Consider the following 57,671-nt stretch of genomic DNA (forward strand, 5'->3'; position numbering starts at 1 on the left):
TTTCTTACGTATTTTCTTGAGCTTGCGTTCTAGCTCCTTCTCTTCTACGTCTGAAAACATGATGGTTTCTCTATCTGAAAGTGTTACTCCGTTTGTGATTTTATAATCTTCTGGTTTAATGTCACTCATAATTATATTATTTACTAGCAAATAGTTTTACATCTCCTTCTGACACTTCTGGGCCACTTAAGATAATAAGTCGTTCTACTACATTGCGCAGTTCACGTATATTTCCTGTCCAGTCATAAGCCTTAAGTAAATCAATGGCTTTGTCTGAAAATGATTTTTTTGCAGTTCCCTGCTCTTGAGAGATTTTCTTTGCAAAATGTTCTATAAGAATCGGAATGTCATCTCTACGATCATTGAGCGCTGGCACTTTAATTAAAATTACTGCCAGTCTATGATATAAATCCTCACGGAATCTTCCTTCTGCTATTTCTTCTTTTAGATTCTTATTAGTTGCCGCCACTACACGCACATCCACTTTAATGTCTTTATCACTACCTACACGTTGTACACGGCTTTCTTGTAAAGCTCTAAGTACTTTGGCCTGTGCAGAAAGACTCATATCTCCTATTTCATCTAGAAAAATAGTTCCACCGTTTGCAGCTTCAAACTTTCCAGCACGATCTTTATTTGCGCTAGTAAAAGCACCTTTTACGTGGCCAAAAAGTTCGCTCTCTATAAGTTCTGACGGGATGGCAGCACAGTTTACCTCTATAAGTGCTCCTTTTGCACGATCACTTTTCTCGTGCAGCCAGTGTGCTACCAGCTCTTTACCAGTACCATTAGGTCCAGTAATAAGTACTCTAGCATCTGTAGGTGCAACCTTCTCAATCATTTCTTTAATTTGACCGATCTCCTTGCTTTTACCCACCATCTCGTATTTCTTACTCACCTTTTTCTTAAGCTGAATGTTTTCTACAACAAGGGTTTTACGGTCTAGTGCGTTGCGTACCGTATTAAGTAATCTATTAAGGTCTGGCGGCTTAGATATATAATCAAAAGCTCCTAAACGCATCGTGTTTACAGCCGTATCTAGGTCACCATGCCCTGAGATCATTACCATAGGAGTTTCTGGCTTGAGCTTACGTGCAGCTTCAAGTACCTCAACACCATCCATTTTAGGCATTTTAATATCACAAAGGACTAAGTCATAGTCTTCCTCGCGGATCTTATTAATACCTTCAAGTCCATCTGCAGCTTCTTCTACTTGATAATCCTTACTCTCTTCTGATAATATTTTAGTAAGTACACGACGTATCGCAGCCTCATCCTCTATAATTAAAATCTTTGCCATTGTTATATTTTAAATTTTATACCTGAACGACCGTAAAACGTATTTCTGTCGTTTATGGTAAATACATCATCTCTATCGCCATCACGTAATCGTATGTCATTTATAATCGTGTGTCCAGCATATATATAGAATACTAAGTGTTTTGTAAAACAGTATTCATATCCTACGCCAAATAGTGCTACCATCATAGAGATACTCTCCGCAGTTTCAAACTCACCAGCAGGTATTGCAACATCTACATTATCTTGAATATTTGCATAAAATCCATCAAGTGTCACAAAACTTTGAAGTATGTGCCTACGGTCTTTCCCAAAATAGCGTTTTATATTTGATTTTGGAACACCTAGCGTATATGACCAGTCTGGATGAAATTCTTTATAATAGTTTACAAAAGGTAATGGAAATGGTCTTCCAGATTCTGTATCATAGCGACCACCAATAATAAGTCGCCACGGTTTATCCAGACCTTCATTTGTTTTATCGTTAATAAAATATAAAGCCCCAGTATGCACATAATCACTACTAGCAGCAGACCCTGTACTAAAATTAGACGTTACCGTAGTACCTAGTTTTGCTCCTATGCGCCACTCCTCACTTATTTTCTGAGTATATCCTAGAGACAGACTAAACGATTGAAATCTATCTAAGTCTTCACGGCTAAAAGGCACAACATCTTCAAACTTCAAATTCACATTGCGATATTCAAATCCAGGAACTAAGTATGTATCTTCTTTAAGTTTTATAGGAACATTAATAAATGTTCTAAACCTCCTAAACGAATTATCAGATTGCTCCTGCGGGAAGTATGTATACTCAATCCTAGCTAAATCTGTAAGCTGAGCAAAACAAGTACCACTCAACAGTAGTAATACTATAATAATGTTAGTCTGTTTATTCATCAATCATATCATTTTTAAGGGGTTCAATATTGGTGTTAACTGCTGTTTTATTAGGTGTATATACTGGATTTGCCGTATTAAAAAGATGTACATCCCTCTGTGGAAAAGGAATGGTAATCCCGCTTTCGCGAAAACGGTCGTCTATCGCATACCTAAGCGCACTTTTGATTCTTGGGTCTACAAAACTGTCTCTCACAAAAAAGTATAGACCAAAATCCAGCGAACTATCACCAAAGTTTTCAAAAAGCGCAAAAGGCTTTGGATGCTTTAAAATCTCAGGATGTGCGACTGCACATTCTAGTAATATTTTTTCTACCTGTCTAGTATCACTTCCATAAGCAACGCCCACCTTTACATTCTCTCGGGTAGTTTTATGATTTTGAGTGTAATTATAAACAGTATCAGTTATAAACTTATGATTGGGTATAATTATTACTTTATCATCTCTTGTTAATGCTCTTGTAGTACGTAGTTTTATTTCAAACACACGACCTACTCTTCCATCCATTTCAATAATATCTCCTGCAGATATAGACTTATCTATCATAATAAGGATACCACCTATTACGTCTTGAAATACCTCTTGCAATGCAAGACCCAGACCAACAAATAATGCTGCGGATGCTGTGAGCAGCACCGTAATATTAATCCCTGAAGCACTCATCGTAGCAAGCACTACCACTATATAAGCGATATACTTGATAAACTTAAAAACGCTTACAAACTTAAGTTTGTCATCGCCCTCCATTTTACGTGTCATTAACACACGTATCCACTTAAGGAGAATGCTTGTGAGTATAAAAGCTATTATTAGAATGATAAGGTGACCCACTGTAAAACCTATATGATTAGGTTCTTTACCTACACTTATAAGCTCAAAGCCAAGCCACTCTTTAATAGTGCCCCAGACATCTTCTTCTATAATATCTTTTACTTTATCTACAGTCTCTTCCTGTAGAACAAAAAGGAGTGCTAGTATTTTAACCATTTAATTAAATCTTTATAAGTAGGTTTTTTACCATACATCAATATCCCTACGCGATATATTTTTGAACCAAACCATACTGTAAACACGAATGATGCCACTAGTAAGGTAATAGACAATGCAAGTTGCCACACCGGAACCTCAAATGGTATACGCATTAACATCACAATAGGCGAGGTAAGCGGTATAATTGAAAAAACTGTTGCTACGGTACCATGAGGATTATCTATTACTGCAAAAAAGCCAACATAAATACCTAACATCAACGGCATAATGATAGGCAACATAAACTGCTGAGTATCTGTCTCATTATCTACTGCTGCACCTATTGCCGCATATATAGAGCTATATAAGAAGTATCCTCCTATAAAATAAATAAAGAAGCCTACTACGAGTTGCAATAGCGGAAGTTTTTGAATTTCTTGTAGTAACTCAATCACCATCCCAGGGTCTTCTGCAATTTGTTGTGCTTGAGAAGCAGCAGGGCTCGCCGCTGATGCCGCTGAAGGATCTATACCGAATACCGTGGTTAATACCACTAGCAATACTCCTCCCACAATAACCCAAATCGAGAATTGCGTAATTCCGGCAAGTGTAGTACCTAGTATTTTACCCATCATTAGTTGGAAAGGTTTTACAGACGATATGATTACTTCAATGATTCTATTAGTCTTTTCCTCAATCACAGAACGCATCACCATGTTGCCATAAATGATAATAAACATCATTAATAAGTAACCCGCAGCTCCTCCAAAACCAGCCTTCACCCAGTTACTCATTTTAGAACTCGTTTCTCCAGAAAAGTTTTCTATTTGCACGTCAATACTGCTTTTGGCAGTTTCTAATGTGTTTAAATCTATACCTTGAGCGATGAGATTTTCATCGGTCATTTTCTTTTCAATGCGTTTTTCTATATCTCCTATAAAACTAAAAGAAGGTGTTTCATTACCGTAAAAGGTAACTGCATCTTCTACTATAGCAGCATTATCGTTAATATGGATGAGCCCATAATACCCTTCGCCTTTTGCAACCTCTTTTCCAGCTTCCAGTCCTTGATCACTTAGATTGAGATAGGTAGTTTGGTCAGTATTGAAAAATACAGTTTCAAATTTCCCAGAGTCGTCTACTACTACAATTGTGCGTTTATCTTCGCTATTAAGTTGAGTAAGGTAAGAGATTAATAAAATCATCCCCACAAGTATAAGCGGACTCAAAAATGTCATTATTAAAAATGACTTATTGCGCACTCTTGCAATGTATTCCCTCTTTATAATTAACTTAAGTATGCTCATTTGTTTTGACTAACTGTTTGAATGAAGATATCGTTTACACTTGGTATCACTTCCATAAAATGGGTGACTTGTCCATGATTTTTCAAGGTAGTAAGTAATTCATTTGGCGTAGACTTATCACCCATTTCCACACGAAGCTTGTGTTCATTACCCAAACTTTTAAAATGCGCTGGAGTTACATTAAAAGCAGCTTTGAGTTCTTGTTCTGCTTTCGCGAAAGCGGTCTCATCTACAACTTGTACTCCTACATCAAACGTATTATTCTGGTATGCTCTCTTAATGCTGTTTACTTCACCATCGAGAATTTTATTAGATTTATTAATAAGTGCTATATGATCACAAAGCTCCTCTACAGATTCCATACGGTGTGTACTAAAGATAACCGTCGCACCCTCATCACGCAATTGTAAAATCTCATCCTTAATAAGATTTGCATTTATAGGATCAAACCCACTGAAGGGTTCATCAAAAATGAGCAACTTAGGCTGATGCATTACGGTCACTACAAATTGGATTTTCTGCGCTTGACCTTTAGAAAGCTCCTGAATTTTTTTATCCCACCAGTCTCCTATTTTCAGTTTTTCAAACCAATGTTTGGCTCGTTTTTTTGCATCTGCTTTAGATAAACCTTTAAGTTGGGCTAGGTAAAGTACCTGCTCCCCTACTTTCATAGATTTATATAAGCCACGCTCTTCTGGCATATAGCCTATGTCGCGTATGTGATGTTGTTGTAATGGCTCACCTCCCAGCGTTACACTACCGGTATCTGGCATGGTAATCTGGTTGATAATACGAATGAGTGTTGTCTTTCCTGCGCCATTAGGGCCTAGGAGGCCAAAAATGCTTCCTTCTGGAACAGCAATGGAAACGTTATTAAGTGCGGTAAAGTCACCAAACTTCTTTGAGACTGTATCTGCAACGAGTAATGAATTCATAGATAGTGGTTAATCAAGCTAAGATAGGAATATGACCTGACGGAGGCATAACTGTTAGCTATAATTTAGGAGTTTTATTAAACGTGCTGAGACCTTTACAGTTATAAACCATTTATTATAACGAGAAAACTAGACAAACAGTATTATAAAACAAGATTTACAAAACGTCCTAAAAGCAAAACCCACCCTAGACGTAAGTTCAGGATGGGAAAAAAAATTGCTATGAAAAAGAAAAATAACGTCAAACATTGTTTAACGTTATTCAAATATAAGTTTTTTTTATGAACCCTATAATTTTGGTTTCACAAAATTTGAAAGTTTCACATTATGAGAACATATCTTTAACTTTTTCAAAGAATGACTTATCTCCAGTTTCAGGATTAGGCATAAAATTATCATCTGTTGCCATCTTCTCAAAAAACTGCTTTTGCTCTTTATTAAGTGTCTTAGGCGTCCATACATTTACGTGTACTAATAAATCTCCTTTACCGTACCCATTTATAGATGGAATACCTTTACCACGCAAGCGTAGTATCTTACCACTTTGTACACCTTCTTCTATCTTGATACGTACTTTACCAGTAACAGTATCAATCTCTTTAGATGTACCTAGCACTGCCTCACTAATACTAATGTAAAGATCTAGGTGAAGGTTATCACCTTCTCTCTGTAAGAACTCGTGATCTTTTTCTTCTATTGCTACAAGTAAATCTCCTGCAATACCGTTACCCGGCGCTTCGTTACCTTTTCCAGTAACCTTAAGCTGCATTCCATCTACTACTCCTGCAGGTATTTTGATACTTACAGTTTCTTCATCTATAATAAGTCCTTGAGCATCTGCTCCATCTGGACGTTTGTCAATCATTTGCCCTGCACCACCACATGTAGTACAAGGAGCACTTGTTTGCATACGTCCTAAAATAGTATTCTGGATTTTTGTTACTTGTCCAGCACCATTACAGGTAGTACACGTTTTATATGAAACTCCAGCGGCTTGCTTTTTACGCTTAACCTTGATTTTTTTCTCAACGCCGTTTGCAATTTCTTCAATAGTAAGTTTTACACGAATACGTAAGTTACTTCCCTTCACTCGACGCTGACCTCCGCCACCACCAAATCCAGAAAAACCACCTCCGCCGCCACCAAAAGCACCGCCGAAAATATCTCCAAACTGACTGAAGATATCATCCATGTTCATACCTCCACCACCGAAGCCGCCACCGCCACCTCCGCCTTCAAAGGCTTGGTGACCGTATTGATCATAACGAGCACGCTTGTTATCATCACTAAGCACCTCATATGCCTCTGCAGCTTTCTTAAAGTTTGCTTCTGCAGTATCATCACCAGGGTTTTTATCTGGGTGATATTGCACCGCTTTCTTTCGGTACGCTTTTTTAATTTCGGCTGCTGTGGCTCCTTTTGAGATACCTAATATGTCGTAAAAATCTTCTTTCATAATCAAAGCTCAGCGTTACTGAGCACTCTTAATCTATTGCAATCGCAGTATAAGTTTAGCCCAATACTGAGATATAAATCATTTTAAAATTATTGTCCCGTAACTACTTTAGGAAACCGGATGATCTTATCTCCCAGTTTATATCCCTTTTCTATCACGTCTACAATTTTACCTTTCAATTTCTTGCTAGGTGCTGGTATTTGAGTTATTGCCTCATGTTGATCTGCATTAAAATCATCTCCAGCTCTCACACTCATTTCTTCAAGTCCTTTAGACTTAAGCGTCTCCTTAAATTTATTGCTTATAAGCGTCATTCCTTTTACGTGAACGTCGTCTTTATCGCCTTTAAATTCATTAAGAGCACGGTCAAAATCATCTGCAACTGGAAGCATCGCTTGTATGACTTCTTGTCCAGCTGTTTTATATAACTCTATACGCTCCTTAGTAGTACGTCTTTTGTAATTCTCAAATTCGGCAAAAAGGCGTAAAAATTTATCTTTCTCCTCTGCAAGTTGATCTTGAACGATTTCTAGTTCGCTTCTTTCATCTTTTACTTCCTCAGCAGGCTCTACCGTTGCATCTTCTGCCTCGTGTACAAACTGCTCTTGAGCAGCTTCGTCTACTGTATTATCTGGTGTTTTATCTTCTGTTGCCATAATGGTCTTAAATTCAATTTTTATTGAGGTGGCAAAAGTACTGCCAATTGTATCAAAATGTCAAAATGTCACTGGCTTTTTAAAAGTTACAGTTTTGTACATTTTCAATGTTCTAAACTATAAATCTGCATTATAACAATAACTATAATATAGTAGATACTTTGCTCTGTTTCTCTATCTAATCTTTACTACTCAAGAAGAAATATATAAGTAGCAACGAGCCTTCAAAATACACTCATTAATAACTTAGATCAAATTACAGCGTTTGAGATGATGCTCAGCCCTTATTCCCATTACTAATATTTAATCAAAGAACTTGTTATAATGTTTGTTACGCTTTCGCGAAAGCGTACTACTATTTAAGATAACATTATGATAAGGGCTATGGATAAATGTTAATTTTGCAGTTCACTAAATAATATTATCAACATGAAAAAACAAATTTTAAATACACTTGCTGCTGTAGCTCTTGTTGCAGGAGTAGTTTCTTGTAAAGGAGAAAAGAATGAGACAGAAGCAAAAGATGCTCAAGAAGTTGCTGTAGTAGAAGATGCTGCAAAATTTAAGGTAGATGCTGCAGGCTCTACAATTGCATGGGTAGGAAGCAAGCCTACAGGAAAGCACAACGGAACTATCAACATAGAAAACGGTGTTGTGAACGTTGCAGGAGATGCTATTACTGGAACATTTCTTATTGACATGACTTCTATTACTGTAACTGACCTTGAGGCTGGTGACGGAAAAGAAAGTCTTGAAGGACACTTAAAAGGAATGGCAGAAGGAAAAGAAGATCATTTCTTTAACGTTGCAAAATATCCTACTGCTGCTTTTGAAGTAACTGGAGTTACAGAAAAAGATGGTAAAAAAATGATGCAAGGTAACCTTACTATAAGAGACCAGAAGAAGAACATTGAGTTCCCAGTTTCTTATGCTGTAGAAGGTGAAAATATGACACTTACAAGTGAACCATTTACTATAGATCGTACTGATTGGGGAGTAAACTACGGATCACAATCTGTATTTGACGATTTAGGAGATAAATTTATTTCTGACGATATCGAGCTTACTGTAAATCTTAAAGCTACAAAAGCTTAAGACTTACTTTTTAAAAAGCATAAAAAAAGCCACTCTCACGAGTGGCTTTTCTTTTTTTGGTTAATCCAATAAGCTTTCAATAGCCTTGTCAATTTTTGGATACTTAAATTGATATCCATCTGTCTTAATTTTAAGAGCACTTACTTTCTGACTTTCAAGTACGATTGCTGCCATGTCGCCTAGCATGAGTTTAAGTGCAAACTTAGGAACTCTAGAGATTATAAGCGGTTTACCCATAGTGTCTGCCACCACTTCTGTCAGCTTTTTATTTGTAACTGGATGTGGAGCTACTCCATTATATATTCCAGCCAATTTATTTTTTAATATATGGAAGTAAATCCCTGCCATATCATCCACATGAATCCATGATTGCCATTGCTTTCCAGATCCTAGTGGCGCTCCAGCTCCATATTTTACAGGTTGCATGATCTTAGGTAACGCTCCACTATCTTTATCAAGAATAATCCCCGTTCTCACACGGCTAGTAATGATGTCAAGTTTTTGAAATTCTAAAGCAGCTTTCTCCCATTCTTCAACAACTTGTCCTAAAAATCCTTTAGCATATTCTGGATATGACTCATCATACATTTTTGTAAATGAAGATGGATATCCACCTACTGCGCTAGCAGATATGTAATGTTTTATAGAAATAGGTTGGTTTTTAGACCGCTTTCGCGAAAGCGCACTATACAACAATCTCGCTGTTGTAGCTCTACTTTCAAAAATTGCCTTTTTATTTTCTGGTGTCCAGCGCTGCGCAATAGATGCTCCGGCGAGATGGATAATAGTTTCTACTCCTTCAAAACATGCTTCGTCTAGCTCGTCTGTCTTTGTGTTCCAGTAAAATCCTTTATAATTAGGTGTATCCTCAATTTTATCTTTTGAGGTAGTTAGATAATGTACACTTATGCCGTCTTTATGACACAAATCTGTAAGCGCGCGCCCCACTAATCCTGTTGCGCCTGTAATAAGTACTTTCATTATTATTTGATTGATGAGGAATAAAGGTACAAAGTAGCATCATTTATCCTTTAACACTTGTAGGAATTTAGTGTAATTTTAACGTTACTCTTTCCCATCTACATAGTCTTGAAGATAGTTGTAACGCTCAGTAAGCTTTCCATCTTGCGTCATTCTGGCACGCTCAAGAAGTCCTGTCTTATCACCATCAAAAAATGCTGGAATCACATGCTTTAAAAACATCTCACCAAAACCTTCACTAGCGTCCTTAGGTAACTCACAAGGAAGATTATCTACCGCCATCATTGCAATCACACCATCCTTATTATAATCATCTTCTTGTTCTGTAGCAGGATTGTATCCATAAAAAGGATCTGCAATAGTAGAAGGACGTATCGTACTAGCTACTGGACCATCTATGTCGCAAGAAATGTCTGCAACAAGATTAATCTTAAACTCTGGACGTTTTGCATCTTCTCTAGTAAATAAATAAGGAGCACCGTCACCGTAAAAATGCCCCGCAATAAAGTAGTCTGTAACTTTTGCATACTTCATAAAGTCACTCTCATAGCCAGAAGGATCTTTATAAAACTCTGCTCGAGCACCCTCTGTACCATCAATACGTTTATTATACTCCAGTACGTCAATAGTACAATATACTGGTTCACTGAATTCTTCATTTAAATAAGCCTGATCTGTCACCTCCTTAATATTAAGATGATCTAAAATTTCTTGTGCTCCACGGGCAACCTTTCCGCTACCTGAAAGACAAATCTTAATAGCAGGAAGTTTAATCTTATCGAGCTCGCGCTTTACAGCATCTAGGTCTAACAACGTTTCTACCTTAGGGAGTTCAAAAAGTCCATCACGTAATCCTAATAATCTAAATCCATTATATGCCCCTACGAGACCTGCATAGCGACCAAAACCTATAAGTCGCGCTCCACTAGCCTCCGTAATTACTTCGTGATCATACATCTCGATATTCTTATCAAGCATAGCCTTAAGCAACTCACGGTTGTATGGTTGCTTCTTAATGGTATGGCTAAAGAAGAAATACTTTTTATTAGGTACAAGCGCCTCCATAGGCACTTCTTTTACCCCAATCATTACATCTGCATCAGAGACATCTTCCTCTACGTCAAATCCGTTTATGGTGTAAGCCATGTCTGGAAACACTCTTATATCAGATGCTTCGACTACAAAGCTTGCATCTTCAAATTGCTCTCTTGCTTCTGCCAGTTTTTCTGGAGAAAAAACAACTCTTCTATCTGGTGGATTTTTACGTTCCTTGATAATGGCAAATTTCATAGTGTGTGAAGTTTTGGCAGTGTCTGTAGTTGGTACAGCTTTTGCATAATATTAATAGCAAATATAAGCTTTAGTAGTATATTTGTAGTTCCGCTTTCGCGAAAGCAAGGTGGAAATTTTAATACTGGGGTCGACTGGTTTTGACAGCGAGACCAATAGTATTGTAAGCGTGTCGAGCGCTGGAAAACAGCTCGTAAATCTCATTTTTCATCTTTTTAAACGGCGAGAACAACTACGCCCTAGCTGCATAATCTGAATTATAGTAAGATTACGCCTCGGTCTACAAGGTAGACAAGCAGGAAGTCACTCGAGAGCCTTGGTTTACGGCAATCGATATAGTGACTTCGTAAAAGTAAACCTATCCCTCGTAGGGCTTTGATGCGAGAGAGACACCTAATTGAAGATAAGGGGTGCGTTGGTAGTTTCTAACCGGCAATCTCACGAAAATTTAAACAGAAACTACACACGTAGAAAGCAGTAATATTGCTTGTTTGGACGAGGGTTCGAATCCCTCCGACTCCACTAATTGAGTATCAAAACTCAATAAAAAATCCCGTAAACGTCTAGTTTACGGGATTTTTCACTTCCATCAATATCGGTTAATATAACCGACATGAAATCTTAAATTGTATTATACAGCGTTGATTATAAGTTTCCACTGTAGTATTTTGAAATAATTTCAAAGCAATAACCTTATTGTTTTGATTTTTGCTCTGCATTCTTATGATCATTTTGTTGCACTGCATTTTCTTTATTAGAAAGTGTCTTGCTTCCAGCTCTACTAGCCTCTCCAGCATCCCGTTTAGGTTGGGATGAGTCCTTATTCTGATCTCCGTATTGATTTACGTGCTTATCCTTATGCACACCGTGCTCCTTATTGTCAAGATCTGCAGCTCTTTTAGTATTGTCCATAATGCTTATTATATTAGTTTTCTTTTTATTTTCTTCAAATTTGGAACAAACTCTTCTTTAAAAGATCGATTATTCTTTATCCAATCATAGGTATAATAACCTAGTTGAGCGACTGTCACTATTCTGAATAGTTTTCCTACTAATTTCATGTGGTTCGTTTTAGTTTCACATAAATTTAATTGGATACTAATATAATGTAAGCTTGATTATGACATTTTAACTAGCAATCGTTAAAGACCTCTAAATGATTCACCTAGAGTACCATTATTTTAAGTTTTATTAAAGAAGCCTAATGAGGTATTAAAAGACAAGTGCTTATAGAGACATTCAAATTCTCAATCTCCGATGATAATAATTTCTATTAACTATGAAGTTATAAGTTTATCAATAGTTCCCATCGCATCAGATAGCGAATCAAATTGATAATTAGTTTGACTGATAATATTTTCGGAAACTACACAATGTGATTGTATGTAAACAGATTTCATACCTGAATGTAAAGCTGCTTGTAAACCTAGCTCGCTATCCTCAAAGATGTAAACATCTTTAAAGTCAGCTGGTTTTATATGTAAACTAGTTGCCAACTTTAAATAAGGTTCGGGATTGGGTTTTGGATTTACATAATCCTCATAGCCATACATTACGGGTACTTCAAACCCCCAAAATTTTATACAGTCTTTTACAAAGTTACTGCTTGCGTTACTGGCTATACCATAAGGAATGTTACGCTTTTTGAGATATTCAAAGAGCTTTCCAACACCGTTATAATGTTCTACTTCATCAATATGCTCAGTTAGATAATTGTTTTTAACTTTTAGTAGCTCCTCCGCTTGAGAATGACTTCCAAATTTTTCACACAATATCTCTGATATAATTATTGGTGATGCTCCAGATTTGATATCCCCAGATGTTATTACTACATTAGCATCAAGCACCTCGTTTACAGCAAACTGCCAAGAGGCAAAATGTATATGCTTACTGTGAGCTATCACTCCATCAAAATCAAATAATACTCCTTTAACCATTAATTATATTTTTTCTGAAAAAATAGAAGCTAAGTACTTGTTTAAAAACTTGTTTGTAGGATCCATTGATTTACGTAAATCCTTAAAATCATTCCACTTTGGGTAGAGTTTAGTTAACTCTGGATCCTTAGCAGCAAAACGCTTTCCCCAGTGTGGTCTTCCTCCATATTTGAGAAAAATATTCTCCACTGTTTTAAATGCCTCGTAACTATCTGCACTAGATGCATCTCTTGAAACGCAACCCATAGTTACTGTTTTTCTTTTATAAGCATTACTCAACCAGCTATCATCACTATCTACAAATCGCACATCCATAGGTATGTGGATGAATGATTTATTTTTAAAACTATTTATAGTTTCAGACAGTTCTTTAAGTAATGATGGGAATTTATCAAAATCAACAGTCCATTCTGCAAGCTCAAGAGTTGACCCTCTAGATTTTGTAACTGTAGCCTGGTATAAATTTCCTTTATGTTCTTTTCTACTTTTAAAAAATCGCTTGTAGAGAATTTTATTTGCAAAGTAAATGGTCCAAGGAGCTGTCTTAGTCAGCTGATATAAAAATTTTGAGGCCTTTCTTCTATTTTTTAAATATGCAGGTCCTAGATCTTCTTCGACATGTTGGTCTTTCGGAATCTTCTTTCCTTTTATAACATATCCCATTCCTGTATGAGGAAGCCATAATATTCTTAAGAAATCATGATTAGATAAATAGCTACTTAGATTCTTAGTCCACAAAGCATCGCTCTCTGGTTCTTCAATCAGATGTAGTGTATATGATTCCTCACATTGAAGTGTAATTGTAGAGAACGCCCCTAAGACTCCCAGAGATACTCTCACGGCATCCATGAGCATATCATCTTCGTTAATTACCTGGATTGTTCCATCTGCTTTGATGAGTCTACAACTCGTCATGTATGAAGAGATAAGCCCTCCATTAGTACCATGTGTTCCAGTTGCTAAGGCTCCACCTAATGTAATAGTATTGATGTCTGGCAAACAGGGAATACACCAATCGAGACTCTCTATTTTCTCTAGAAGATCTTTAAGTTCAATTCCAGATTGGACAGTTATTTTTTTAGATGCTTTGTCAATATCAATTATCTGATTATAATTTTTGATATTAATAAGTGTGTCAGTCCCAGCAGCAATATCTGATGACGATTGTTTCGAACCGTAAAATCTAACACTGTCAGAGTTCTTAATGGCGTCTGCAAATTCTTCTTCTGTAGTAACGTCATAGCTATTAGTAAATGAATGTTTTACATTTTCATTCCAGCTAATCCAAGTATTTTCTTTCTTCAATTTTTTTATTGCAAAGTTATATTGAATTTTAACAAATTACTATCGTAATTGAACCTTTAATTAGCGCTAATAATTCTTTAAAGATAATTTTCCATTAAGGTGATATAACTTAAATTCTCTGTAACATCTATGTCTAAGGAGTTACATTGTATATCATTAATCTCGACGGTTCATAATATTTCTATTGATTTACATTGTACTGTGAATTCCGTCACTTCGTTTTTTCATTAAAAAATTTATACCAAAACTCCACAACGAACTCCATGAATTCTACAATCTCGCACCAATTTGAGACGGGTTTCTTCAAATACACCTAACTACTATTGTTAGTTTGACTATTGCGTACGCTTTCGCGAAAGCGTAACTATCCACATCAATATTTTTTACTTACAAACCCGTTATTTCCCACTTACAAAATATAATATCTTTGAGGGATGCAGAAATCTACTATTACAACCCTACTTGTATTTCTAGTGCTCACGCTTTGTAGTATCTGGATAACACCACTTTCTGCACAGACACCTATAGATAGCACTCAGCATTACTATAGAGTTATTGCCTACCCACAAAACACTGAGGATGTGACAGCGGGTATTAATTACTTCAAGCGCCAACTTGAAAATCCTAAAAACGATAAAGCCCGCTATAATTATTTCTCTGAGCTTATATCCTTAGGGCATTTAAATAATGGTGACATTTTTGAGAGTGAAAAAACCACCATCAACCTCTTAAAAGATATTCCTGTGACAGATACACAAACCATCGTTCGTCTCAGAAATAGGCTGGGTAGGTTGCATAGAAGTCTTAATAACCTGCCGCTAGCCCTAGAAAATTACCAGCAAGCACTGGCTATGACAACAAAAAAGGAAGATAGTATTACCATTTCAAATAATATCGCCACCATTTATATGGAGCGCTCATCTTATGAGAAAGCGGCTCAAGTCTTAAGTCCCTTTATTAAGGATACAGACCGCATAGAAGAAAATAACACACTGACCACTATATATGACAACTATGGCTATAGTATTACTCAAATAGGTGATTTTAAGGGTGAGGCATTGATGCTAGAAGCGCTAGCTATTAATGAAAAAGGCCGAAATATAACGGGAAGTTTTTCAACAAATAGACATCTAGCATACTACTACCATCAGCAAGGCAAAGAAGCACTAGCCAAAAAACATGCCCTTCAAGCAAAAGATATTGCTTACAGTATTAATAATCCTAGATATAAACTTGAAGCTCTCGGACTAGCGATAGATATAGGCGCAACAGCAAATGCCTATGTTTTTAAAAAACTATCAGACAGCTTATACAAAGTGCAAACTCTTCAAGAAAATAAATATGCAGCTCAAAAGTATGAATACGCCACGTTCCAAACCCAAGCAAAGGAAAGCGAGCTCATAGCACAGCAGGAGAAGGTTAATAAAACACGCTACCAGTTCTTAGCTTTATTTATTATGGTAATCACGGTAGGTATTATTATCTTTCTTTCTTTACGCCATAAAAGAAAGCGCCTTGAACAAGTATATATCACAGAAACAAAAATCTCAAAGAGATTACATGACGAAGTTGCAAATGATGTTTACAAACTAATCTCACAAGTGCAAACTAATACATACAATGAAAGTCACTTACTAGATAATCTAGAGCATATTTATAGTAGAACTCGAGATATATCTAGAGAAAATAGTTTTATTGAGACAGAAGAATCTTTCCACACGACCTTACGTGATTTGTTATTGAGTTATAAAACTCCTTCTCTCAACATTATCACAAAAGGTATCGACAAGGTAGATTGGAATCAAATTTCAAAAGTACACAAGACTACTATTTATAGGGTTTTACAAGAGTTAATTACAAATACTAATAAACATAGTAAAGCATCTATAGCCTTTGTTGAGATTTCAAAGGAAGGTAAGAATTTGCATATTCTGTATAAGGATAATGGTATAGGCGGTGCTATAAATTCTAAAAATGGTTTGCTTAATGCGGAATCCCGTATAGAAGCTTTAAAAGGAACAATTACTTTTGAAAGTAAGTCTAAACAAGGTTTTAAAGCACAGATCAACATATAATGTTTCAAAAAGTAATTATAGCAGACGATTTAGGAAGTATCAATGAAGGTGTACAACACATTCTCACTACCTATCAAGTACCCTACATAAAACAAGTTCAATATTGTGATGAGGCATATAAACTCATTAAAAAAGCAGAAATGGATGGTAAACCCTATGACCTCATAATTTCTGATCTTTCATTTGTAGCAGACCACCGCAAACAACAATTTCCATCTGGAGATGATCTTGCAGCTGCTTTAAAGAAAGAACATCCTGAGCTCAAGATTATCATTTATACTGTAGAAGATCGCTTCCAGCGTGTGAGACAGTTATATACTGATACAGGTGTAGATGCCTTTGTATGCAAAGGACGAGAAGGAATCTCAGATCTTAAAGAGGCAATCACAACCGTTTTTAATGGAGAGCGTTATGTCTCTCCACGTGTTGCTATGGCAATGTCTGACAAAGCAGATTTACAAATAGACGAGTACGATATCACCCTCATGCGATTACTCTCTTACGGTTATTCTCATGATGAAATAAGTAAAGAACTCGTCGCTCTTAACGAGTCTCCATCGAGTCTGAGTGCTATTGAGAAAAAAATGAGCAAACTTAAAATTCAGTTTAGGGCAAATAATGCGGTTCATCTTGTTGCATTAGTAAAGGATTTAGGTATTATTTAGATAAATTTTAAAAAAAAATGCCCTGATGCGGTTTCCCGTAACGTTATTATTATAAAACCTTGTAATCTTATCACGGCTTAAAGCATGGGGGCTTTAAGTCATGGATTGTTTGTAGAGGATGTTCACTTGAACATCCTCTATTTTTTTTATAAGAAACTGATAATCAAGCACTATTAAAAATCAAAATGTTAAAAAATAAAATAATAAGCTCAAATAAAGGAAATCCGTAAAACACCTATCTAAAAATCGCGTATTCTTGTCATGGCTTAGTTGCTAGGGGTTTCTAGGCCAAATTTGTTTGTACAGGGTATCCGCTTGGGTACCCTTTTTTATTTAAAATACTAGTGTCCTTTATGGATTCGCTTTCGCGAAAGTTAAAAATGAAAAAAAACGTCCAAATAAAGGAAATCCGTAAAAGACTTATTCAAAAATCATGTATTCTTGTCTTGGCTTAGTTGCTAGGGGTTTCTAAGTCAAGATTATTTGCATTGGGCACCCACTTGGGTGCCTTTTTTTTTTGGATTTTCTTTGAAACTTGAAAAGCCTGCTTTCGCGAAAATAAAAATATCAAGACGATGGAGTTAATGGATAATTATGAGTGTAAAACTGTACATCTAAAAAAATAAAAAGAGCAAATGCGGTTTCCCGTATCTCATATTTATATAAAGCTTGTATACTTGTCACGGCTTAGTTGCTAGGGGTTTCTAAGTCGGGATTGTTTGTAAAGGGTTTCCATCTGGAGACCCTTTTTTTTTTATTATACGGAAATCATCTCATCATTTAAGAGTGGTTACTACACCTATTAAATTAATTTACAACAAATCTACCAGAATGAGGTTGCCCGTAAAGAAGTCTGCTTTGATAAAATTATGTTTGCTGCTCACTGTCGGAACAAGCCGAAAAAAGACACTAAACAGGAATAGGTAATACCTAAGATCAAGATTATTTATGAAAAAAATGTACCTTTTACTAGCACTAGTTGCTCTGTTAATGACAAGTTGTGCTTCACACTTTGGCTTACCAAAAAATTACAACCAAAACACTACAGAAGTTGTTCTTACGAAGAAGAACTTCAAAGTTGTAAAAATGGTAAAAGGAGAAGCAGAAGCTACTTATATTTTTGGAATAGGCGGACTAGCAAAAAACGGTCTCGTAGCCGAAGCAAAGGCAAAAATGCTTTCAGGAGCAGGAATGGATGGAGCTGCAAGAAGCGTAGTAAATGAGGTGGTAGAAGTAAAAACTTCTGGTTTCTTATTTGTGAGCAAATACAAAGTGATTGTATCTGCTCAAATTATTGAGTTTGTAGAGTAGTTTATATCTCTATTAATAGATTTGGATTGTGATGTAAATTACAATCCAAATCATTTTTAACTTATACTCCATTTCAAATTAATACTATGGAAAGCAAAAATCAAACGTATGGCCTTTCGGCAGAAAATCCAGTAATGGTAACTGACGTAGCTATGTCTTATTCATACCTTGATAAATTAATGACTGTCCATAAAGACTTAAGTTATCGTCGTATTAAAAGTACGTTTTCGTCCTCTGTAAATGGTGTTCTAGATAAATATGAAATATTATTAAACGACGAGCATTACTCCTTTCTATTTATCTACCCTTATGCCGAAGAAGATAAATTCACTATAGCTGAAACTTTTGAGACATTAAGAAACTAAAAGTAACATTAATTTCATACCTCATTCTACAACAGAGGCATCTACCTTAGTTTAATTATCATGGTTTTCATTCATCATAATTAGTCTAAAACCCATCCCATTTTCGCGAAAGCGAACCTCAACACCTTCTTTTTCCTTTCTCTTCTGTATCCATCATAAATGAGCAAGCTCAAAACTTTAGAGCTACAGCCATTCATTTTGTGTGTTTTGTCGATGATTTGTGTATTTCATAGGTTAAGTAGGCGTATTCATTTCAAAAATAATGGAGATGATCATGTATAGCTAATTTAGCAGTGCAGAATGACTTACTTACCTAGCATAGCGAGTATTACTCGAAGATCTAGTACAGAAAAAGAAGTATGATTATCCCTGCAGAGAAGATGTTTTTATAGATTGTTTATTAGATTGAATTCCCCCAAATTTTCAATTTGGTTTTGAGTAATGATTTGTTACCATACTTAATTTAACCTCATTGTTTTGCAAAGGCTATCCACAAGGATAGCCTTTTGCGATTTATAGGAAATCCTAAAGCAAGTAAATAAGTTGTAATCATTGCAATTACTTGATGGTAGATTTATTCAAGCGTATAAATACCCATCCAAAGAAGAGCATAAAGAGAAAGTCATTAAGACCATAGATGCTATAAAACACTCCCGCAAGTGTGTCTTGCTCGTATACTGTAGTAATTGAATGGCTTGTAAACCACTGCAGGTATACAATCACGTATGCCAATTTCTCAATCGTAAATACCGCGATAAGCCATGGTACAGACGCATAGCTTTTTGAAACAGCGATATAGGCAAATCCCCATAATACAATACCTATAAGCCCAAAATAGCCCATTACTTCTGGCTGTGTATCCATCATTACCTGATTTGTAAATCCTTTAGATAATAGTAACACACCAAGTACATTAGATAGGCCAGCTACTACAAATAGCTTAGAAATAGTTTTTGCACTCATAGATTATTATATAAACACGGATTAAACAATGACTCAAAATAAGTAATTATGCTTCACACACCTTCTAGTCTAGGCGCTACCCATAAATAGCCCATCGCAAGAATAAATATGACAAATAACCATAAACGCTCTACAGGTTCTAAAACTGTGTGGGTTTCTGCCGCCTTTTGAGCTACATTAAATGTGCGCTTATTATGATCGATTTGAGTAGATGCTCTTAACGATTTCCAGTCAGTGTCGAGCGGGATATAATAGCTGGCAACTGCGGTGCTATCTTGCGCTAGACGCAATTCATTCCAGCCTGAGTGTGATGGATATATCGTTCCCTCCCATTGATCATCTAGCAAAACATCTTGTCGTAGTGGGATTGTAACCTGCTCATTATCCAGAACCTTTGGAGCTGGTATTTCTGTGCGTAGCTTAAAGCGAAAAGGTGCATCCTTTACACCTAACTCTTCTTGAAATTCCCAGAGAACAGTAGGCAATTCTTTCTGACTTACCGCACTCAGTATGGAAGACCATAAATAGTTGTATGTTGCTTCATTACCATCAAGAATTAATTGATAGGTATCCGTCAGTGTTGTACTTCCCCATCTACCTGCACCTCGCTGAGCGTAAGCTGCCCATACATTTCCTTCTTCAGAAATAATAGGTTGTACTAGTGCTCCAGCGTCAAAACTATAAAGAATTGTAGCTACCTTAACTTTAGGCCAAGATGAGAGTGAGGTTTCTTTTTTATTATTTCGCTTGAAGCGAAAACCAAATTGTTTACCATCATTTACTACTGCCAAATCTGGCTGTATAAATACACCGAGACCTTCTTGCGATACTTGATTATTAAGTGTTCTGCGAGAACCGCTAGACAAGCCGTTGTAAGAACTAGCATCCATAATCACCACATCAAAAGCTGAAAGATTTGCACTCGTAAAGCCATAAATAGTCCCTTGCTTCCTATTAAAACTCTCAAATTTATATCGTTCCTTAGTAAGCTGACTGCGTACTAGCACTTCATGCCCCTCGTCAGCTAAATAGTTTTTGAGGTACTTAGTTTCAAACGTGGGAAAACCATTTATAATTAAAACACGCAAGCGTTCTTTTTCTTTGATAATTAGAGGTAATGGATCTTCAGAAATAATAGTACTAAGACTGTCTTTTTCAATAAGTTTATACACATACCTTCCACTTACGGAGGTTGTAGCTTGCAGCTCAAAATCAAATGCATCACCACCAGAAACTGTTACCGAATCAAGAGCATTTCCTCCGGCATCTTCTAGTACTAAGCGATTTCCTTTCATAGGCGATGTATAAACTCCGTGAATTGAAAGGGAATCACCTACGGTTGCAGATTTATTATAAGCGAGTTTTGTAATACCACTCAATCTCTCACCAGTTAAGTAGGTAGTTGCAATAGGTTCTAATTGCCAAATATCATGAGAAGCAATACCATTACCTAGTATATAAGCAGTACTTATAGCCTCGAGTTGCGAGGGATTAAAACCATCACCATCATATTTGATAATTTCTATGTCCTTGTAGGGAACCTGTAAGCTATCTAACTGCTGTTGTTTATATGCTTCTGAGAGAATAATGCCTACGCCCTTTGTACGTGGTACAGCTGTTACTGGCTGCAGCAACATCAGGGCAAGACTAACTACTGCAATAAGTGCAACTATTGCCTTTATTATCACATATTTGATGCCTGTAACGCGAAGTTCTTTCCATATAAAAAGACCCCACAATATAACGGCGCCAGCAATTACAGGCCACATCCACTCTTCATGTATAAAAGATATATTATCGATCACCCGTCTGTAGTTCTTTAATGAATATATCTTCTAGTTTTCCTCTGTATGGCTTATTAGTAATTGGCATTGCATCATTTACTGGCAATGCTTGTAATAATCCACGCTGTACTTGTCGCAATGTCGTTGCTGGTTGTTGCTTTTCTTCTGTGAGCCATTTGAGTTGTTGCAAGGTGTTAAGGTGTCTTGCGGGTTCTCTTATTGCTATCGTTGCTAGCTCTTCTCCAGCCCTGGCAAGTATTGCCTTATCTGAATCAATTAATGCTATTTCTTCAACAATATGCTTTTCAAGAAGCGCAATACTTTCCTCCATATTTACATAGGGATTAGTTGCCGCTATTTGCTCGGTTTTGTAATAATTATCAATCTCCTTGAGATCTCCAGAAAGTCGCTTATCTTCCTTAATAGGCGGCGGATCAAAACCTATACGGTGCACATAAATGCGTGCACTATTTTTAATATCTTGTATTAACGTCAATGCCCTATATTGATAAGGTAGTGACACTTTAGGATCTGCAAGACGAAGGTGGAGCTCTGCATCCCACATTTCGGCCATGGCTTGTTTGAGTTTGCTGCGCAAGGATTCCGTAAAAAGGGTTGATTCTTCAGGGTCATCGTGATTGTGTACATATCCCTCGAGTATAGATTTTTCACCTTCTTCCTCATCGCTTTCTTCATGATCATGCTCTTCTGGAACGAGATTATGTTCATTCTCACTATCGTGATCATGTCTAAAACCTGCAGTGGGATCATCTACATCAAAATCTTCATGAGGGATATCTGGAGTAACAGCGATGCCAGAATCTGCTTCATCCCCCATAAACTGTCCGTACTTTAATCGTAATGCTTTCTGATCAAAACCTAAATCATTACTTCGTTTTTTAAATTCCTTCTCAGTGAGTTGTGATCGTTCTTCTATGAGTTTCTCTGTATCGATAATCAATTGTCGCTGGCTCCTAAAGTAATCTGGCATCAAATCTGCTCCTAGGGTTCCTTCTACTCCAAAACCATCGCTCACCGTATCTTTTATTACCGCAAAGAATGTCTCGCTACGTGTAATGTTAGGCCTTGGTGTCTTTTGATCACTAACCTCAACATAAAAATACAACTCATCACCTAGCTCCATCTTCAGCTGATCTAAATTAATATTTTTAGACAATCGCATGGATTTCTCACCAACTTGAATCGACTGATTAAAAGCCAACTTTTCCTCTCTAAACTTTACAGACTCTCCTTCGCCTTTACTTACCGTGGCAACAATGTGTGCTGCTGCGATTCCGTAATCGTCACTTATTTCGGCAGTAAAGGAGAGCTTCTTATTGTCTGAATAATCAAAAGACGTAAACTGTGGTATATCTTTTATTTCAACCAAAGGCGCTTTATCTTTTAACACTTCAATTGCATAAATATCTGATGCGTAACTAGCTCCAAGCGTATCTGTAAATTTAAAATTATAGTAGCCAGATTGTGTGGGTTTGTACGCTTTCGCGAAAGCGGTACCATCACCCCTCATTTTATCATTAACTCCTATCCCTTCTACTGTAACCTCACTTACCTTACTGTCAAAATCCAATTGCCAATATAGCTGCGAACCCTCAACTGCCTTTGCATTCATCAAACTAGAAGTACGTGAACCAAGTTTTGTGTAAGCTGGGTAACGAATGGTAAGCTTCTGATTAATGAGCACAGGCGGCTTATATGCTGGAGCAACAGAATCTGTTGCAGAAAATGTCACAATCTCCTGCTCAGGTGTAGTTTCATTATTACTATTTATATTTTTCCCAAATGCATAAAAATATATGATACCGATTAGTATCAATACGCTTGCAGTAATCGCAGCATATCGCAATCTTGTTTTAGGTTTGACAGTGGTGATTTGTTGTGATAAGAGTGTGGTGATTTTCTGTTGCTGTAATTGTGCAAGTCCAGACAATCCGTCTGGCGAAGCCAACAATAAACTACTACTATATTCGGCATTATGAAGATGTTTATCAATGTAAGCACTCACAGTTCTTAGATTGATTCTCCAAGGTTTAATCATGAGCACTACTATTGCAGTTACCACTATAAAAGCGACAATACCTATTAAAAGATTTCTAGTAATCAATGCACTACAAAATCCAGCCCCGATACCATAAAGCATGGCTTCTAAGCCTCGCAATAATTGCCAGCGCTTCATGTAAATCTTTATGAGTTGTTTCCCTTCTTGCATTATTGTTTACGTATTCTAGAGAGTATGCGCTCGCTTACGAGAAGTACTAAAAGCAACACCCAGAAAGTACTTGACATATCTGCTTTTACCTCTTTTTTCTTGGATATAGCGGGTATATTAATGGTTTGCAGTTGCTCTAAACTCATTACCCGATTATCAAGGTCTGCTATTTGTGTATTTAACTCTTGGTCAAGATTAAGCCATGTAAGTAATTGTGTTACTAGCGGCTCTTCGGTAATGAGTTTTGGCGTTAGTTTCTTTGTCAGTATCGACGTAGTTGCTGTAGGTCCTGGTTCAATAAGCGAATTTGCGATTTCTCCTGGACGATAATATAACGTAGGCGTATCGCTAGCTACCATAGGATTATCACTCAAGTCAATCAAATAATCTAGAGTCGTTGCATCTATTTCTTCTCTATCTGAAACAGTGGTAATTGTAATCTCTCTCTGAGTAAACTGACTAATCGCACGTAAGGCAGCCTCTAGATAACTACGTTCGGCATCATGTTTTTTATTATAGATAATTGTAATCTCAATAGGAAAATACTCTTTTATAGCAATGGTTCTAGAATTACCATTCGTTCTGATCTCGACGCTGTCTTTTGCAAGATTTAATGCTGCATCACGTATCGCTACTTTCTCTTTATTTATACTAAGTAGTTGCGCCTCGCTTAACACATTAATGATTTCTAAACTATCCTTACGAGCAATTGCGACTAGTGACTGCTCATTCTGTCTGGAAGTTTCCACAGGAATCCAAGTGATATTTTTTTTTATAGTGGGTCTTTTGCCTTTTAACGCTTTCGCGAAAGCGTGTGTAAAAACCACAATACTATCTGCAGCTAACTCTTCCATCTCTATAGCGAGCTGCCAATAATTAGGCACCGCCTCTTTATTTGTTATTACATCTCCAGTCTCCCACAGTGGAAAATCTTCTTGTAATAATCGCCTTCCTTCCATCGGTATTTGTGCAAATCTCGCCAGACCATCTACTGTGGAAAGTAACGAAGGTTCGAAAAGATAAGCAACCTCCTCCTTATCGGGAGCTTTTGTAATATGAGGTTCTGCAAGAATCACAACTAGCGTGCTAATGATCAAGCAACGCAATAGTAGCAGCCACCATTCATTTAGCTGGATACTATTACTCTCTTTAGATTTTGTGGGCGCGATAAATTGTATACTGCCCACTTTTATGGTGCGCACCTTCTTGCGGCTCCACATGTGGATGATAATTGGGATCGCGAGTGCGAGTAGTCCCCAGAGATATGATGGCTGTAGTAGTATCATATCAAAAAATAGCGCTACGCTTTTTTAAGAATAAGTGGAGTGCTTCGCCAATATGGTCTTCTAGTGAAAATAACTCATAGTCAATACCGCTAGCAAGTAACGCTTCCTTAGTAGTTTTTATAGATTGCTCTAGCGCTTCTAAATAAGTAGTTTTTGCATCCTTTGCGTTAACTTTCACCTTTGCACCAGTTTCAAGATCTTCAAAAATCACTTGTCCTTTGTAATCAAATTCTAGTTCGCTCTTGCCCAGCAAGTGCAATACTGCGACTTCGTTTCTGGCAGTTTTAAGCTGTTTAATCATTGTTATAATTTCCTCATCCTTTTCATAAAAATCTGTAATAAAGAATATAAGCTCCTTATGACTACGATTGTGGAGCTTCTCACTAGCCAACTGTTGAGGCCAAGAGCCTTGATTTTTTAATTGCAATAATTGGTACAAGAATCTATTAAAATGCTGCTTCCCAATAGCCGGCTGCAATGCTTCTAATTTTTGATTGTTTACCGTAAGCAAACCTATCGCATCGCCTTGCGTTTGTGCTAGGTGCGCAAGACTTGCCACTAGTACATTTGCATACTCGATTTTTGAAATATCATCTTCCTTATGAAGCATAGACATACTTGCGTCTACTATAAATCTCACAGAAATATGAGTATCTATCTCTGACTGCTTGATGTAATATCTACCAGAACGAGCAAGCATTTTCCAGTCTAGTAACCTGAGGTCATCACCAGGCTCATACCCTCGATACTGACTAAATTCTAATCCAGCCCCTACTCGCCTACTTTTATTGAGTCCAGACAAATAACCGTCTACGATAACGCGCGAAATAAGTGATAATCCAGAAACTCTGTTTATCACTTCGGGTTTAAGTAGCGATTTATAATCGTCTTTTGGCATAGTCTTCTTTGCTGCTATTTTGGTGATTAAGCTAAGTTTATTTCTCTAAGTAAGTGAGTCGTTACTTGGTCTGATGTGATCCCCTCGGCCTCGGCCTTGAAGTTGACAATCACTCTATGACGTAATACTGGTAAGGCCACGTTTTTAATATCATCTAGCGTTACTGCCATTCTTCCTTGTGAGAGTGCTCTGGCTTTTGCGGTGAGTATCATAGCCTGCCCAGCTCTTGGACCTGCGCCCCAGCCTACCCATTGTTTTACATATTCATTTGTAGTGTTATCTGGTCTCGTTGCACGTACTATCGTACTTACAAATTCAATAAGATTATCGCTTATGGGCACCTCTCTTACAAGTTGCTGTAATCGTAAAATATTTGCTCCTGTGAGTACAGGATGTACTGTTTGCTTAACGCCACTCGTAGTACTTTTTAAAATATGAGTTTCCTCTGCTGCTGTAGGATATCCTATTTTGATGTAGAATAAGAAACGGTCCTGCTGCGCTTCTGGTAATGGAAATGTACCCGATTGCTCAATAGGGTTTTGAGTTGCGAGAATGAAAAATGGACGCTCAAGACTATAGGTTTTACCCGAATAGGTTACCTCAAATTCTTGCATCGCTTCTAGTAATGCAGCTTGTGTTTTTGGCGGAGTACGGTTAATCTCATCTGCTAGGATGATATTTGCAAAAATAGGTCCCTTCTTGAATTCGAAAAACTTTTTACCTGTAGCCTGATCTTCTTCCAAAATCTCTGTCCCAATAATATCTGAAGGCATTAAATCTGGCGTAAACTGGATACGTTTAAAATCCAAGTCTATTGCCTGCGACAAGGTGCGAATCATCAAGGTTTTTGCAAGCCCCGGAACTCCTTCAAGCAATGCATGACCACCAGCAAGAAAGGTAATAAGCAATTGCTCCACCGTTTCCTCCTGACCTATAATCACCTTTGCGATCTCTTTCTTAAGATCCTTAAGCTTTCCCGTAAGTGTGGTTACTTCTTGTTGTAATTCGCTTAGTGTGTTATTCATAGTGTTACCTTATTAAATCTCTGTTCCGAATTTTCTTTCCCCGATCCTAAAGGGTGGAAAATTCTGGACTTGTTTGTTCTTTCCAATATTATATTCTTAATCTTAGCTTCTCCTGCAAAAACATCATTCTCTTTCTCTTAGCTACTCCTGCAAAAACATCTCCCCTAACCCCTCTTCAAAGAGGGGAATTTTTATGTTGTTTTTTGCAAAGCAAAAGCAACTTTTCTTCGCAACAGTGTCCCTCTTTGAAGAGGGAATCAGGGAGATGTTTGCGGGTTGTTTTCACTTCGCGAAAAAAGTTCACCTTCTCCTTCCGAATTTTCTTTCCCCAACCCTGAAGGGTGGAAAATTCTAGGTTTGGTTTTTCTTTCCAATATTATATTCTTAATCTTAGCTTCTACTGTAAAAACATCTCCCCTAACCCCTCTTCGAAGAGGGGAACTTTTATGTTGCTTTTTGCAAAGCAAAAGCAAACTCTTCTCGCAACAGTGTACCTCTTTGAAGAGGGAGTCAGGGAGATGTTGGTGATCTATGATGTCAACGCATACATCACGATATTCACTCCAAATCTGGTGTTATCAATTTTATACCAACGTTTGTTTCTAAAATCGTAATCCCACTCGCAGCCGTAGTCTTTGTTGCTGTACAGTACTCCTATTCTTCCATTGACTTCAATGGCTTTTAAGTATTCATGTACAAGATCATCTCCCCAGCCGTTTAGTTCTTGACTTGTGGTGGGTGGACCGTCTTCAAACTCAAAGAATACGTTATAAATCTCGTGATCGTTAGGTATCTTTTTGAGTGCATCTTGACCAAAAATCTCTTCCATCTGGCGCTCAAATGATTTGGCAAATAATCCATCGATGTCATGATTGCAGTCATCTGCAAAAACAAAACCTCCGTTTTCTATATATTTTTTAAAATTCTCTTTTTCCTTCTTAGTAAACTGTACAAGCTTATGTCCTGAGATGTAACAGAACGGACATTTAAAAATCTCATCACTCGCTAGTGAGATAATGTTCTCCTTAGTATCTACTGCAAGAGTGGTATACTCTACCAATGAGTTGAGCAAATTAGATGGCATACGCTGATCTACGTCCCAGTCTCCAGATTCGTATTGCAAACGCGTAAAGAAGAATTTGTTATTCATTAGTTTGTTCTAAAGCTTAAAATTAGATTTTCAAGTTCACACAAATCTTTTTTACCATATTCATCTGTACTCACAGAAAGGTTTAACGTGTAAAACCAGTTTTCGGTAGGATATTCAACAGTCACATAAAGAGATAAAGATTGCACCGAATCAGTATTAAAATCTGCTAAATTCCAAAGAGATTCCTGACCATTAACAACAATGCGCCCCGACTCGATAATGTTAAAATTTGCTTCAATATCAGTTTGAGTATTCTCTTTACTAAGCCAATTCTCAGCTTTCGTTAGTTCAATAACACTAAAGGTTTTAAAATTATCCCCATCAACTAAGCCTACCGTGACGCCATTACCTAAATAATCTTTATGAAAATATGGCGCCCAATCTTCATTTGGAACCTCAAAACTAAATCGCCCAATATTATCATCTACTCTAATCCCTTTTTTCACATCTATCTGTTTACACAGACAATTAGTTAAAAAAGCAGATTTTTCTTGACAGGACATGATTAAAAAACAAACTAATAATAACGAAAATGCAACTATTTTCAACGTGATGACATCTCCAGATTAATATTTTCGCGAAAGCGAACCTAAAATAAAAACTGGCTACCACTTTTGTGATAACCAGTTTTATATAATTTATACGTTTTTATACAGCATCTGAAAGACTGGTAAAAGTAAAGTCACGTATTTTCATATACGGGATTAAACTACCATCTACGCGTACTTGCTTGCCAAGAGTTTCTAGATTATTAAGCATAATAATAGGACTCTCATTAAAGCGGAAGTTCTTTACAGGATACTTGATTTTTCCGTTCTCAATGTAAAAAGTTCCGTCGCGGGTGAGACCTGTATATAATAGCGTTTGAGGATCTACAGAACGTATGTACCATAGCCTAGTAACGAGGATTCCTTTCTTTGTAGACTTGATGAGATCTTCTAGAGATGCATCACCACCACCCATGATAAAATTACTAGGAAAAGGGACTGGCTCTACGCCTTTTTCTTGTGCCCAGAAACGATCATACGCAAGGTTTTTTACCACTCCGTTTTCTATCCAGCTCGTCTTTTTAAGCGGCTGCCCTTCTCCGTTCCAAGTACCTGCTGGCACTTCTTCATTAAGAGGGTCTGACCACAGGTTTACACGCTCATCTACAATTTTGACACCCATCTTAGTGCCTCCACCTTCTTTAGACATGAAGCTTCTTCCCTCATCTGCAGATCGTGCACTTATAGAACCACCTAAGCCTTCTAGTAGTCCTAATCCAGCCGATGGCTCAAGAATCACGGTGTACTTTCCTGGCTCGATTGCTTTTGCTTCTCGAGACATTACTGCCTTATCAATAGCAACTTTTGAAGCTTCGGCTGCGTCAAATTTTGACACATCATTAAAATCTCTTGTCACCCATCCAGAACCGGTACCATCATTAGATCGCATGGTTACTGTAAACTCAACGTTAGTCGACTTGTTATAAGCAAACAGTCCGTTAGAATTCATCATCGCGCTAAAGCCTGCACCACCATCGAGAAAACCAGCTGCGGTTACATCATTTGCTTTGGCAGGTTGAATGCTGCTCTCTGCTACTTGTGCTCTATACTCTGGAGTCATGTTTGCCGTAGCTTCTACATACGTTTTAGACTCCTCATAGGTTTGTGGCCCTAGTGGCTGCATGAACTCAGGATTTTCTGGAGCAAGCTTTGCTAGTTCTTCTGCACGTTTTACCACTTTTTCAAGTGACGCATCATCAAACTCGTCTATGGTTGCTGTACCTGATTTTTTACCAAAACTTGCAGTGACCGCAAGACTCTGGTTAGACTGGTGCCCTGAGGTAGAAACAGAGTTACGTGCATAACGGATGTTACCACTCTCGCTACCGCCTAAATTTATAACGCAGGCATCTGCAGTAGAGAAGCTCATTGCTTTCTCCATCACTTTTTTTGCCTCTTCTTTTGAAAATATTCCCATTGTGTTTCTTCTTTAAAAATTGACGATTAAACGTTACGACCCGTGTTGATCACATTAATATCATTAAATCGTGTCGTGGCACTTCCATGTGATACTGCGCTCACTTGTGAAGGCTGCCCTTTCCCGTCGAAGAATGATCCAAAGAGACGGTAGTCACTCTGATCACATATTTTTGCACAAGAGTTCCAGAACTCCTGTGTATTAGATTGGTATGCTACATCATTAAGCATCCCAACTATTTTTCCATCCTTAATCTCGTAATACATGGTACCACCAAACTGGAAGTTATATCGCTGCTGGTCTATAGAATAAGATCCACGACCTGCAATGTAGATTCCTTTTTCTACATCCTTAATCATATCATTAATAGAATACGGCTCTTTACCTGGCTCTAGCGAGATATTAGGCATACGCTGGAACTGTACATCGTTCCAACTTTGAGCATAACAACATCCATGAGATTCGTTCTGATCTATCATTTGCACTTGGTCACGTATTGCTTGGTAATTTACCAGCACACCATTACGTATGATATCCCATTGCTTGGTTTTTACACCTTCATCATCCCAGCCTACAGCTCCTAGTGATCCCACTTGTTGCTTATCTGCCACTATGTTTACAAGGTCGCTACCATATTTAAAGTTTTTAGACTTCCACTTATCTATGGTTGCAAAACTTGTTCCTGCATAATTTGCCTCATATCCAAGTACACGATCTAGCTCTGTAGGGTGACCTACAGACTCGTGAATGGTAAGACCTAAGTGATTAGGCTCTAGTACAAGATCATATTTTCCAGCATCTACAGACTTTGCCGTAAGCATTTCTTTAGCCTGCTTTGCTGCCATGGCAGCATCTTCTATAATATCATAGCTATTTCTATATAATTTTAATCCTTGTGGTCCTTCAAGTTTTTCTGACTCAAGACCATCTAGGTATTCGTAACCAAGTCCCATAGGAGCACTCATCGCTTGGCGAGTTTTAAACTTACCACCACCTACAGCCGTCACGCCAAATGTAGGCCAAATACGATGTACATCTTGATCAATATATGACCCTTCGGTAGAGGCAAAATACTTTTGCTCATTTACCATAAAGAGTGCAGAGTTTACAAAGTTGGCTCCATTAGACTGCGCAGCAGCATTTGCCGTAAGCAACAACTCTACCTTCTCAGATACCGGTACTTCTTTAAAGTCTTTTTTTATTGGCGTTTTCCAGCTCACCTCACCGTAGGAAGCTTCTGGAGCTAGCACTACTGGGTTGGTTTGGAATTTTGAGTTAGCCTTAGCAATTGCTACAGCTTGCTCTGTTGCCTTCTGGATACCATCTGGCGTTACATCATTAGTAGATGCAAAACCCCAAGTACCATTTGCAATCACGCGTATCCCTATCCCAAAAGATTCGGTATTTACAACGCCTTGCACTTTATCTTCACGTGTGCGCACAAACTGGTTTAGGTATCTCCCTATTCTAGCATCTGCATATGAAGCACCTAAACCTTTTGCCGTATTAAGGGCGACATCTGCCATTTGTTTTTTAAGCAGTACGTCCATTCCTGGTTCGAGCAGTGCTTCTGTTGGGATATTGTTTCCCAGCATCATCGATGGCACCATTAAGGCACCTGCTCCCATACCAGCGAGTTGGACAAAATTTCGTCTTTTCATAAGGTCTTAGGTTTTGTTGAATTGTTTGTTTTATTGCGTTTTTAACATATAATTATTAAAAGCAGTATAATATCAGAATTTATGTTAAGGTGTCTTGTAGGATAAATGCTAATTATATCTTAAAATTTTACTCTTTCGCGAAAATGTGATTTCTCAAACATATTCTCCATTCATATAAACAGAGGGTACAGCCGATTAAAATTGTGCATAAAAGTTGAAATCCTAAAGAAACCACGTAGATTTATAAAAAAGACTGCTTTGGAAATAAATAAACACACACTTATAAGCCTTTTAGGAATAGGAGCATTTGGTCTATCCTCAATTTTAGAATTCGCTCACTTAATCAAATATGTGCTAGAACAATTTCTAATAATTTATTTCTCTAATTCGATAAGTCCTTTATGGGTACCAGAAGTAATGGGCACCATTATTTTTACAATCGGTATTATATTATGTTTGAAACTTGTCAAATCAACCATTATCATAAATGATAAGAAATGGTTGTTTAGTTTGATTTCAATATTTTTTATAATTATGCTATTACAATTTCTATCATCCTTCTATGGAACTGGTTTTTTGATTAGTACTTTTCCAACTGAATTTGACAACTACTATGAGCTAAAAAAAGAAAATTTAAAACTTCTAGCAAACCTAGCATTAGCTCCTATATTTAGATATGTAATCGTGGCTATTGTTTTAATTTGGGAAGTAAAAAATCATGATAATGCACATATAGACAATCCAACACGAAAAATGTAACCATGCTCCACACCATCCAAAACGAAAACCTCATCTGTACTATTACTTCTAAAGGTGCAGAGATACGTTCCTTAATTAATAAGGAGACTGGTGAAGAATACATCTGGCAGATAGACCCTTCTGTATGGGGAAGTAGTTCGCCGGTGTTGTTTCCTGCGATTGGTAATGTCAAGGAGAATAAATAGAAAACCCTCGATTCATAAAAGAATCGAGGGTTTAATACTAAATAATTAAAATTCTATTCTCTAACTTATCTGTATTGATTAATAAATCGATAAGAAAGCTTACAATTCTCAATTATCTTTTAATCATCTTTTTTAGTACGGTTTTACTGTCTGTTCCCTTTATTTCTAATATGTACAAACCAGAAGGTAATCTAGACACATCAAAGCTCTTACTAACAGAACTACTACTAAACACATATTTCCCAGACATATCATAAATTTTCAAAGATTGTATTTCTTTTGAAAAATAAATAAAATCTATTGTAGGGTTAGGATAAAATTCAAAACTCGGAGCAACTATTTCTTCAGTTGAAAGAGTAGGATCCGAAATAGTGACTACCGTAGAACAGGTGGATATATTACCACTCAAATCAGTAATTGTTAGCGTAATTATATTATCTCCAACGTTGTCTACAGTAAATGTGGTAACATCAATTGTAACAGATTCAATAGCACAATTATCGCTCGACATATCATTAATGTCAGCACTAGTTATTGTCGCTGTACCTGAATCATCTAAATCTAGGGTAAATGGCGCTACACAATTTGCAGTTGGTGCAACTGTATCTTCTACCGTAACTGTTGCTTGAGCTGTATCAGTATTTCCAGAAGCATCTGTTACTGTTAACACCACCGTTTGTGGTGTTCCTACACTAGCACAATCAAATGTGTTTGGACTAACTGTCAATGTACTAATAGAGCAGTTATCCGTAGATCCGTTATCAATAGCGGATGCTAAAATTGAAACTGTTCCTGAAGCGTCTAGCTGTACGGTAATATCTTGAGCAATTGCAGTTGGTGCAACTGTATCTTCTACCGTAACTGTTGCCTGAGCTGTATCAGTATTTCCAGAAGCATCTGTTACTGTTAACAACACTGTTTGTGGTGTTCCTACACTAGCACAATCAAATGTGTTTGGACTAACTGTCAATGTACTAACCGAGCAGTTATCTGAAGATCCGTTATCAATAGCGGATGCTACAATTGAAACCGTTCCTGAAGCGTCTAACTGTACTGTAATATCTTGAGCAATTGCAGTTGGTGCAACTGTATCTTCTACCGTAACTGTTGCCTGAGCTGTATCAGTATTTCCAGAAGCATCTGTTACTGTTAATACCACCGTTTGTGGTGTTCCTACACTAGCACAATCAAATGTGTTTGGACTAACTGTCAATGTACTAACCGAGCAGTTATCTGAAGATCCGTTATCAATAGCGGATGCTACAATTGAAACCGTCCCTGAAGCGTCTAGCTGTACGGTAATATCTTGAGCAATTGCGGTTGGAGCCATCGTGTCTTCTACTGTTACTGTTGCCTCGGCAGTATCACTGTTTCCAGAAGCATCTGTTACTGTTAACACCACTGTTTGTGGTGTTCCTACACTAGCACAATCAAATGTGTTTGGACTAACTGTCAATGTACTAACCGAGCAGTTATCTGAAGATCCGTTATCAATAGCGGATGCTACAATTGAAACCGTCCCTGAAGCGTCTAACTGTACTGTAATATCTTGAGCAATTGCAGTTGGTGCAACTGTATCTTCTACCGTAACTGTTGCCTGAGCTGTATCAGTATTTCCAGAAGCATCTGTTACTGTTAATACCACCGTTTGTGGTGTTCCTACACTAGCACAATCAAATGTGTTTGGACTAACTGTCAATGTACTAACCGAGCAGTTATCTGATGATCCGTTATCAATAGCGGATGCTACAATTGAAACCGTCCCTGAAGCGTCTAGCTGTACGGTAATATCTTGAGCAATTGCGGTTGGAGCCATCGTGTCTTCTACTGTTACTGTTGCCTCGGCAGTATCACTGTTTCCAGAAGCATCTGTTACTGTTAACAACACTGTTTGTGGTGTTCCTACACTAGCACAATCAAATGTGTTTGGACTAACTGTCAATGTACTAACCGAGCAGTTATCTGATGATCCGTTATCAATAGCGGATGCTACAATTGAAACCGTTCCTGAAGCGTCTAACTGTACTGTGAGATCTTGAGCAATTGCAGTTGGAGCCATCGTGTCTTCTACTGTTACTGTTGCCTCGGCAGTATCACTGTTTCCAGAAGCATCTGTTACTGTTAACACCACTGTTTGTGGTGTTCCTACACTAGCACAATCAAATGTGTTTGGTGTAACTGTCAATGTATTAACCGAGCAGTTATCTGATGATCCGTTATCAATAGCGGATGCTACAATTGAAACCGTCCCTGAAGCGTCTAACTGTACTGTAATATCTTGAGCAATTGCAGTTGGTGCAACTGTATCTTCTACCGTAACTGTTGCCTCGGCAGTATCAGTATTTCCAGAAGCATCTGTTACTGTTAATACCACCGTTTGTGGTGTTCCTACACTAGCACAATCAAATGTGTTTGGACTAACTGTCAATGTACTAACCGAGCAATTATCTGATGATCCGTTATCAATAGCGGATGCTACAATTGAAACCGTTCCTGAAGCGTCTAGCTGTACGGTAATATCTTGAGCAATTGCGGTTGGAGCCATCGTGTCTTCTACTGTTACTGTTGCCTCGGCAGTATCACTGTTTCCAGAAGCATCTGTTACTGTTAACAACACTGTTTGTGGTGTTCCTACACTAGCACAATCAAATGTGTTTGGACTAACTGTCAATGTACTAACCGAGCAGTTATCTGAAGATCCGTTATCAATAGCGGATGCTACAATTGAAACCGTCCCTGAAGCGTCTAACTGTACGGTGATATCTTGAGCAATTGCAGTTGGTGCAACTGTATCTTCTACCGTAACTGTTGCCTGAGCTGTATCAGTATTTCCAGAAGCATCTGTTACTGTTAACAACACTGTTTGTGGTGTTCCTACACTAGCACAATCAAATGTGTTTGGACTAACTGTCAATGTACTAACCGAGCAGTTATCTGATGATCCGTTATCAATAGCGGATGCTACAATTGAAACCGTTCCTGAAGCGTCTAGCTGTACGGTAATATCTTGAGCAATTGCGGTTGGAGCCATCGTGTCTTCTACTGTTACTGTTGCCTCGGCAGTATCAGTATTTCCAGAAGCATCTGTTACTGTTAACAACACTGTTTGTGGTGTTCCTACACTAGCACAATCAAATGTGTTTGGACTAACTGTCAATGTACTAACCGAGCAGTTATCTGATGATCCGTTATCAATAGCGGATGCTACAATTGAAACCGTTCCTGAAGCGTCTAACTGTACTGTGAGATCTTGAGCAATTGCAGTTGGAGCCATCGTGTCTTCTACTGTTACTGTTGCCTCGGCAGTATCACTGTTTCCAGAAGCATCTGTTACTGTTAACACCACTGTTTGTGGTGTTCCTACACTAGCACAATCAAATGTGTTTGGTGTAACTGTCAATGTATTAACCGAGCAGTTATCTGATGATCCGTTATCAATAGCGGATGCTACAATTGAAACCGTCCCTGAAGCGTCTAACTGTACTGTAATATCTTGAGCAATTGCAGTTGGTGCAACTGTATCTTCTACCGTAACTGTTGCCTGAGCTGTATCAGTATTTCCAGAAGCATCTGTTACTGTTAATACCACCGTTTGTGGTGTTCCTACACTAGCACAATCAAATGTGTTTGGACTAACTGTCAATGTACTAACCGAGCAATTATCTGATGATCCGTTATCAATAGCGGATGCTACAATTGAAACCGTTCCTGAAGCGTCTAGCTGTACGGTAATATCTTGAGCAATTGCGGTTGGAGCCATCGTGTCTTCTACTGTTACTGTTGCTTGAGCTGTATCACTGTTTCCAGAAGCATCTGTTACTGTTAACAACACTGTTTGTGGTGTTCCTACACTAGCACAATCAAATGTGTTTGGACTAACTGTCAATGTACTAACCGAGCAGTTATCTGATGATCCGTTATCAATAGCGGATGCTACAATTGAAACCGTCCCTGAAGCGTCTAACTGTACGGTGATATCTTGAGCAATTGCAGTTGGTGCAACTGTATCTTCTACCGTAACTGTTGCCTGAGCTGTATCAGTATTTCCAGAAGCATCTGTTACTGTTAACAACACTGTTTGTGGTGTTCCTACACTAGCACAATCAAATGTGTTTGGACTAACTGTCAATGTACTAACCGAGCAGTTATCTGAAGATCCGTTATCAATAGCGGATGCTAAAATTGAAACCGTTCCTGAAGCGTCTAACTGTACTGTGAGATCTTGAGCAATTGCAGTTGGTGCCATTGTATCTTCTACGGTTACCGTTGCCTCAGCAGTGTCTCTCTTTCCAGAAACATCTGTTACTGTTAACACTACTGTTTGTGGCGTTCCTACACTAGCACAATCAAATGTGTTTGGTGCTACAGAAATTGAGGCAATCTCACAATTATCTGTAGAGCCATTATCTATATCACTTGCTTGTATAGTAACATTCCCTAGTACATCAAGTTGGACAGTAATATCATTTGCGCTAGCCACAGGTGCTTCAGTATCATCTAATGTTCGACCGAAAGCTCTTTGAGAAAATCTACTAGTATCATCTGCTGCGCAGATAGATTTAACAGAAACCCTATATGTTCTACTTGGGGTTAAATCTTGTACTATATAAGGATTAGAAGAGGTATTTAAAGTAAATGACTCTGAAGTACCAAGTTTTTCAACTAATACTTCCCAAGAAGTTGCAGAATTATTCTCAACCCAGCTCAACTCTAATGAAGAACACCCCACATTATCTACTGTGAGACCACTAGGGGCATCACACGTTGCTAATGTTCTAAAACTACGTGTAGACCACAAACTAAAACCATCTGTAAGACCGCAGTTCGCTCTGACGTAAAGCACATAATCTGTATCCTTTGTCAAATTAGAAATTTGATAATTTGTGACAGCTACCATAGTTCCTGAAGAAGGCTCTGGATCTCCCACTTCTAAGACAGCTACTTCCCAAGAAGTCTCCGCATCACCAGGAGACCAATTAAATTGAGCGCTATCTAACGTAATATTTGTGGCAGCTAAGGAAATAGGCTGTGGACAAACGGCTGGAGTCTTAAAAAAAACTTGAGATGAAAACTCACTAAGCTCACCTGATTGACAATTAGAGCGTATAGCAATACTATACTTAGTATCCTGATCTAAACCCTCAAGATTAAATGGATTGCTGTTTGCATTAACTATTGCAGTATTTTGAGTATCGCGATTAGTTACTAGAATATCCCATTGAACTTCGTTCTGAGCGTTTGTCCAAGTAACCGATGCTGTTGTCGGTGTCAATAAATTTTCATCTATATCTAATGAAGATGGAATCCCACAAGATGGAGGTATATATTCAAAAGTATAACGAGTACCTTCACCTGGATAATTTGATGTTGAAATTACATTATTAGAAACTGTGCTGCTAATTGTGGCTGTTGCACCTGGAGTCACACTCAAAAAGCTAAGGGCAGAAGAAAATTCAGTATTGAAACCAATACTAGCTGTTTGATTAGTTGTTGCAGAATTTGGGCCGTATAGAAAGCTAATCTTATTGGTAGTCTCTTCAAAAATCACCCTAAAACTAACTTCAGAACCCTCTACATCTCCCCAAAGAACATTTTCCCATTCCACAGTATATGTTCTATTAGGAGCAATTCCTTCAACTAAAGTTTTTTGTTTAGCAGTTGTATTGTTTTGTGCAGCTCTGATGTTATTATCCCATAAAGGTGCTATTATTGAAGTAGCTCCATTACCGTCTTGCTGACCAAGGTCTGCTAGATCATTCGGTTGCGGCTGTACTGATCCTACAGTTAATGCACCATTATTTTGAAACCTCATATTGCCAATCTCCTTGCCGGCATACTGAAAGTCAAATGGGAGGATAACATTTCCAACTGTAAAGCGGGAAAGCACCCTTTCATTTGCTCCTACTAGAGGCTCATAAGTCTCTAAACTCTCTGAGAAAGCGTAGTTGTTTTCAATCTGAGCATTAATTGTCACGGTTGCTAAAAGTGACAGTAAGCAAAGTAATCTTAATGTAATTTTTTCCATACTCTTCAGAATAATTTTCGTTAAAAATTTTCGTGAAAATAGGATAATTCTTACAAATAATATGCAATCTGTAAGAATTATCCATCAAAAAAAAGCTCAATATCAGAATAATAGGGCGCTGACATAAAAAATCAACTATAATAATAGTAATGTAGAACACCCCACATACGTCCTGATAAAGGAAAAACTATAAACTCAGAATTTATTAATTCCCTAACTTTATTGCGCATATTCAACACACTCAACCATGCTCCACACCATCCAAAATGAAAACCTCATCTGCACTATCACGTCAAAAGGGGCAGAAATACGTTCTTTAATTAATAAGGAGACTGGTGAAGAATATATCTGGCAGATAGATTCTTCTGTGTGGGGAAGTAGTTCGCCGGTGTTGTTTCCTGCGATTGGTAACATTAAGGAGAATAAGATGGTTTTTAATGGCGAAGACTATGCCATGACTAAGCATGGAATTATAAGAAATAATGAGCAGCTTGATTTTCAGCAACAAGACGCGTCTAGTTGTTCTTTTACGCTCACAAGTTCAGATGAAACCTTACGACAGTATCCATATAAGTTCCATTTTCGCGTAAGCTTTACTCTTGTTGAGTATCGATTGTTAATGACATATACGGTTACAAATAATGATACCGTGCCTATGCATTTTGCCTGTGGTGGTCACACTGCTTATGCTTGCCCGCTGGATGAGCATACTGCACTATCTGATTATATCATTGAGTTTCCAGAGCCACTTAATCTTGAGTCTCGCACGCTAGGAAATAGCGGATTATTATCTCCTAAAAAACGATCTATCAAAACTAATGGCGGACTCTTACCACTCTCAAAAACGCTTTTCAATGAAGATGCCCTCATCTTTACAGACATTACTCATGACTGGGTACGACTGCGTAAAAAAGATAAAAAGAAAGGAGTCATCGTGCGCTTTAAGGATTATCCTAACCTTGCTTTATGGTCAAAACCCGCTGCAGATTATGTGTGTATTGAACCGTGGTTAGGGCTTCCAGATAGCGAAGATGAAAGCATTGATATCACTAAAAAAGGTTCTTATAAAACGCTCGCGCCAGGTGCAACATTTGATATCACTATTGAAACCGAAATAGAGCAAAACTGACTGCCGTGACACACTGACCACTTCTTAAATTATAGCTATCACGCATTCTGATTATTAAAAAAAACGAGCGATAAAGCAGAAAAGTAGTATCTTCTTTCCATATTATATGCTTCTTGAGCGTACTTGATATTCTAAAAGCACTCATTTAACTATTGCATTATTATGAAAATAACAACTACACTCTTAGTACTATGTATCGCTACCACAGCTTTTTCTCAGCGTGAGAAAACAAAAAAGCCTGGGGTTTCATTTAAGATATCTACAGAAGCTGTCGCTCAACCATCTGAGAAGCTCAATAATGTGCTTGATTATTTTGAAGATCAAGATCGATTAACACGGGTATTGAATGCTCCATGTAATGATTGCGATACTACCGTAGACCAACTAGAAAAGCAATTTATTCTGAATAGTTTAAAGGAGATAAAGCAACATTTTGCTTCTAAAATCTCTATAGATGAACATGATTTTTTGAGAATAGAAGGACATCAAGGAAAGGTTTATAAGACAAAAGAAGAGGTGATAAACGCATATCAAGAGCACCTAGCTATTGAAATCAAAGAGTTACTCATTAAAATACAAATAAACGAAAAGGAGATTGAAAAACATAGACTGGCACCTATACCTCCTCCTGCAATTTTAGAAGATAGAATGAAAGCAAAAAAAACAATCAATAAAAACGAATAGCGCAATGCCTTTTATAGTAGAAACCCCTCCTTATTTTGTTGCATTAGCTTACACTGGATTTGCTATCTCACTTATGGCATTTATTCCCGTGTATTCAAAAAAAATAAAAATCACTTACATCATACCGCTACTACTATTAGGTATGATATTATACTTTGCGGGTGCACCTCTTCCTTGGCCAGATCCGCTATGGGAATTAGAAACAGGTAAGATTGTAAGTGAAGTTATTGTGATCATAAGTCTTATGACGGCTGGGCTCAAAATAGGCACTAGCTATAAATGGAGTGACTGGAAAAAACCGTTGTCACTGGTAGCGATTACAATGCCGCTATGCATGATTGCCATCTTTGCTATTGCTCATTTCTTACTAGGACTCAATGGTCCCGTTTCTTTATTACTCGCTGCAGTCCTTGCGCCTACAGATCCCGTGCTTGCTAGTGAATTACAACTAGAAGAACATCAAGATTTAGAAGAAAGAAATACAGGTTTACGGTACACGCTTACCGCAGAGGCTGGTATAAATGATGGGCTAGCTTTTCCATTTGTCTTTCTAGCTATTTTATGGAGTGAAGCTAGCAGTTTTCAAGAAATAAACTGGATGCATTTTATAAGCTATTATGTCTTATTTAAAATTATAGGTGGTCTCTTAGTTGGCGCCTTAATAGGCTTTATATATAGCTGGGTGGTACAATACCATAGTAAAGAACATCAAAAATATATACTCAATGGTTTTATTGCGGTCGCACTCACATTCTTCTCCTACGGTCTAGGAGAAATACTCAGTACCTACGGTTTTTTAAGTGTGTTTGCTACTGGTGTATTTATGCAATATCACTGCCGAAAATCTACAGAGGATAATATAAACACCTCCATGCTGCACTTTGCAGAAGAAACAGAAAAATTACTCGTCGCATTATGGACTATCTTTTTTGGTGGCGCACTAGTCTCGGGTATTTTATCATACACAGATGTAAATGGTATCATAGCGAGTCTAGTTATTGTGCTAGTATTGCGACCTATTTTCGGGTATTTCGCCATGCTTACAACAAATTTTTCAGGAGCAAAAAAGTGGGCTATTAGTTTCTTCGGGATACGCGGTATAGGGAGTTTCTTTTACCTTAGTTATGCTTTGATACACGGTAATTTTACAGAGTATGACGAGCTATTTGGCATTGTGAGTTATGTGATTCTCTTTAGCATTCTTATTCACGGACTTACGAGCCTACACGTGATTGATTATTTTAAGCGAACAAACAAAGCCGCTTAGCAATATCACTGTTGCTTATATATTTTATTGGCTTAAAGCCAAAATATCTTTTTCATCATGTTTATCACTACTATTGTAGTATTTGTCGTTTCTATGTCACTCGTTGCTGGTGCCTTATGGGGATTGTATGGAAGATTACCAAAAAAGACAGAAGGATTTCTCATTGCACTTGCTGGAGGAGCACTCATAGTATCTGCAGTGTTAGAGCTTATAGAACCTGCTATGGAGGATGGTGATGTACTGCTACCGCTCTTGTTTGTTTTTATAGGAGCTTTAGTATTTACAAGCTTAGATTTTTATGTAAAAGAAAAATGGAGTTCAAAAAGCGGTGGCGCAGGTCTTCTAGCAGCCATAACCCTAGACGGTCTTCCAGAGAACTTAGCACTAGGTGTTGCACTTATAAGCGCAGACCCACTTGCTGTTGCCGCTCTTTCTGGATCGATACTGCTATCTAATCTTCCCGAAGCTGCGGGAGGAGCAAAAGAAATGAAAGACGACGGAAGGTCTAAAAGATCTATCCTCATACTATGGACAGGGACTGCCATATTGCTTTCTGCCGCAGCACTTGTAGGTTACTTCTTTCTAGAAAATGTTTCTAAAGATATCCTAAACAATATACGGTGTTTTGCCGGTGGTGCTGTCGTAGCTTCACTTGCTATTGAAGTTTTCCCAAAAGCTTTTAAAGAAGATAAATACTGGACTGGACTCGCAACTGCTCTAGGTCTGGTCATTGCCTTTTACCTTAATAGTCTGTCATAAATAGTGCTTGCTTGACCACATGTTTTTGTAAGATGATTACAATAAATAACTAGCTTTGTAGCTCCTAGAATTACCACATATGATTGCAGCTGTTTCCCTATTCCTTATCATCACTATCTCTGTGTTGATCACTAAGATTTCTACTATCGCACTAGTACACACTGGTCTCTCAGAAGAAAGTGCCAAGTTTCAATCGCGATCTGCTTACACTGGTGCAGGCATAAGTTCGCAGGAAACAGAAAGCATTATGAATCATCCTGTACGCCGTAAGATTATTTACAACTTAATGCTCATAGGTAATGCCGGAATTGTTACTGCGATGTCATCATTGATACTCACCTTTGTGCTACCAGAATCTAATGCTTCTCGATTTTATGGGTTTTTAATCATTGTAGGCGGTATTCTAGTGCTATGGTTCGGGATACGTAGTAAATGGGTTAATCGCGGCTTATCTAAAGTAATTAATAGAATGCTCAAAAAGTATACAGACCTAGAGGTTCAAGACTATGCTGCTGTATTACATCTAAAAGACAATTTTAAAATTATAAAAGCTACCGTAGATACAGATGGCTGGATGTGCAATCGCACACTACAAGAGTTAGACTTACGAGAGGAAGGAATCACTGTGCTAGGTGTAGAGCGTGAGGGGACAGGTTATTTTGGATCTCCATCGGGTAATTTTAAAATGTTACCACATGATGAAGTAACACTCTATGGTAAGTCTGATGGCATTAAAAGTATCTACAATCGTAAGAAGGATCATTATGCGCATCTCGAACACAAGAAATTTGTAGAAAAAGAAGAAGAACGCAAAGCAAATGATGTAGAAAAAATAAAAACTACTACAGACTAAATCCACTACAAACACAAATTCATTACAATAAGAGGATATCTAGATTTTTGATCTTTTACAGGTCTTCTACTTTTCCTAAAACTTAGTTTTTTATACCTTGCTCTTCTAAAATAAAATTCATGGCTCGTAAAAAATCTACTTCACTTAAAATGCGCATTCTTCACAGATACCTAGGCTTCTTTCTAGCAGGAATCATGGCAGTTTATGCGATAAGTGGGATTGTTTTAATCTTTAGAGACTCAGATACTTTTAAGAATACGGTTGTCATAGAAAAAACACTTGACCCAAACCTCTCTGCGCCATCACTAGCCAAAGCTGTAAATAATAAAAGACTTAAGGTAACTAAAGAAGAAGGTAGTGTTCTCTACTTTGCTGAAGGAACTTATAATAGTACTACTGGAGCGGTTGTGTATTCTAAAAAAGAATTGCCTTTTATACTTGATAAGCTTACTCATTTCCATAAAGCTAAATCTGGTGATCCTCTATATTTTTTAAATATCTTTTTTGGACTAAGCTTACTATTCTTTGTAATATCCTCATTCTGGATGTTTATTCCATCTAGCCCTATTTACAGAAAGGGAATGCTCTTTGTAGCAGGAGGAATAGTACTTGCGCTTATATTATTATTTGTCTAGGCTTACCCTCATTAAACATTATTTAAAGTCCTTTTTTCTGCAGTAGCAGAAAGAAACTGCTCTTGAATATCCATTACGTCTTGCACACCATCTAGCTCGCATAAGTAATGTATAACGGCACGCATCCCATTAAACATCACGGCATCGCTTTGTGGGTTTGTTGGTTTCATACTGCCGCGGCTTATAGGTAACTCATAACCGCAAGCTCGTAAAAAAACAGCCTCAATCTGGAGTAATTCACTAGGCAAATACCCATAAAAACGCTTACCAAAAGCCTCATTTACCTTTCCTACATAATTGAGTATAAGTGAACCGTGAGCATCCGTCATGTGCTTCCACAAATCTTTATTGTCACAAATAGTTCCTACCGCGCAAGCCGTGCAACAACCCGGATGCAAGCTACCATCAGAAAATGCTGCATATAGTTTTGATAAAGCTTGTTCTAGTCTCAATGGAAATATAGTAGTCATCGCAAGTTTTTACTATAAAGTTAGCATTTGTCTTTGAGATAATATGTTAATAGTGTGTACAAAAATATGGTACTTATTCTTTTCACAATAGCATCACCCAGAACCCTTTCAACTGATTTTCAATACTTTTAGTTTTGCTTTCGCGAAAGCGTGCCTCTCATTTTCCTTTAAAAAATATAAGATTTAATAATAACGGGTTTTAACTAAATGTAAAATCTCGTTTTATTAAACAGTTAAGACTTTACATAAAATAAACGCTTTTTTAATAGAAAGGCTACGATTAGATAACGTTTACTCTCTTACTCTGAGACTACTTTTAAACCATTCTAATAATCAACTAATTATTCAACAAAAATGAAACAAGTAAAGTCAATTTTTTTAACAATGCTATTTATAGCAGGAACAAGTGTTCTTTTTACAAGCTGTGACGATGCCGAAGATGGAATAGACGGTATAAACGGTGTAGATGGACAAGATGGACAGGATGGCGCCGATGGACAGGATGGAGCAGACGGTGAAGATGGAGATGATTTTGAAATGGGAACAACACTATTTTCAGATAAATCTGCAACGCCACCACTAGTTGCAATGTCTCCACAGTTTAACTATGTAGAAGCATACTCACTAGTATCTACTCCTGATGTTATAGGAGGAGATTTTCAGCTTGCAGGATCTGCAGATGGTTCTGGTTTTTTAGTAGACGGTGAAGATTACATTTATGTAACTAACTGTGAAGATAGTTATGCAGTAGCTCGTATCCGTTTTGATCAAAATCTAGTTCCTATATCTGGAGATTACTTACTAGATTCTGGAGTGTCTGACTTTGCAAGACAATGTAGTGCTACTATGTGGGAGGCAGACGTACACGGAGGAGATGAGGACATATTCTTATCTGCTTCAGAAAGTATTAACTATGATGTAAAAGCTATCGATCCAAGAGTAACAACTCCAACACCACAAGCAGATTTCGGACTAGACGCACTAGGAGAATTTTCTTGGGAAAACGCAACTCCGCTACCTAAAGATGCATATTCTGGCGCTACTGTAATTGTAGGTGGTGATGACGACTCAAGTAACTCTGAGGGACAAGTTGCTATGTACTACTCTACTGCTGGTGATGCAGATTTTACTGGAGGTTCTATCTACGTACTACGTTTTAAGCAAGTATCTGATGGAATGGGAGGTGTGCAAGATGTTATACCTAACACTTCTTACAATGAGTCTTCTCTAGATTTTCAAGAAGAATACGATGTAGAATTTGTAGAAATACCTAATGGAGCCGCACTTACTAAAAACGAAATGGAAACTGCGTGTAATGACGTATTTGCTGCACAGTTTATGCGTGTAGAAGATGTAGATTATCAAAAAGGATCTGACGCAAATGGTAGAAATGTATTCTTTGCAGTTACTGGACGCGGACCAGGACAGGGAACTTACAACGACTGGGGAACTGTATATAAACTCGCTCTTGATGACAACAATCCACTAGAAGGAAAGCTTACTCAAATCATAAGTGGAAACACAGATACTAATAATCAAGACGGTAACCTTGCTGCATTACAAAGCCCAGATAACATCTGTGTAACAGAGAACTTTGTGTACGTACAGGAAGACCCTAACTCTTTCTCAAGAGGTCATGCTGCATATATTTATCAGTCAGACTTAAGCGGTACAAACGTACAGCAGGTACTTGAACTTGTAGTACGCCAGGATCTAGCAGATGATAACAGTACTGGTTTAAGTGGAGAATTTGGTGCACTTATAGACATCTCTGATAAAATAGGAGAGCCTAACACATTCCTATTAAACTTACAACCACACTACTGGAGAAGTGAAGATTTTAAAGCACTTGATGGTCACACTAACAGTGCTTATGAGGATAATCAAGCATCACAAGTTGTGTTGCTACGCGGTTTACCTAGGTAGATATAAGCCAATATTATTTTAATAAAGCGCAGTCTCATTTTTGGGATTGCGCTTTTACAATGAACATACTCGCATGAAAATCACTACAAATCAACCTTTTTACATACTGCTCTTAGTTATCTTCTCCCTATCACAAAGCTGTAAGAATGAAGTACCGGAATACGCTACACAAACTGTGGCAAATTGGGAAGCCTCAAGAACCATTTATCTACAAGAGATTACTAATGCTATTGCTGGAATAGATACACTAAAACAACTTCCTGTAACAGATCCAAAAGCTAAAGAAGTTTTCAAAACATTGCGCATAGCTTTCAAAAAAGCAGAACCTTATGCGTCGTACCTCAACCCTCCAGTAGGACACCGAGTAAATGGACCAGCATTACCTATTTATAAAGAGGATAATGAGAAAACTATGAATCCTGTAGGCTTACAAAAAATAGAAGAAAGCATTTATGAGGGAGAAACCTCTCAAGGCCAATATGACAAAGAGCTTACGGTCACTTACGGACTTTTACAAAATCTCAAAAAAAACATTGAGAAAAGAGAACTCAATGCTCCTAGGTATTTTACCGCAACTCACCAGCAATTACTGAGAGTACTGAGCTTTTCAATTGCAGGTTTTGATACACCTGTAAGTCAGCTAGGCATAAATGAAGGTGCTGTGTCCCTTCAAAATCTTCATGACACGTATCAAGCAAGTATTCAATCTATTATTCAAGCTAAGAACGAAGCACTAGACAAGCAATTCACTTTGCAAATTAATGAAGCCGTTACCTTTATTAATGAAAATAGTGACTACAATACCTTTGATCGTTATTCCTTTACACGCACCCACCTTACTCCTATCACACGTAGCTGGGTAGCTATCAGGAAAACTAGCGAACTTTGGGAAGGAAACCAGAGTACTCCATTTAACTTTGACGCTCCTACTTTTTTTGAAGACGATAGCTTTAATGTGAGCTTCTTCACCCCTAGTATCAACAAGAATCCTACAGATGAGCAAATCACTTTAGGAAAGAAACTATTTTTTGACGAAAAGCTATCCACTAGCGGTACGATGGCATGTGCAACTTGCCATGATCCAAAAAAGGCATATGCAGATGGTCTTGTTGTAAATAAAAGCAATACTGGTGAAGCACTGCAGAGAAACACGCCTACGCTGCTTAATACTGTGTTCCAACAAAACTTCTTTGCAGATGGCCGCTCTAATTCGATTATTGATCAAGTATCTGCGGTATTTACAAATGAGAAGGAGTTTAATACTAATGTGCATGAATTTTCTACAAGTATTCTAGAAGATCCTAGCTACTTAGAAATGTTTGAAAAAGCTTACGGCGGAGTATCTACGCGCAATACAGATGTAGTAAAGGCAATCTCTTCATATGTAAGCACGCTCAATAGTTTTGATTCAAAATTTGACCGTAATATGCGAGGAGATGAAGATACCTTTACAAAAGAAGAACAACTAGGTATGAACCTCTTCATGGGGAAAGCATTATGTGCCACGTGTCACTTTATGCCACTCACAAATGGCACTGTACCTCCATTTTTTGCAGAGACTGAACGCGAAGTTATTGGTGTTCCCGAAACAGCAGAAAACAAAGAACTCGATGATGATACTGGCTACTATTGGCGTTTTGAAGCAGAGCAACACAAAGGCATGTTTAAAACTCCCACAGTGCGCAACGCCGCGCTTACAGCTCCATATATGCATAATGGTGTATACACCACACTGGAGCAAGTAATGGACTTTTACAATCAAGGCGGTGGCGGCGGTCTAGGGTTTGACCTTCCGCATCAAACTTTGCCATTTGACAATCTTACACTCACTGATGAGGAACTTTCCGCATTAACTGCATTTGTAAAAACACTTACAGATGATAAGATAGAAGATAATTACTAGCAATTGCAAAAAGAAAATATCAACCAAAAAAAAGCCCATCGTAATCGGTGGGCTTTTTTTTATATAATGCAAAACGAGTAACTACTCTAATGGTTTTCCTGCAGAATTCCAATTATTAATTCCGCCTTCAAGATCATAAATCGTTGTAAATCCTGCTTCTTTTAGCTGTTGTGCACACTTGGCGCTTCTACCGCCTTTAGCACAATACACATAAACAGGCTTACTCTTATCTAGCGTTTCTATTTGAGATTGCCAGTTAGGGTTATTCATCTCAAAGTGCTTAGCATTTTCAAGGTGACCACGCTCCCACTCATTATCTCTACGTACGTCTACAAGTTGCGCTCCTGCAACTAATGCTTCCTTCTCAAAGGTGTCAACGTCAATCACAGTGATTACTTCTTGAGTAGCTAGACCGCTTACTTCTTTTTGAGAAGTAGCTTCATTACAACTCCACAGAGAAAAACAAAGCGTCATCGCAATGAGAGCGTATTTCAAACGCTGGCTATTCTCAATGCGCTGCATCCCAAGCATTATAACCACCTAGCAAGTTGTAAGTGTTGTTTAACCCTTTTTGTCCCATAAGAGCACATGCTTGTACACTGCGCACTCCTGAACGACAATACACATAATAGTTTTTACTCTTATCCAGTTTCTCTACCTCATCAAGGAATCCTTGACCTAGGTAAATATCAATATGTTTTGCTCCTTCTATCATTCCGTTTTCTACTTCTTCTTCTGTACGTACGTCTAGAATTACCGCATCTTTATCTTGAGCAATTTTCTCTTCCCATTGTGGGATTGTTAAATCTGTCATTGTTTAATATTTGTGCAATAGTACATATCTCTATGAGCCATCGCAATTAGTATTTGTTTAAAATTAGCTGAATTATGTCAATTTAATGCTAGAAGTATCTGCCTTTTTTATGGCACCATATCCACCTAGCACATTCACTACATTATTTATGCCATATGATCTTGCTATAGATGCATAAATAAGAGACCTATAACCACCTGCGCAATGTATGTGATAAGTATTACCTGCTTCAAGCGTGTGTGCATTAACGTGCACTTCATCTAGTCCCATATGTGGCAGTCCCTCTATATGACTTGTTGCATATTCTCCAGCTTTACGTACATCTAGCGGATTCTTGATATCGCCAGCAGCAATGCCATCTACAAATTCTTGAGCAGTTACTTCTGCTGTAGCAACTACCGTCCTGCCAGATTGCTCCCAAGCCTCTACTCCTCCTTCTAAGAATCCTAAACTATTATCATAACCTACTCTCGCAAGTCTCGTTACTACTTCCTCTTCAGTACCTTCTTCGGCGATAAAGATTATTTTTTGGTGAATATCTGCGATGAGTGCTCCTATCCACGGTGCAAACTGTCCTTGTAATCCTACAAACCAAGCTTGAGGTAATGACGCTTTCGCGAAAGCGGAAACACTTCTTGTATCCAGCACGAGTACCTCCATTTCATTTGCCAGTTTTTCAAACTGATCAGGAGTCAAAGCCGTTGTTCCTCTATTGATAATGGTATCAAAATCTGTATTTGCCTTCTTATTCATTGCCACATTATGTGGAAAATAAGCCGGCGGAAGCGTCAAGCCATCTGTGAGCTCTTTAATAAAGTCCTCTTTATTGAGCTTAAATGCGTAATTATTTTGCTTTTGATTACCTAGCGTATCACTGGTCTCACTACTCATGTTTTTACCGCAAGCAGAACCTGCTCCATGGGCAGGATAAATGATAATGTCGTCAGATAATGGTGCAATCTTATGGTGTAATGAGTCATATAAATGACCTGCAAGATCTTGAGTTGTAAGATCTGTTTTGGCAGCAAGATCTGGTCTTCCTACATCACCTATAAAAAGCGTATCCCCGGTAAAAAGAGCTTCTTCTTTTCCTTGTTTATCTTTAAGAAGGTAACACGTAGACTCCATGGTATGACCTGGCGTATGGATGGTGGTAATAGATAAATCTCCCAAGATAAATAGCTCTCCATCACTCGCGCTGTGATAGTCATATCCTGCTTTTGCATTAGGACCTAAAATCACGGTAGCACCAGTAGCTTTTGCAAGATCTACCTGGCCACTCACAAAATCTGCATGAAAATGAGTAAGAAAAATATACTTAATGGTCGTCTTATTTTCGGCTGCAAGATCAAGATACGGTTGTACCTCGCGCAGAGGATCTATAATAGCTCCTTCTCCATTTGAACTTATAAAATAAGCTCCTTGAGCTAGACATTTAGTATATAATTGCTGTAATATCATTCTGGGATTTTGAGTGCAAATTTACGAAATACTCATGGATGATGTATCCAAAAAAAATGAGCCACATTTGTGACTCATTTTACAATTCTATTTTTCTCAAATTACGACTTAATCGCACAACCTATAGCTTTGGTTTCTTTAAGTGTAACCTCCTTACCTGACAAAATCTCATCAAGAGCATTTTCTAAGTATTTTTCTGTAACAGCTTTTTCATCTCGACTACTATTATCTATAGCACCTATGTACTTAACTATATTCTTTTCTTGAACGCGTTGTAACACGTAAACATGTGGAGTTTTTGTTGCTCCATATTTAGGAAAAATTTCTTGACCATCATCTAGCAGATAAGGAAAAGTAAATCCCTTCTTCTTTGCACGTTGTTGCATCGCTTTAAAACTGTCTCCAGGCTTAATATGCGGATCATTTGGATTAATCGCGATTACTGGATAACCTAACTTTTTATATTTGGTATCAATAGCAATTAATCTATCTTCATTAGCTATTGAAAAAGGACAAGTGTTGCATGTAAACACAACTACAAAACCCTTTGCATCCTCAAAGTCTCTCAATGACATCATCGCATTGTCTACGTTACGTAGATAAAAATCTCCTGCTTCATCACCTATGTCGTATCCGCTTCTATCCTTTTTAATAACAGCATTTGCAGCAAATGCAGATACTACTACCACTAAGGCTAGTAACGTTAAGATTTTAAATGTTTTCATTATTAATTAATTAAGGTATTCAATTCTTGCTCTATTTCTTCATATGTAAAAGAGCGCTCATAAAATTTCTTTCTTTTTGATCCAGTTATAAGTGTTGCTGGTATCGCACCACTCCACGAATCATTTACTTTTGGTATCCAAGCATTTGCATCTCCATCATCTAGATATAAAACTTCAGATTGTAAATCTTTCTTCTCAACAAAAGCTTTAAGAGCTTCTAATTGATCTGGAAAGTCAAGACTCACTAATAATATAGTTACATCTTTGTTTTTGTATTCTTTTCCTAATTTCTCAAAAGCCGGCAACTCCCTGATACATGGAGCACACCATGTTGCCCAAAAGTTTATCACTAAAGTTTCAGAAGGATGATTTTGTATATAGTATTCTAGACCATCGTAGTTCAATGCTTTAATATTACTACCTTCTATAAATGCCTCTTTATAATCCTTTTGCCTTTCTTGGCAGGATGTTAAGATGATTAATAAGGCCACTAGCATTCGCTTCATTTGTCAAAATTATTATGATTATATCTTCTATGTATCTCAATTAACAGACTTTATGAGAGCATTGTTAAGAATATTAGGACACCCCTCACTACATATGTTAAAATAAATATAAAGGCTTTTATGAACTCTCTTAAAGATATACATTTGTATATACAAATATTGTAATGACAATAGAAGAACATATTAAAACAAAGACGCTAGGTGTAGCTCAAAAACTCACCATAAATCTCTCATATACCGCACAATGGTCTAATGACATTATTGCTAGCGCTCTAAAATCTCATGACTTGTCATTACAGCAATTTAACGTGTTGCGCATATTAAGAGGACAAAAGGGAAAGCCGGCAAATCTTTCTACACTTAACGAGCGTATGGTTACCAAGGCAAGTAACACTACTCGTCTAGTAGATAAGCTTATCAAAAAAGAATTAGTAGCACGAGCTACTTGTCCTTCTAATCGCCGCAAAGTTGAAATCACCATTACAAACGGTGGCCTTTCACTCCTAAAAATACTTGATGCGGCGGTTAGTAATGCCGAAGAAAAAATTACGTCTCAGCTAGACAATAATGAGATAGAGCAGCTCAATAACTTGCTCAATAAATTAAGAACAGAAACAAAAAACTAAAAAATGAAAAAGAAAATTACAACAGCATTACTAGCACTTATCGTAACTACAGGTGCATTTGCTAACACAAACCCAATTCTTAAAAAGGTTATCGTAAAAGAAAGCAGTATCAACTGGACTGGAAAAAAAGTATTAGGCCAGCACAATGGAACTATTGATCTTGTTTCTGGTTCACTAGAAATGGAAGATGATAAACTAGTAGGTGGAAATTTTGTTGTAGACATGACTACTATCGCAGTTACAGATCTTAAAGCAGGAGAAGGAAAAGAAAAACTAGAGGGACACTTGAACTCTCCAGATTTCTTTGACACTGCAAATCATAATGAAGCAACTTTTACTATTACAGAAGTTACAGAAAGTGCTACTGGATATAATGTTGTGGGAGACCTAACGATTAAAGGTCATACAGAATCTGTATCAGTAAATATGGTTGTAACTGAAAATACAGCGACCACTACTTTTGATGTAGACCGCACAAAATATGGAGTACGTTACGGATCGGCATCATTTTTTGACAACTTAAAAGACAACGCAATCTCAGATAATTTTGAACTTGCTGTAAACTTGACATTTTAAGCACAATTCCTAATTCCCCCAGAAAGCTCAATATATAATTTTTATAGATTGAGCTTTTATATTAAGAAAGTGGTTACTATCTTTGAACTTCAATGAAAAACAATACAGTACATACTTGGTGGTGGATTACACAACAATCGTTGTCGTAAGCGCCTACCTATGTTTTTACATATACAGCCTGTCTTACGACAGGCTTTTTTTATGCTCTCAAGTCGCCTTAAAGCCGACAATAATTTAAATGAATTATGACATATAAATTAAAAACTTCATCAAAACGCCTTCTGGCAGACACCATTACTCCGGTATCTGTATACCTAAGATTGCGTGACCGTTTTCCTAATAGTTTGCTGCTCGAGAGTAGTGATTATCATGCAAATGATAATAGTTTCTCATACATCTGCTGCAATCCCATCGCTTCCATAGAAGTGGGTAACGGGATCATAAAACAGCAATTTCCAGATGGTAAAAGCGAGGAAATAACAATTACTGATGATACTAACGTTGTGGGTGTTTTAGACGCTTTCGCGAAAGCGTTCTCATCTACAAAGACCGCTCATAAATTCATAAATAATGGATTGTTTGGCTATTTATCGTATGACTCTGTACAGTATTTTGAGGATCTAAAAATCTCCAAAAAAGAGGAAGATCTGAATATACCGGATATCTATTATGCGGTATATCAAAATATCATCGCTATCAATCACTTTAATAATGAAGCGCACATCTTCTGCCACAATACTTCTGGAGAAAGTAATATTGAGGAGATAGAGCAAATGCTCAAGTCAAAAAACTTTGCCGAATATAAGTTTGCTCGTAATAATGAGCTTACAAGCAATATTACAGATGAAGATTATAAGGCACTTGTAGACACCTGCAAGAAGCACTGCCAGCGTGGAGATGTATTCCAGATTGTACCTAGCAAGCGATTCTCTCAGCAGTTTACTGGAGATGAGTTTAATGTATACAGAGCACTACGTAGTGTTAACCCTTCTCCTTATTTATTCTATTTTGATTACGGAGATTATAAGATTTTTGGGTCTTCACCAGAGGCACAAATCATTGTGCAAGATAGAAAGGCAGAGATTCACCCTATTGCAGGAACCTTCAAAAGAACAGGTAATGATGAGCAAGATGCCATCCTTGCCAAAGAACTTGCAAAGGATGAGAAAGAAAACTCAGAGCACGTGATGCTTGTAGATCTTGCTCGTAATGACCTATCAAGAAATGGCCACGATGTTACGGTAGAAACCTACCGTGAGGTCCAGTTTTTCTCTCATGTAATACACTTAGTGAGTAAGGTAACTGGGCAAATGCACAAAGATAGTAACACATTACAAGTGGTGGCAGATACCTTCCCAGCAGGAACCTTGAGCGGAGCACCAAAGCACATGGCGATGCAACTTCTCGAAAAATATGAAAACCGCAACCGAACGTTCTATGGAGGAGCGATAGGTTTTATGGATTTTTACGGTAATTTTAATCACGCAATTATCATTCGTTCATTCTTGAGTAAAAATCACACGCTACACTGGCAAGCAGGCGCTGGAGTAGTATCAGGAAGTGACCCAGCAAAGGAATTACAAGAAGTTTATAACAAATTAGGAGCGCTTAATAAAGCACTTGACATCGCAGAAGATATATAGACCATGAAAAAGATATTAGTAATAGATAACTACGATTCCTTTGTGTACAATCTTGTGCACTACCTAGAAGAATTAGATTGTATCGTGACCGTAAAGCGCAACGACCAGTTTGCACTTGAAGAGTGCGAAAACTATGACAAAATACTACTCTCACCTGGCCCTGGAATTCCTGATGAAGCTGGCTTACTTAAAGAAGTTATCAAAACCTATGGAGGAAGAAAACCTATACTAGGCGTTTGCCTTGGGCAGCAAGCTATAGGCGAAGTTTTTGGAGGAACTTTAATTAACCTTGATAAAGTATTTCACGGAGTAGCAACACAGGTACAAATAACAAAGCCAGATACTGTACTGTTTAAAGACCTAGGTGAAGATATTGCTGTAGGACGCTACCATTCATGGGTAGTAGCTACAGAAGATTTCCCACCAGCACTAGAAGTTACTGCGGTTGACGATAATGGCCAAATAATGGCTTTACGTCATAGGGAACTTGATATACGTGGTGTACAGTTTCACCCAGAATCTGTACTTACACCAGATGGAAAAACGATGATTAAAAACTGGGTACTTAGTTAAACTTTTAGTTATGAAAATCACTCTACTACTTATATTGAGTTGCTTCCTGTTAATGGGAGGTTGCGATAGCACACAAAAAACTGCTCAGCCTGCGGCTCAAAATGAACCAGTGGTAGTGATAGAAGCATCTCCAGAACCTTTGAAAGAGGTACTACCAGAAGAGAAAACAGATGCTCATAAAAAACTGATTTTCAACACAAAGCTAAGTGTGAGTCCAGAAAGACCTAATTGGGTACTTTTTTCTAATGGTACTCATTTATTATTTCCAGTAGGAACTACTAAAGAAGATATGCGCAAGACTTCTTTAGGTCTTTTGCAGCGCTATAACAATGAGTCTTTTAAAGTAAGAAAATCGCCTATTGTAAAAGGATGGGTAGCACGTACTCCAAAAGGGATTTATAATTATGTATCTCTTGTACAAGCCAGCTCACGCCTAGCAACTAACAAGGAACTTGCAAGCATAGGAAAACAAAATGTAATGAAGGATAAGGCAAATCCTGTGATCATTCACATCAACATACCAAAACAATGAAACAAATACTCAATAGATTAATAAATCACGATCAGCTCACAAAAACAGAGAGTCGTGAGGTACTCGTAAATATTTCTGAAGGAAAATATAATCACAGTCAGATTGCTTCTTTTCTCACAGTCTATATGATGCGTAGCATTACCGTAGATGAGTTAGAAGGTTTTAGAGACGCATTGCTAGATCTTTGTCTTGCAGTGGATTTTTCTGAGTATAATGCTATAGATCTTTGTGGTACTGGAGGTGATGGAAAAGATACTTTTAATATCTCAACACTGTCTAGTTTTATCACTGCTGGTGCTGGAGTAAACGTTACAAAACACGGTAATTACGGAGTGAGCTCTGTGAGTGGTAGTAGTAATGTAATGGAGCACCTTGGGATTAAATTCAGTAATGACAAGGACTTTTTAAAACGCTCTATGGATGAAGTGGGCATGTGTGTATTACACGCACCACTTTTCCACCCTGCCATGAAAAATGTAGCACCTATACGCAGAGAATTAGGTGTAAAGACCTTTTTCAATATGCTAGGCCCTATGGTTAATCCTGCGTTCCCAAGCAACCAGTTAGTGGGCGTTTTTAACCTTGAGCTCGCTAGGATGTACGGATATTTATATCAAAAAGGTGATAAGAATTTTACCATACTACACGCCCTAGATGGTTATGATGAGATCTCACTTACGGGAGCTACAAAAGCAATTACTAATCATACAGAGATGATGCTTGAGCCAGCAGATTTTGGCGTAAGCCCACATTTACAGAAAGATATTTATGGAGGTGATACTGTGGAGTCTTCGGCAAAGATATTTATGGATGTGATTTCAGGTAAGGGAACAGACGCTCAGAATAATGTGGTGTGTGCAAATGCAGGAATGGCGATTGCTACCGTGCAAGGACTAACACCTCTTCAAGGATTTGAAAAAGCAAAAGAGAGTTTGTTTTCTGGTAAAGCAGCTCAAAAACTAAGCAAACTACAAGCCTTAAGCAACTAAGATGACGATACTAGATAAAATTACAGCAGATAAAATCAAGGAAGTAGCTTTAAGAAAAAGCCTTATTCCTGTGAGTCAGTTAGAGCAATCTGTGCTTTTTGAACGAGATATTATTTCGCTCGCTAAGGCCGTGCGCGATGGCTCTGGTATTATTGCAGAGCACAAAAGAAGATCACCTAGTAAGTCTGTTATAAATAATGGATTAAATGTACAAGACGTTGCTCGTGGTTATGAGCAAGCTGGTGTGAGCGGTATGTCTGTACTTACAGATATGAAATATTTTGGCGGCTCGCTAGACGATTTGATTATCGCTAGAGCTTCGACTAGTTTTCCACTATTACGCAAAGAGTTTATAGTAGATGAATACCAGATTCTTGAAGCCAAGGCGTACGGTGCAGATGCGATATTACTGATTGCAGCTACGCTTTCGCGAAAGCAAATAGAGCAGTTTTCGACCTTTGCAAAAAGTCTTGGTCTCGATGTGCTTTGTGAATCTCACAATGAAGAAGAATTACAGAAGTCAATTATGCCATCTGTAGATATGCTAGGCATCAACAACCGAAACCTTAAGACCTTTGAAGTAAGTCTAGAAACGAGCAAGGAACTCATTAAACAAATTCCAGACAATTTTATAAAAATCTCAGAAAGTGGCATTAGCTCGGTTGAAGCGATTAAAGAACTAAAACCACACGGTTTTCACGGATTTTTAATTGGTGAAAACTTTATGAAAACAGATAACCCAGGAGAGAGCGCAGCAACTTTTATTAATCAGTTATAATTATGGGGTTTTGGGGTGATTTATTTAAGAGTAAAAAACGTAATAATCCAGAAGATTACTACAAAACAGAAATCACAGAATCTTACGTTCGTGTTACACATCCTCACAGAAATACAGAGGAAATAAATTGGTCAGAAATTGAAGAAATTAAGTTGGCAAACACAGATGATGGACCATTAGCAATTGACATATGGCTTGTTCTTATTGGTAATAATAAGGGCTGCTCAATACCCCACGGGAGTGAAGGGTATGAAGATGTGTACGATATCATATCTACTTATGAAGGGTTCAATTTTGAGAATGTTATAAAATCTATGAGCTGTACAGATAATCAGTTATTTGAA

53 protein-coding genes and 1 other RNA gene (2 of these 54 only partly in view) are annotated in these 57,671 nt (G+C 37.7%); 24 read left to right on the plus strand and 30 right to left on the minus strand.

Annotation, left to right across the window (positions count from 1 at the left end; genetic code table 11):
• From DCS32_RS01680 to DCS32_RS01715, 8 genes are all read right to left on the minus strand, one after another.
• On the minus strand, positions 1–129 hold the 5' end (the start) of the coding sequence (locus DCS32_RS01680; protein ID WP_108876716.1) for a PPK2 family polyphosphate kinase. Its footprint begins 750 nt before the window's first position; 129 of the gene's 879 nt are visible here — the first part of the coding sequence; it begins with the start codon at positions 127–129; the stop codon falls past the left edge of the window.
• Between the two features lie 7 nt (positions 130–136).
• Positions 137–1,300, minus strand: coding sequence for a sigma-54-dependent transcriptional regulator (locus tag DCS32_RS01685; protein WP_108876717.1), 1,164 nt, complete (start codon positions 1,298–1,300; stop codon positions 137–139).
• A gap of 2 nt (positions 1,301–1,302) precedes the next feature.
• A complete protein-coding gene (locus tag DCS32_RS01690; RefSeq protein ID WP_108876718.1) occupies positions 1,303–2,199 on the minus strand; it encodes a DUF6268 family outer membrane beta-barrel protein in 897 nt (298 codons plus the stop codon).
• Entirely contained in the window at positions 2,192–3,187 is a 996-nt protein-coding gene (locus DCS32_RS01695; RefSeq protein ID WP_108876719.1) for a mechanosensitive ion channel family protein, read from the minus strand. Before DCS32_RS01695 ends, DCS32_RS01690 begins: the two co-directional genes overlap by 8 nt.
• Positions 3,172–4,476 (minus strand): ABC transporter permease, encoded by a 1,305-nt coding sequence (locus DCS32_RS01700; protein WP_108876720.1) that lies wholly within the window; start codon positions 4,474–4,476, stop codon positions 3,172–3,174. The genes DCS32_RS01695 and DCS32_RS01700 overlap by 16 nt, the downstream gene beginning before the upstream one ends.
• Entirely contained in the window at positions 4,473–5,411 is a 939-nt protein-coding gene (locus DCS32_RS01705) for an ABC transporter ATP-binding protein (protein ID WP_108876721.1), read from the minus strand. The genes DCS32_RS01700 and DCS32_RS01705 overlap by 4 nt, the downstream gene beginning before the upstream one ends.
• 325 nt (positions 5,412–5,736) lie before the next feature.
• Positions 5,737–6,867: a molecular chaperone DnaJ gene (gene dnaJ / locus DCS32_RS01710; RefSeq protein ID WP_108876722.1), complete on the minus strand. Its 1,131-nt coding sequence runs from the start codon at positions 6,865–6,867 to the stop codon at positions 5,737–5,739.
• Between the two features lie 89 nt (positions 6,868–6,956).
• Positions 6,957–7,523, minus strand: a complete 567-nt coding sequence (locus DCS32_RS01715) for a nucleotide exchange factor GrpE (RefSeq protein ID WP_108876723.1) — start codon at positions 7,521–7,523, stop codon at positions 6,957–6,959.
• Between the two features lie 429 nt (positions 7,524–7,952).
• On the opposite strand from DCS32_RS01715, the gene DCS32_RS01720 reads away from it, so the two are divergent.
• Positions 7,953–8,618, plus strand: a complete 666-nt coding sequence (locus DCS32_RS01720) for a YceI family protein (RefSeq protein WP_108876724.1) — start codon at positions 7,953–7,955, stop codon at positions 8,616–8,618.
• Between the two features lie 60 nt (positions 8,619–8,678).
• Here the strand turns inward: DCS32_RS01720 and DCS32_RS01725 are convergent, their stop codons facing one another.
• Together DCS32_RS01725 and DCS32_RS01730 are read right to left on the minus strand one after the other, a co-directional pair.
• Positions 8,679–9,599 (minus strand): TIGR01777 family oxidoreductase, encoded by a 921-nt coding sequence (locus DCS32_RS01725; protein WP_108876725.1) that lies wholly within the window; start codon positions 9,597–9,599, stop codon positions 8,679–8,681.
• Between the two features lie 84 nt (positions 9,600–9,683).
• Complete coding sequence (locus DCS32_RS01730) at positions 9,684–10,889, minus strand: NAD(P)-dependent oxidoreductase (RefSeq protein WP_108876726.1); 1,206 nt, start codon at positions 10,887–10,889, stop codon at positions 9,684–9,686.
• A 126-nt stretch (positions 10,890–11,015) separates the two neighbouring features.
• On the opposite strand from DCS32_RS01730, the gene ssrA reads away from it, so the two are divergent.
• Positions 11,016–11,414: a transfer-messenger RNA gene (gene ssrA, locus DCS32_RS01735) on the plus strand.
• 168 nt (positions 11,415–11,582) lie between these two features.
• On the opposite strand, the gene DCS32_RS01740 is transcribed toward ssrA, so the two are convergent.
• The 3 genes from DCS32_RS01740 to DCS32_RS01750 all read right to left on the minus strand — a co-directional run bounded on the left by DCS32_RS01740 (position 11,583) and on the right by DCS32_RS01750 (position 14,131).
• Positions 11,583–11,801, minus strand: a complete 219-nt coding sequence (locus DCS32_RS01740) for a hypothetical protein (protein ID WP_108876727.1) — start codon at positions 11,799–11,801, stop codon at positions 11,583–11,585.
• A 365-nt stretch (positions 11,802–12,166) separates the two neighbouring features.
• Positions 12,167–12,826, minus strand: a complete 660-nt coding sequence (locus DCS32_RS01745) for an HAD family hydrolase (protein ID WP_108876728.1) — start codon at positions 12,824–12,826, stop codon at positions 12,167–12,169.
• A gap of 3 nt (positions 12,827–12,829) precedes the next feature.
• Complete coding sequence (locus tag DCS32_RS01750; protein WP_108876729.1) at positions 12,830–14,131, minus strand: D-arabinono-1,4-lactone oxidase; 1,302 nt, start codon at positions 14,129–14,131, stop codon at positions 12,830–12,832.
• A gap of 434 nt (positions 14,132–14,565) precedes the next feature.
• Here DCS32_RS01750 and DCS32_RS01755 point away from each other — a divergent pair, with 434 nt between their 5' ends.
• From DCS32_RS01755 to DCS32_RS01770, 4 genes are all read left to right on the plus strand, one after another.
• A complete protein-coding gene (locus tag DCS32_RS01755) occupies positions 14,566–16,206 on the plus strand; it encodes a tetratricopeptide repeat protein (RefSeq protein ID WP_108876730.1) in 1,641 nt (546 codons plus the stop codon).
• On the plus strand, positions 16,206–16,871 hold the full coding sequence (locus tag DCS32_RS01760) for a response regulator (RefSeq protein WP_108876731.1): 666 nt from the start codon (positions 16,206–16,208) through the stop codon (positions 16,869–16,871). Before DCS32_RS01755 ends, DCS32_RS01760 begins: the two co-directional genes overlap by 1 nt.
• Positions 16,872–17,819: 948 nt before the next feature.
• A complete protein-coding gene (locus tag DCS32_RS01765; protein ID WP_013751496.1) occupies positions 17,820–18,182 on the plus strand; it encodes a DUF6567 family protein in 363 nt (120 codons plus the stop codon).
• Between the two features lie 86 nt (positions 18,183–18,268).
• Positions 18,269–18,547, plus strand: a complete 279-nt coding sequence (locus DCS32_RS01770) for a hypothetical protein (protein WP_108876732.1) — start codon at positions 18,269–18,271, stop codon at positions 18,545–18,547.
• Between the two features lie 558 nt (positions 18,548–19,105).
• Here DCS32_RS01770 and DCS32_RS01775 read toward each other — a convergent pair.
• The 10 genes from DCS32_RS01775 to DCS32_RS01820 form a co-directional block, all read right to left on the minus strand.
• Complete coding sequence (locus DCS32_RS01775) at positions 19,106–19,510, minus strand: hypothetical protein (protein WP_108876733.1); 405 nt, start codon at positions 19,508–19,510, stop codon at positions 19,106–19,108.
• Positions 19,511–19,563: 53 nt separating this feature from the next.
• Positions 19,564–21,315 carry a hypothetical protein gene (locus tag DCS32_RS01780; RefSeq protein WP_108876734.1) on the minus strand — a complete coding sequence of 584 codons (1,752 nt, stop codon included), beginning with the start codon at positions 21,313–21,315 and terminating at the stop codon, positions 19,564–19,566.
• Positions 21,305–23,491, minus strand: coding sequence for a DUF4175 family protein (locus tag DCS32_RS01785; protein ID WP_239057547.1), 2,187 nt, complete (start codon positions 23,489–23,491; stop codon positions 21,305–21,307). Before DCS32_RS01785 ends, DCS32_RS01780 begins: the two co-directional genes overlap by 11 nt.
• Positions 23,492–23,523: 32 nt before the next feature.
• Positions 23,524–24,810 carry a BatA domain-containing protein gene (locus DCS32_RS01790; RefSeq protein ID WP_108876736.1) on the minus strand — a complete coding sequence of 429 codons (1,287 nt, stop codon included), beginning with the start codon at positions 24,808–24,810 and terminating at the stop codon, positions 23,524–23,526.
• 1 nt (position 24,811) lies between these two features.
• Entirely contained in the window at positions 24,812–25,708 is an 897-nt protein-coding gene (locus tag DCS32_RS01795; protein ID WP_108876737.1) for a DUF58 domain-containing protein, read from the minus strand.
• 26 nt (positions 25,709–25,734) lie between these two features.
• Complete coding sequence (locus tag DCS32_RS01800) at positions 25,735–26,733, minus strand: AAA family ATPase (protein ID WP_108876738.1); 999 nt, start codon at positions 26,731–26,733, stop codon at positions 25,735–25,737.
• A gap of 529 nt (positions 26,734–27,262) precedes the next feature.
• Positions 27,263–27,883 (minus strand): DUF4159 domain-containing protein, encoded by a 621-nt coding sequence (locus DCS32_RS01805; protein WP_108876739.1) that lies wholly within the window; start codon positions 27,881–27,883, stop codon positions 27,263–27,265.
• Positions 27,883–28,329, minus strand: coding sequence for a hypothetical protein (locus DCS32_RS01810; protein WP_108876740.1), 447 nt, complete (start codon positions 28,327–28,329; stop codon positions 27,883–27,885). The genes DCS32_RS01805 and DCS32_RS01810 overlap by 1 nt, the downstream gene beginning before the upstream one ends.
• Before the next feature lie 202 nt (positions 28,330–28,531).
• A complete protein-coding gene (locus DCS32_RS01815; protein ID WP_108876741.1) occupies positions 28,532–29,848 on the minus strand; it encodes a TldD/PmbA family protein in 1,317 nt (438 codons plus the stop codon).
• A 26-nt stretch (positions 29,849–29,874) separates the two neighbouring features.
• The gene (locus DCS32_RS01820; protein WP_013751485.1) at positions 29,875–31,509 is read right to left on the minus strand and encodes a TldD/PmbA family protein; all 1,635 of its coding nucleotides are present in this window, start codon (positions 31,507–31,509) and stop codon (positions 29,875–29,877) included.
• 258 nt (positions 31,510–31,767) lie between these two features.
• Here DCS32_RS01820 and DCS32_RS01825 point away from each other — a divergent pair, with 258 nt between their 5' ends.
• Both DCS32_RS01825 and DCS32_RS01830 read left to right on the plus strand, forming a co-directional pair.
• Positions 31,768–32,268 (plus strand): hypothetical protein, encoded by a 501-nt coding sequence (locus DCS32_RS01825; RefSeq protein ID WP_162533574.1) that lies wholly within the window; start codon positions 31,768–31,770, stop codon positions 32,266–32,268.
• Between the two features lie 2 nt (positions 32,269–32,270).
• On the plus strand, positions 32,271–32,453 hold the full coding sequence (locus DCS32_RS01830; RefSeq protein ID WP_108876743.1) for a hypothetical protein: 183 nt from the start codon (positions 32,271–32,273) through the stop codon (positions 32,451–32,453).
• A 112-nt stretch (positions 32,454–32,565) separates the two neighbouring features.
• On the opposite strand, the gene DCS32_RS01835 is transcribed toward DCS32_RS01830, so the two are convergent.
• Complete coding sequence (locus tag DCS32_RS01835; RefSeq protein ID WP_108876744.1) at positions 32,566–38,478, minus strand: fibronectin type III domain-containing protein; 5,913 nt, start codon at positions 38,476–38,478, stop codon at positions 32,566–32,568.
• A 247-nt stretch (positions 38,479–38,725) separates the two neighbouring features.
• Between DCS32_RS01835 and DCS32_RS01840 the strand changes: the two genes are divergently transcribed.
• The 6 genes from DCS32_RS01840 to DCS32_RS01865 all read left to right on the plus strand — a co-directional run bounded on the left by DCS32_RS01840 (position 38,726) and on the right by DCS32_RS01865 (position 43,805).
• Positions 38,726–39,607 (plus strand): aldose 1-epimerase family protein, encoded by an 882-nt coding sequence (locus DCS32_RS01840; protein WP_108876745.1) that lies wholly within the window; start codon positions 38,726–38,728, stop codon positions 39,605–39,607.
• A gap of 162 nt (positions 39,608–39,769) precedes the next feature.
• Entirely contained in the window at positions 39,770–40,291 is a 522-nt protein-coding gene (locus tag DCS32_RS01845; RefSeq protein WP_108876746.1) for a hypothetical protein, read from the plus strand.
• A gap of 4 nt (positions 40,292–40,295) precedes the next feature.
• Positions 40,296–41,558 (plus strand): cation:proton antiporter, encoded by a 1,263-nt coding sequence (locus DCS32_RS01850; protein WP_108876747.1) that lies wholly within the window; start codon positions 40,296–40,298, stop codon positions 41,556–41,558.
• Positions 41,559–41,615: 57 nt separating this feature from the next.
• Positions 41,616–42,317 (plus strand): ZIP family metal transporter, encoded by a 702-nt coding sequence (locus tag DCS32_RS01855; protein ID WP_108876748.1) that lies wholly within the window; start codon positions 41,616–41,618, stop codon positions 42,315–42,317.
• A 79-nt stretch (positions 42,318–42,396) separates the two neighbouring features.
• Entirely contained in the window at positions 42,397–43,170 is a 774-nt protein-coding gene (locus DCS32_RS01860; protein ID WP_108876749.1) for a TrkA C-terminal domain-containing protein, read from the plus strand.
• 119 nt (positions 43,171–43,289) lie between these two features.
• The gene (locus DCS32_RS01865) at positions 43,290–43,805 is read left to right on the plus strand and encodes a PepSY domain-containing protein (protein ID WP_108876750.1); all 516 of its coding nucleotides are present in this window, start codon (positions 43,290–43,292) and stop codon (positions 43,803–43,805) included.
• Between the two features lie 11 nt (positions 43,806–43,816).
• Here the strand turns inward: DCS32_RS01865 and DCS32_RS01870 are convergent, their stop codons facing one another.
• The gene (locus DCS32_RS01870) at positions 43,817–44,275 is read right to left on the minus strand and encodes a Na(+)-translocating NADH-quinone reductase subunit F (protein ID WP_108876751.1); all 459 of its coding nucleotides are present in this window, start codon (positions 44,273–44,275) and stop codon (positions 43,817–43,819) included.
• 354 nt (positions 44,276–44,629) lie between these two features.
• On the opposite strand from DCS32_RS01870, the gene DCS32_RS01875 reads away from it, so the two are divergent.
• Complete coding sequence (locus DCS32_RS01875; RefSeq protein ID WP_108876752.1) at positions 44,630–46,201, plus strand: hypothetical protein; 1,572 nt, start codon at positions 44,630–44,632, stop codon at positions 46,199–46,201.
• A gap of 73 nt (positions 46,202–46,274) precedes the next feature.
• The gene (locus tag DCS32_RS01880) at positions 46,275–48,104 is read left to right on the plus strand and encodes a cytochrome-c peroxidase (RefSeq protein ID WP_239057548.1); all 1,830 of its coding nucleotides are present in this window, start codon (positions 46,275–46,277) and stop codon (positions 48,102–48,104) included.
• Between the two features lie 81 nt (positions 48,105–48,185).
• Here the strand turns inward: DCS32_RS01880 and DCS32_RS01885 are convergent, their stop codons facing one another.
• From DCS32_RS01885 to DCS32_RS01905, 5 genes are all read right to left on the minus strand, one after another.
• A complete protein-coding gene (locus DCS32_RS01885) occupies positions 48,186–48,599 on the minus strand; it encodes a rhodanese-like domain-containing protein (protein WP_162533575.1) in 414 nt (137 codons plus the stop codon).
• Between the two features lie 13 nt (positions 48,600–48,612).
• A complete protein-coding gene (locus tag DCS32_RS01890) occupies positions 48,613–48,918 on the minus strand; it encodes a rhodanese-like domain-containing protein (RefSeq protein WP_013751473.1) in 306 nt (101 codons plus the stop codon).
• A gap of 72 nt (positions 48,919–48,990) precedes the next feature.
• Entirely contained in the window at positions 48,991–50,379 is a 1,389-nt protein-coding gene (locus DCS32_RS01895; RefSeq protein ID WP_108876755.1) for an MBL fold metallo-hydrolase, read from the minus strand.
• Positions 50,380–50,480: 101 nt separating this feature from the next.
• Positions 50,481–51,104 carry a thioredoxin family protein gene (locus DCS32_RS01900; protein ID WP_108876756.1) on the minus strand — a complete coding sequence of 208 codons (624 nt, stop codon included), beginning with the start codon at positions 51,102–51,104 and terminating at the stop codon, positions 50,481–50,483.
• Between the two features lie 2 nt (positions 51,105–51,106).
• Positions 51,107–51,610, minus strand: coding sequence for a TlpA family protein disulfide reductase (locus DCS32_RS01905; protein ID WP_108876757.1), 504 nt, complete (start codon positions 51,608–51,610; stop codon positions 51,107–51,109).
• Positions 51,611–51,774: 164 nt separating this feature from the next.
• On the opposite strand from DCS32_RS01905, the gene DCS32_RS01910 reads away from it, so the two are divergent.
• The 8 genes from DCS32_RS01910 to DCS32_RS01945 all read left to right on the plus strand — a co-directional run.
• Positions 51,775–52,236, plus strand: coding sequence for a MarR family winged helix-turn-helix transcriptional regulator (locus tag DCS32_RS01910; RefSeq protein ID WP_108876758.1), 462 nt, complete (start codon positions 51,775–51,777; stop codon positions 52,234–52,236).
• Positions 52,237–52,239: 3 nt separating this feature from the next.
• Positions 52,240–52,812 carry a YceI family protein gene (locus DCS32_RS01915; RefSeq protein ID WP_108876759.1) on the plus strand — a complete coding sequence of 191 codons (573 nt, stop codon included), beginning with the start codon at positions 52,240–52,242 and terminating at the stop codon, positions 52,810–52,812.
• A gap of 245 nt (positions 52,813–53,057) precedes the next feature.
• Positions 53,058–54,455 (plus strand): anthranilate synthase component I family protein, encoded by a 1,398-nt coding sequence (locus DCS32_RS01920; RefSeq protein ID WP_108876760.1) that lies wholly within the window; start codon positions 53,058–53,060, stop codon positions 54,453–54,455.
• 3 nt (positions 54,456–54,458) lie between these two features.
• Positions 54,459–55,028, plus strand: a complete 570-nt coding sequence (locus DCS32_RS01925) for an anthranilate synthase component II (protein WP_108876761.1) — start codon at positions 54,459–54,461, stop codon at positions 55,026–55,028.
• Between the two features lie 10 nt (positions 55,029–55,038).
• Positions 55,039–55,560, plus strand: a complete 522-nt coding sequence (locus DCS32_RS01930) for a hypothetical protein (RefSeq protein ID WP_162533576.1) — start codon at positions 55,039–55,041, stop codon at positions 55,558–55,560.
• Entirely contained in the window at positions 55,557–56,549 is a 993-nt protein-coding gene (trpD, locus tag DCS32_RS01935) for an anthranilate phosphoribosyltransferase (RefSeq protein WP_108876763.1), read from the plus strand. Before DCS32_RS01930 ends, trpD begins: the two co-directional genes overlap by 4 nt.
• Before the next feature lies 1 nt (position 56,550).
• A complete protein-coding gene (gene trpC, locus DCS32_RS01940; RefSeq protein ID WP_108876764.1) occupies positions 56,551–57,327 on the plus strand; it encodes an indole-3-glycerol phosphate synthase TrpC in 777 nt (258 codons plus the stop codon).
• A 2-nt stretch (positions 57,328–57,329) separates the two neighbouring features.
• A protein-coding gene (locus tag DCS32_RS01945; RefSeq protein WP_108876765.1) for a hypothetical protein crosses the window boundary here: on the plus strand, positions 57,330–57,671 show its 5' portion. 15 nt of this gene lie beyond the right edge of the window; 342 of the gene's 357 nt are visible here — the first part of the coding sequence; its start codon is at positions 57,330–57,332; its stop codon lies beyond the right edge, outside the window.

Source organism: Dokdonia sp. Dokd-P16, from assembly GCF_003095655.1.
GTDB lineage: Bacteria > Bacteroidota > Bacteroidia > Flavobacteriales > Flavobacteriaceae > Dokdonia.

Excerpts from the sequence above, each read along its gene's own strand:
- DCS32_RS01685 (WP_108876717.1), bottom strand. The coding sequence starts at position 1,300 with ATGGCAAAGATTTTAATTATAGAGGATGAGGCTGCGATACGTCGTGTA.
- DCS32_RS01690 (WP_108876718.1), bottom strand. The coding sequence starts at position 2,199 with ATGAATAAACAGACTAACATTATTATAGTATTACTACTGTTGAGTGGT.
- DCS32_RS01695 (WP_108876719.1), bottom strand. The coding sequence starts at position 3,187 with ATGGTTAAAATACTAGCACTCCTTTTTGTTCTACAGGAAGAGACTGTA.
- DCS32_RS01700 (WP_108876720.1), bottom strand. The coding sequence starts at position 4,476 with ATGAGCATACTTAAGTTAATTATAAAGAGGGAATACATTGCAAGAGTG.
- DCS32_RS01705 (WP_108876721.1), bottom strand. The coding sequence starts at position 5,411 with ATGAATTCATTACTCGTTGCAGATACAGTCTCAAAGAAGTTTGGTGAC.
- dnaJ (WP_108876722.1), bottom strand. The coding sequence starts at position 6,867 with ATGAAAGAAGATTTTTACGACATATTAGGTATCTCAAAAGGAGCCACA.
- DCS32_RS01715 (WP_108876723.1), bottom strand. The coding sequence starts at position 7,523 with ATGGCAACAGAAGATAAAACACCAGATAATACAGTAGACGAAGCTGCT.
- DCS32_RS01720 (WP_108876724.1), top strand. The coding sequence starts at position 7,953 with ATGAAAAAACAAATTTTAAATACACTTGCTGCTGTAGCTCTTGTTGCA.
- DCS32_RS01725 (WP_108876725.1), bottom strand. The coding sequence starts at position 9,599 with ATGAAAGTACTTATTACAGGCGCAACAGGATTAGTGGGGCGCGCGCTT.
- DCS32_RS01730 (WP_108876726.1), bottom strand. The coding sequence starts at position 10,889 with ATGAAATTTGCCATTATCAAGGAACGTAAAAATCCACCAGATAGAAGA.
- DCS32_RS01740 (WP_108876727.1), bottom strand. The coding sequence starts at position 11,801 with ATGGACAATACTAAAAGAGCTGCAGATCTTGACAATAAGGAGCACGGT.
- DCS32_RS01745 (WP_108876728.1), bottom strand. The coding sequence starts at position 12,826 with ATGGTTAAAGGAGTATTATTTGATTTTGATGGAGTGATAGCTCACAGT.
- DCS32_RS01755 (WP_108876730.1), top strand. The coding sequence starts at position 14,566 with ATGCAGAAATCTACTATTACAACCCTACTTGTATTTCTAGTGCTCACG.
- DCS32_RS01760 (WP_108876731.1), top strand. The coding sequence starts at position 16,206 with ATGTTTCAAAAAGTAATTATAGCAGACGATTTAGGAAGTATCAATGAA.
- DCS32_RS01765 (WP_013751496.1), top strand. The coding sequence starts at position 17,820 with ATGAAAAAAATGTACCTTTTACTAGCACTAGTTGCTCTGTTAATGACA.
- DCS32_RS01770 (WP_108876732.1), top strand. The coding sequence starts at position 18,269 with ATGGAAAGCAAAAATCAAACGTATGGCCTTTCGGCAGAAAATCCAGTA.
- DCS32_RS01775 (WP_108876733.1), bottom strand. The coding sequence starts at position 19,510 with ATGAGTGCAAAAACTATTTCTAAGCTATTTGTAGTAGCTGGCCTATCT.
- DCS32_RS01785 (WP_239057547.1), bottom strand. The coding sequence starts at position 23,491 with ATGAAGCGCTGGCAATTATTGCGAGGCTTAGAAGCCATGCTTTATGGT.
- DCS32_RS01790 (WP_108876736.1), bottom strand. The coding sequence starts at position 24,810 with ATGATACTACTACAGCCATCATATCTCTGGGGACTACTCGCACTCGCG.
- DCS32_RS01795 (WP_108876737.1), bottom strand. The coding sequence starts at position 25,708 with ATGCCAAAAGACGATTATAAATCGCTACTTAAACCCGAAGTGATAAAC.
- DCS32_RS01800 (WP_108876738.1), bottom strand. The coding sequence starts at position 26,733 with ATGAATAACACACTAAGCGAATTACAACAAGAAGTAACCACACTTACG.
- DCS32_RS01805 (WP_108876739.1), bottom strand. The coding sequence starts at position 27,883 with ATGAATAACAAATTCTTCTTTACGCGTTTGCAATACGAATCTGGAGAC.
- DCS32_RS01815 (WP_108876741.1), bottom strand. The coding sequence starts at position 29,848 with ATGGGAATATTTTCAAAAGAAGAGGCAAAAAAAGTGATGGAGAAAGCA.
- DCS32_RS01820 (WP_013751485.1), bottom strand. The coding sequence starts at position 31,509 with ATGAAAAGACGAAATTTTGTCCAACTCGCTGGTATGGGAGCAGGTGCC.
- DCS32_RS01830 (WP_108876743.1), top strand. The coding sequence starts at position 32,271 with ATGCTCCACACCATCCAAAACGAAAACCTCATCTGTACTATTACTTCT.
- DCS32_RS01835 (WP_108876744.1), bottom strand. The coding sequence starts at position 38,478 with ATGGAAAAAATTACATTAAGATTACTTTGCTTACTGTCACTTTTAGCA.
- DCS32_RS01840 (WP_108876745.1), top strand. The coding sequence starts at position 38,726 with ATGCTCCACACCATCCAAAATGAAAACCTCATCTGCACTATCACGTCA.
- DCS32_RS01845 (WP_108876746.1), top strand. The coding sequence starts at position 39,770 with ATGAAAATAACAACTACACTCTTAGTACTATGTATCGCTACCACAGCT.
- DCS32_RS01850 (WP_108876747.1), top strand. The coding sequence starts at position 40,296 with ATGCCTTTTATAGTAGAAACCCCTCCTTATTTTGTTGCATTAGCTTAC.
- DCS32_RS01855 (WP_108876748.1), top strand. The coding sequence starts at position 41,616 with ATGTTTATCACTACTATTGTAGTATTTGTCGTTTCTATGTCACTCGTT.
- DCS32_RS01860 (WP_108876749.1), top strand. The coding sequence starts at position 42,397 with ATGATTGCAGCTGTTTCCCTATTCCTTATCATCACTATCTCTGTGTTG.
- DCS32_RS01865 (WP_108876750.1), top strand. The coding sequence starts at position 43,290 with ATGGCTCGTAAAAAATCTACTTCACTTAAAATGCGCATTCTTCACAGA.
- DCS32_RS01870 (WP_108876751.1), bottom strand. The coding sequence starts at position 44,275 with ATGACTACTATATTTCCATTGAGACTAGAACAAGCTTTATCAAAACTA.
- DCS32_RS01875 (WP_108876752.1), top strand. The coding sequence starts at position 44,630 with ATGAAACAAGTAAAGTCAATTTTTTTAACAATGCTATTTATAGCAGGA.
- DCS32_RS01880 (WP_239057548.1), top strand. The coding sequence starts at position 46,275 with ATGAAAATCACTACAAATCAACCTTTTTACATACTGCTCTTAGTTATC.
- DCS32_RS01890 (WP_013751473.1), bottom strand. The coding sequence starts at position 48,918 with ATGACAGATTTAACAATCCCACAATGGGAAGAGAAAATTGCTCAAGAT.
- DCS32_RS01895 (WP_108876755.1), bottom strand. The coding sequence starts at position 50,379 with ATGATATTACAGCAATTATATACTAAATGTCTAGCTCAAGGAGCTTAT.
- DCS32_RS01900 (WP_108876756.1), bottom strand. The coding sequence starts at position 51,104 with ATGAAAACATTTAAAATCTTAACGTTACTAGCCTTAGTGGTAGTAGTA.
- DCS32_RS01905 (WP_108876757.1), bottom strand. The coding sequence starts at position 51,610 with ATGAAGCGAATGCTAGTGGCCTTATTAATCATCTTAACATCCTGCCAA.
- DCS32_RS01910 (WP_108876758.1), top strand. The coding sequence starts at position 51,775 with ATGACAATAGAAGAACATATTAAAACAAAGACGCTAGGTGTAGCTCAA.
- DCS32_RS01915 (WP_108876759.1), top strand. The coding sequence starts at position 52,240 with ATGAAAAAGAAAATTACAACAGCATTACTAGCACTTATCGTAACTACA.
- DCS32_RS01920 (WP_108876760.1), top strand. The coding sequence starts at position 53,058 with ATGACATATAAATTAAAAACTTCATCAAAACGCCTTCTGGCAGACACC.
- DCS32_RS01925 (WP_108876761.1), top strand. The coding sequence starts at position 54,459 with ATGAAAAAGATATTAGTAATAGATAACTACGATTCCTTTGTGTACAAT.
- DCS32_RS01930 (WP_162533576.1), top strand. The coding sequence starts at position 55,039 with ATGAAAATCACTCTACTACTTATATTGAGTTGCTTCCTGTTAATGGGA.
- trpD (WP_108876763.1), top strand. The coding sequence starts at position 55,557 with ATGAAACAAATACTCAATAGATTAATAAATCACGATCAGCTCACAAAA.
- trpC (WP_108876764.1), top strand. The coding sequence starts at position 56,551 with ATGACGATACTAGATAAAATTACAGCAGATAAAATCAAGGAAGTAGCT.